Annotated in this window: 51 protein-coding genes (1 of these 51 only partly in view); 18 read left to right on the forward strand and 33 right to left on the reverse strand. The window is 63.3% G+C overall.

Annotation, left to right across the window (positions count from 1 at the left end):
• Positions 1-68: 68 nt before the first annotated feature.
• On the reverse strand, positions 69-701 hold the full coding sequence (gene grpE / locus LB577_RS15870) for a nucleotide exchange factor GrpE (RefSeq protein ID WP_023764036.1): 633 nt from the start codon (positions 699-701) through the stop codon (positions 69-71).
• A gap of 237 nt (positions 702-938) precedes the next feature.
• Between grpE and LB577_RS15875 the strand changes: the two genes are divergently transcribed.
• Both LB577_RS15875 and LB577_RS15880 read left to right on the forward strand, forming a co-directional pair.
• Positions 939-1,142 carry a NepR family anti-sigma factor gene (locus LB577_RS15875; protein ID WP_224687411.1) on the forward strand — a complete coding sequence of 68 codons (204 nt, stop codon included), beginning with the start codon at positions 939-941 and terminating at the stop codon, positions 1,140-1,142.
• A 207-nt stretch (positions 1,143-1,349) separates the two neighbouring features.
• Entirely contained in the window at positions 1,350-2,372 is a 1,023-nt protein-coding gene (locus LB577_RS15880; RefSeq protein WP_023779253.1) for a fatty acid desaturase, read from the forward strand.
• A 124-nt stretch (positions 2,373-2,496) separates the two neighbouring features.
• Here LB577_RS15880 and LB577_RS15885 read toward each other — a convergent pair whose 3' ends face one another.
• The 7 genes from LB577_RS15885 to cysG all read right to left on the reverse strand — a co-directional run bounded on the left by LB577_RS15885 (position 2,497) and on the right by cysG (position 9,986).
• Entirely contained in the window at positions 2,497-3,117 is a 621-nt protein-coding gene (locus tag LB577_RS15885) for a DJ-1/PfpI family protein (protein WP_013892983.1), read from the reverse strand.
• A 193-nt stretch (positions 3,118-3,310) separates the two neighbouring features.
• Positions 3,311-4,918, reverse strand: a complete 1,608-nt coding sequence (locus LB577_RS15890) for a GMC family oxidoreductase (RefSeq protein ID WP_224687412.1) — start codon at positions 4,916-4,918, stop codon at positions 3,311-3,313.
• Positions 4,919-5,013: 95 nt separating this feature from the next.
• On the reverse strand, positions 5,014-5,547 hold the full coding sequence (locus LB577_RS15895; protein ID WP_224687413.1) for a DUF934 domain-containing protein: 534 nt from the start codon (positions 5,545-5,547) through the stop codon (positions 5,014-5,016).
• A gap of 237 nt (positions 5,548-5,784) precedes the next feature.
• On the reverse strand, positions 5,785-6,549 hold the full coding sequence (locus LB577_RS15900; RefSeq protein WP_023779250.1) for a phosphoadenylyl-sulfate reductase: 765 nt from the start codon (positions 6,547-6,549) through the stop codon (positions 5,785-5,787).
• Positions 6,524-8,194, reverse strand: a complete 1,671-nt coding sequence (locus LB577_RS15905) for a nitrite/sulfite reductase (protein WP_013892980.1) — start codon at positions 8,192-8,194, stop codon at positions 6,524-6,526. Before LB577_RS15905 ends, LB577_RS15900 begins: the two co-directional genes overlap by 26 nt.
• Positions 8,195-8,235: 41 nt before the next feature.
• The gene (locus tag LB577_RS15910; protein ID WP_023764030.1) at positions 8,236-8,541 is read right to left on the reverse strand and encodes a DUF2849 domain-containing protein; all 306 of its coding nucleotides are present in this window, start codon (positions 8,539-8,541) and stop codon (positions 8,236-8,238) included.
• Positions 8,538-9,986, reverse strand: a complete 1,449-nt coding sequence (gene cysG / locus LB577_RS15915) for a siroheme synthase CysG (RefSeq protein WP_224687414.1) — start codon at positions 9,984-9,986, stop codon at positions 8,538-8,540. The genes LB577_RS15910 and cysG overlap by 4 nt, the downstream gene beginning before the upstream one ends.
• Here cysG and LB577_RS15920 point away from each other — a divergent pair.
• From LB577_RS15920 to LB577_RS15930, 3 genes are all read left to right on the forward strand, one after another.
• Positions 9,985-10,218, forward strand: coding sequence for a hypothetical protein (locus LB577_RS15920; RefSeq protein WP_224687415.1), 234 nt, complete (start codon positions 9,985-9,987; stop codon positions 10,216-10,218). The two genes, cysG and LB577_RS15920, sit on opposite strands and share 2 nt — an antisense overlap.
• A 186-nt stretch (positions 10,219-10,404) precedes the next feature.
• The gene (locus LB577_RS15925) at positions 10,405-10,848 is read left to right on the forward strand and encodes a host attachment protein (RefSeq protein ID WP_031250270.1); all 444 of its coding nucleotides are present in this window, start codon (positions 10,405-10,407) and stop codon (positions 10,846-10,848) included.
• Between the two features lie 178 nt (positions 10,849-11,026).
• Positions 11,027-11,947: a zinc-binding dehydrogenase gene (locus LB577_RS15930; RefSeq protein WP_224687466.1), complete on the forward strand. Its 921-nt coding sequence runs from the start codon at positions 11,027-11,029 to the stop codon at positions 11,945-11,947.
• Positions 11,948-11,968: 21 nt separating this feature from the next.
• Here the strand turns inward: LB577_RS15930 and LB577_RS15935 are convergent, their stop codons facing one another.
• A complete protein-coding gene (locus LB577_RS15935) occupies positions 11,969-12,721 on the reverse strand; it encodes an SDR family NAD(P)-dependent oxidoreductase (protein WP_224687416.1) in 753 nt (250 codons plus the stop codon).
• A gap of 141 nt (positions 12,722-12,862) precedes the next feature.
• On the opposite strand from LB577_RS15935, the gene LB577_RS15940 reads away from it, so the two are divergent.
• Positions 12,863-13,234 carry a nuclear transport factor 2 family protein gene (locus LB577_RS15940; protein WP_224687417.1) on the forward strand — a complete coding sequence of 124 codons (372 nt, stop codon included), beginning with the start codon at positions 12,863-12,865 and terminating at the stop codon, positions 13,232-13,234.
• A 1-nt stretch (position 13,235) separates the two neighbouring features.
• Here LB577_RS15940 and LB577_RS15945 read toward each other — a convergent pair whose 3' ends face one another.
• The 8 genes from LB577_RS15945 to LB577_RS15980 all read right to left on the reverse strand — a co-directional run bounded on the left by LB577_RS15945 (position 13,236) and on the right by LB577_RS15980 (position 20,807).
• Positions 13,236-15,494: a transglycosylase domain-containing protein gene (locus LB577_RS15945; RefSeq protein WP_224687418.1), complete on the reverse strand. Its 2,259-nt coding sequence runs from the start codon at positions 15,492-15,494 to the stop codon at positions 13,236-13,238.
• Between the two features lie 105 nt (positions 15,495-15,599).
• Positions 15,600-16,589 carry a lactonase family protein gene (locus LB577_RS15950; RefSeq protein ID WP_224687419.1) on the reverse strand — a complete coding sequence of 330 codons (990 nt, stop codon included), beginning with the start codon at positions 16,587-16,589 and terminating at the stop codon, positions 15,600-15,602.
• A 203-nt stretch (positions 16,590-16,792) separates the two neighbouring features.
• The gene (locus tag LB577_RS15955; protein WP_224687420.1) at positions 16,793-17,707 is read right to left on the reverse strand and encodes a hypothetical protein; all 915 of its coding nucleotides are present in this window, start codon (positions 17,705-17,707) and stop codon (positions 16,793-16,795) included.
• 35 nt (positions 17,708-17,742) lie between these two features.
• On the reverse strand, positions 17,743-17,889 hold the full coding sequence (locus LB577_RS15960) for a hypothetical protein (protein ID WP_013892968.1): 147 nt from the start codon (positions 17,887-17,889) through the stop codon (positions 17,743-17,745).
• 25 nt (positions 17,890-17,914) lie between these two features.
• On the reverse strand, positions 17,915-18,169 hold the full coding sequence (locus tag LB577_RS15965; RefSeq protein ID WP_224687421.1) for a GlsB/YeaQ/YmgE family stress response membrane protein: 255 nt from the start codon (positions 18,167-18,169) through the stop codon (positions 17,915-17,917).
• 257 nt (positions 18,170-18,426) lie between these two features.
• Positions 18,427-18,627 carry a hypothetical protein gene (locus tag LB577_RS15970; protein WP_023779242.1) on the reverse strand — a complete coding sequence of 67 codons (201 nt, stop codon included), beginning with the start codon at positions 18,625-18,627 and terminating at the stop codon, positions 18,427-18,429.
• A 95-nt stretch (positions 18,628-18,722) separates the two neighbouring features.
• Entirely contained in the window at positions 18,723-19,343 is a 621-nt protein-coding gene (locus tag LB577_RS15975; protein ID WP_224687422.1) for a ribonuclease D, read from the reverse strand.
• Positions 19,344-19,421: 78 nt separating this feature from the next.
• On the reverse strand, positions 19,422-20,807 hold the full coding sequence (locus LB577_RS15980) for a M20/M25/M40 family metallo-hydrolase (RefSeq protein ID WP_224687423.1): 1,386 nt from the start codon (positions 20,805-20,807) through the stop codon (positions 19,422-19,424).
• Positions 20,808-21,227: 420 nt separating this feature from the next.
• Here LB577_RS15980 and polA point away from each other — a divergent pair, with 420 nt between their 5' ends.
• Complete coding sequence (gene polA, locus LB577_RS15985; RefSeq protein WP_224687467.1) at positions 21,228-24,173, forward strand: DNA polymerase I; 2,946 nt, start codon at positions 21,228-21,230, stop codon at positions 24,171-24,173.
• A gap of 75 nt (positions 24,174-24,248) precedes the next feature.
• On the opposite strand, the gene LB577_RS15990 is transcribed toward polA, so the two are convergent.
• On the reverse strand, positions 24,249-24,653 hold the full coding sequence (locus LB577_RS15990) for a Fur family transcriptional regulator (protein ID WP_224687424.1): 405 nt from the start codon (positions 24,651-24,653) through the stop codon (positions 24,249-24,251).
• A gap of 255 nt (positions 24,654-24,908) precedes the next feature.
• Here LB577_RS15990 and LB577_RS15995 point away from each other — a divergent pair, with 255 nt between their 5' ends.
• The 5 genes from LB577_RS15995 (at position 24,909) to amrB (ending at position 33,034) form a co-directional block, all read left to right on the forward strand.
• A complete protein-coding gene (locus tag LB577_RS15995) occupies positions 24,909-27,110 on the forward strand; it encodes a caspase family protein (protein WP_224687425.1) in 2,202 nt (733 codons plus the stop codon).
• Positions 27,111-27,304: 194 nt separating this feature from the next.
• Complete coding sequence (locus tag LB577_RS16000) at positions 27,305-27,625, forward strand: hypothetical protein (RefSeq protein ID WP_013892960.1); 321 nt, start codon at positions 27,305-27,307, stop codon at positions 27,623-27,625.
• Positions 27,622-28,329, forward strand: coding sequence for a hypothetical protein (locus tag LB577_RS16005; RefSeq protein ID WP_224687426.1), 708 nt, complete (start codon positions 27,622-27,624; stop codon positions 28,327-28,329). Before LB577_RS16000 ends, LB577_RS16005 begins: the two co-directional genes overlap by 4 nt.
• On the forward strand, positions 28,326-31,358 hold the full coding sequence (locus LB577_RS16010; protein WP_224687427.1) for a caspase family protein: 3,033 nt from the start codon (positions 28,326-28,328) through the stop codon (positions 31,356-31,358). The genes LB577_RS16005 and LB577_RS16010 overlap by 4 nt, the downstream gene beginning before the upstream one ends.
• A complete protein-coding gene (amrB, locus tag LB577_RS16015; protein WP_224687428.1) occupies positions 31,355-33,034 on the forward strand; it encodes an AmmeMemoRadiSam system protein B in 1,680 nt (559 codons plus the stop codon). Before LB577_RS16010 ends, amrB begins: the two co-directional genes overlap by 4 nt.
• Positions 33,035-33,099: 65 nt before the next feature.
• Here the strand turns inward: amrB and LB577_RS16020 are convergent, their stop codons facing one another.
• Together LB577_RS16020 and LB577_RS16025 are read right to left on the reverse strand one after the other, a co-directional pair.
• Positions 33,100-34,932 (reverse strand): MORN repeat-containing protein, encoded by a 1,833-nt coding sequence (locus LB577_RS16020; RefSeq protein ID WP_224687429.1) that lies wholly within the window; start codon positions 34,930-34,932, stop codon positions 33,100-33,102.
• Positions 34,933-35,078: 146 nt separating this feature from the next.
• Complete coding sequence (locus LB577_RS16025; RefSeq protein ID WP_023764008.1) at positions 35,079-36,167, reverse strand: trypsin-like serine peptidase; 1,089 nt, start codon at positions 36,165-36,167, stop codon at positions 35,079-35,081.
• Between the two features lie 400 nt (positions 36,168-36,567).
• On the opposite strand from LB577_RS16025, the gene LB577_RS16030 reads away from it, so the two are divergent.
• Positions 36,568-37,665, forward strand: a complete 1,098-nt coding sequence (locus LB577_RS16030; RefSeq protein WP_224687430.1) for a S1 family serine peptidase — start codon at positions 36,568-36,570, stop codon at positions 37,663-37,665.
• Positions 37,666-37,733: 68 nt separating this feature from the next.
• Here the strand turns inward: LB577_RS16030 and mgrA are convergent, their stop codons facing one another.
• The 7 genes from mgrA to LB577_RS16065 form a co-directional block, all read right to left on the reverse strand.
• Positions 37,734-38,780, reverse strand: coding sequence for an L-glyceraldehyde 3-phosphate reductase (mgrA, locus tag LB577_RS16035; RefSeq protein WP_023764006.1), 1,047 nt, complete (start codon positions 38,778-38,780; stop codon positions 37,734-37,736).
• A 132-nt stretch (positions 38,781-38,912) separates the two neighbouring features.
• Entirely contained in the window at positions 38,913-40,055 is a 1,143-nt protein-coding gene (locus LB577_RS16040; RefSeq protein WP_224687431.1) for a Gfo/Idh/MocA family protein, read from the reverse strand.
• 11 nt (positions 40,056-40,066) lie between these two features.
• Positions 40,067-40,813 carry a sugar phosphate isomerase/epimerase family protein gene (locus LB577_RS16045; protein WP_224687432.1) on the reverse strand — a complete coding sequence of 249 codons (747 nt, stop codon included), beginning with the start codon at positions 40,811-40,813 and terminating at the stop codon, positions 40,067-40,069.
• Between the two features lie 49 nt (positions 40,814-40,862).
• A complete protein-coding gene (locus LB577_RS16050) occupies positions 40,863-41,960 on the reverse strand; it encodes an ABC transporter ATP-binding protein (RefSeq protein ID WP_023764003.1) in 1,098 nt (365 codons plus the stop codon).
• Between the two features lie 2 nt (positions 41,961-41,962).
• The gene (locus LB577_RS16055; protein ID WP_224687468.1) at positions 41,963-42,856 is read right to left on the reverse strand and encodes a carbohydrate ABC transporter permease; all 894 of its coding nucleotides are present in this window, start codon (positions 42,854-42,856) and stop codon (positions 41,963-41,965) included.
• Between the two features lie 34 nt (positions 42,857-42,890).
• A complete protein-coding gene (locus LB577_RS16060; protein ID WP_023764001.1) occupies positions 42,891-43,784 on the reverse strand; it encodes a carbohydrate ABC transporter permease in 894 nt (297 codons plus the stop codon).
• An 88-nt stretch (positions 43,785-43,872) separates the two neighbouring features.
• Positions 43,873-45,111: an ABC transporter substrate-binding protein gene (locus LB577_RS16065; protein ID WP_224687433.1), complete on the reverse strand. Its 1,239-nt coding sequence runs from the start codon at positions 45,109-45,111 to the stop codon at positions 43,873-43,875.
• 403 nt (positions 45,112-45,514) lie between these two features.
• Here LB577_RS16065 and LB577_RS16070 point away from each other — a divergent pair, with 403 nt between their 5' ends.
• Entirely contained in the window at positions 45,515-46,567 is a 1,053-nt protein-coding gene (locus LB577_RS16070) for a LacI family transcriptional regulator (protein WP_224687434.1), read from the forward strand.
• On the opposite strand, the gene gndA is transcribed toward LB577_RS16070, so the two are convergent.
• The 6 genes from gndA to LB577_RS16100 all read right to left on the reverse strand — a co-directional run bounded on the left by gndA (position 46,564) and on the right by LB577_RS16100 (position 52,378).
• Positions 46,564-47,991 (reverse strand): NADP-dependent phosphogluconate dehydrogenase, encoded by a 1,428-nt coding sequence (gene gndA / locus LB577_RS16075; protein ID WP_224687435.1) that lies wholly within the window; start codon positions 47,989-47,991, stop codon positions 46,564-46,566. The two genes, LB577_RS16070 and gndA, sit on opposite strands and share 4 nt — an antisense overlap.
• Positions 47,992-48,118: 127 nt before the next feature.
• Positions 48,119-49,756 carry a copper resistance CopC/CopD family protein gene (locus tag LB577_RS16080; RefSeq protein ID WP_224687436.1) on the reverse strand — a complete coding sequence of 546 codons (1,638 nt, stop codon included), beginning with the start codon at positions 49,754-49,756 and terminating at the stop codon, positions 48,119-48,121.
• 55 nt (positions 49,757-49,811) lie between these two features.
• Positions 49,812-50,330 (reverse strand): YcnI family protein, encoded by a 519-nt coding sequence (locus LB577_RS16085; RefSeq protein WP_224687437.1) that lies wholly within the window; start codon positions 50,328-50,330, stop codon positions 49,812-49,814.
• Positions 50,331-50,367: 37 nt separating this feature from the next.
• Positions 50,368-50,904 carry a copper chaperone PCu(A)C gene (locus LB577_RS16090; RefSeq protein WP_140571163.1) on the reverse strand — a complete coding sequence of 179 codons (537 nt, stop codon included), beginning with the start codon at positions 50,902-50,904 and terminating at the stop codon, positions 50,368-50,370.
• A 97-nt stretch (positions 50,905-51,001) separates the two neighbouring features.
• A complete protein-coding gene (locus LB577_RS16095; protein ID WP_140571165.1) occupies positions 51,002-51,358 on the reverse strand; it encodes a DUF2946 family protein in 357 nt (118 codons plus the stop codon).
• A gap of 120 nt (positions 51,359-51,478) precedes the next feature.
• The gene (locus tag LB577_RS16100) at positions 51,479-52,378 is read right to left on the reverse strand and encodes a GntR family transcriptional regulator (protein ID WP_023779223.1); all 900 of its coding nucleotides are present in this window, start codon (positions 52,376-52,378) and stop codon (positions 51,479-51,481) included.
• A 252-nt stretch (positions 52,379-52,630) separates the two neighbouring features.
• Here LB577_RS16100 and LB577_RS16105 point away from each other — a divergent pair, with 252 nt between their 5' ends.
• The 4 genes from LB577_RS16105 to LB577_RS16120 all read left to right on the forward strand — a co-directional run.
• Complete coding sequence (locus tag LB577_RS16105) at positions 52,631-54,136, forward strand: UxaA family hydrolase (protein ID WP_224687438.1); 1,506 nt, start codon at positions 52,631-52,633, stop codon at positions 54,134-54,136.
• Between the two features lie 62 nt (positions 54,137-54,198).
• A complete protein-coding gene (locus tag LB577_RS16110; RefSeq protein ID WP_224687439.1) occupies positions 54,199-55,197 on the forward strand; it encodes an aldo/keto reductase in 999 nt (332 codons plus the stop codon).
• Positions 55,198-55,540: 343 nt separating this feature from the next.
• Positions 55,541-56,533, forward strand: a complete 993-nt coding sequence (locus tag LB577_RS16115; protein WP_013892937.1) for an ABC transporter substrate-binding protein — start codon at positions 55,541-55,543, stop codon at positions 56,531-56,533.
• A 192-nt stretch (positions 56,534-56,725) separates the two neighbouring features.
• A protein-coding gene (locus LB577_RS16120) for a sugar ABC transporter ATP-binding protein (RefSeq protein WP_013892936.1) crosses the window boundary here: on the forward strand, positions 56,726-57,671 show its 5' portion. It continues 608 nt past the right edge of the window; the window shows 946 of its 1,554 coding nt (coding positions 1-946); it begins with the start codon at positions 56,726-56,728; its stop codon lies off the right edge, out of view.

Genomic DNA, 57,671 nt, shown 5'->3' on the forward strand with positions numbered 1-57,671 from the left:
CCGTCGGCGGGACTCCCTTTTTCCCTTTTTCCCTACTGCCCTACTGCCTTACTCCCCTACTGCCTTGATCACGCATCCTTCTCAGCCTGCTCGTTGACCGGCCCCGGCTCGACCGGCGCCTCGGCGGCGACTTTCGGGCCGCCCTTGGCGACGCCGACCATGGCCGGCCGCAGCACGCGCTCGCCGATCGAATAGCCCGGCTGCACGACCTGGACCACCGTGTTGGCCGGGACATCGGGATTGGGCACTTCGAACATCGCCTGATGGAAATTGGGATCGAATTTCTCGCCTTCCGGAGTCAATTTCTTGACCCCGTGCCGTTCCAGCGCCGACAGCATGGCGCGCTCGGTGAGGTCGACGCCTTCGATCAGCGCCTTGAAGCCGGCGTCGCCCGACGCCTTGGCCTCGGCCGGAATGGCGTCCAGCGCGCGGCGCAGATTGTCCGACACCGACAGCATGTCGCGGGCGAAATTCGCCACCGCATAGGTCCGCGCGTCGTGCACGTCGCGCGCGGTGCGGCGACGCAGGTTTTCCATCTCGGCCGCGACGCGCAGCGCGCGGTCCTTCAGCTCTTCATTTTCCTTCAGCAATCGCACAAGCGCTTCATAGTCGCCGTCGATGCTGCCTTCCGTGCGCTCGGCACTGGCCTCGGCCGCCTCGGCTTCGCTGGGCGCGCGTTCGTCTTTTGCCTGGTCGCTCATCGCCGTTTCCCGTCATTTCGAATGGTTTGGATTTTGTGCCCGATATCGAGGTTTGGCGCTCAAAAATCAAGAGGTAAGCGACTGTGAGGGCCTTCGGCCGGACCCAACGCGGCCGATGGCAATACTTCGATTTTAATTCAAACTTTACCGTACTTGCCGGCTTTGCTTGCCACAAGCGCGTGATGCGGGAACCATTCGCTTGCTGGAGGAGTTTCGGAGCCGACACAGGATTTTGAAATGATGACCCGCAGCAAGGCTGAAAACGAAGAACGGCTCGCCACGGAGGTCAGGCGCCAAGTCGGTGCCAAGACGATGACGCGTTTTCTGCGCACCTTGCCGGCCTTCCGCATCGAAGCCGACATTCCCGACCGCTTCAAGGATTTGCTTGACCGCCTCGATCGGGTCGCCGGGAGCCCTTCAGGCAGCAGCGGGCGCCAGTAGCGACGCATCTGCGAGGCTGGCCTCCAGCCACGACGCGCACGAATTTGACTCCTCAAATGTCCACGGCCTTGCCGTCTCGGCATCGAAAACAGGTTCAACTTGGTGTAGCGCCACGGCACGGAATTGATCCATCGCGCGACGATTACGCACAGTAATTTCGCGTGATCTTTGTCTTGCGGTGGCGGAACGTGCCGCCTATGGTTCCTGATGAACATGATTTCCCCTGAGGCCGCGGCCAACAGCAAGCGCGCCTGGCTCAAAATCCTGGCGCGCTACAAGAAGCCCGACCGGCGGCGCAGCACACTTGAACTCGCCATCACCCTCATTCCGTTCGCCACGCTCTGGGCGCTCTCTTCGGCTGCCTATGCCTATGGCCATTGGTGGGGACTGATCCTCATCCTTCCCGCGGCCGGGTTCCTGGTGCGGATCTTCATGATCCAGCACGATTGCGGCCATGGCTCCTTCTTCGCCAATCGCTACGCCGACGACTGGATCGGCCGGGCGCTGGGCATTCTGACCTTGACGCCCTATGACTGCTGGCGGCGCGCCCACGCCGTGCATCATGCCAGCGCCGGCAATCTCGACGAGCGCGGCATGGGAGACATCAGGACGCTGACCGTTACCGAATACCGGCAACTGTCATGGCGAGGCCGCCTGGCCTATCGTCTCTATCGCCATCCCCTCGTGATGTTCGGCCTGGGGCCGATCTGGCTGTTCATCTTCGAGCAAAGGCTGCCTGTCGGCATGATGCGCGGCGGCCTGACACCCTGGGTGTCGTCGATGACCACCAATCTCGGCATTGCGCTTGCCGCGGCCATCCTCATCTGGTTCGTCGGCCCCGGCGCCTTCCTGGTGGTCCATCTGCCGATCGTCATCCTCGCCGGTTCGGCCGGCATCTGGCTATTCTATGTCCAGCATCAGTTCGAGGAGACGGAATGGGCGAAGGATTCCGAATGGGAATTCCAGCATGCCGCCTTGCACGGGTCATCCTACTACGACTTGCCGCGGGTGCTGAACTGGTTCACCGGCAACATCGGCGTCCACCACGTCCACCACCTCTCCGCCAAAGTGCCCGGATACCGGCTGCAGGAAGTGCTGCGCGACTATCCGGAGCTGCGTGGCATCGGCCGCGTCACGCTGATCGAGAGCCTGCGCTGCGTCAAACTGGCATTGTGGGATGAAAGCCGCCGCAAGCTGGTGTCGTTCCGCGAGGCACGGGCAGCGGCCTAACCAATTCCAGGAAGAGTGTGACGGTTCCCCGGGGAAAAGCGCGTAGCGCTTTCCCGTCGGGAATTGCGTCAAGACAAGGAGTAGAACCGCCGCGCCTTGGGCGCGACGGCTGGCAGCGTCCGGATCAGGCCGCCTGGCGTTCGTCGCGCATCAGGATCTCGCCATGGCGGATTTCCGTGCCCAGCACCTTCAGGCATTCGCGGATGAAGTTGGACAGGCCCGGCCAGCCCTTGGCTGACACGAGATTGCCGTCGACATGGGCGCCGGTCGGCGCGACGTCGATGTAGATGCCGCCGGCCAGCGTCACTTCCGGCTCGCAATAGTGGAGTGCCGCGACTTCCCTGCCGCGCACAACGCCGTCGACGGCGATCAGGATCTGCACGCCGTGGCAGATGGTGAAAATCGGCTTGCCGGCCTCGTGGAAATGGCGCACCAGCGCCTGCACGCGCTTGTCGATGCGGATGTATTCCGGCCCGCGTCCGCCCGCCGCGTAGACGGCGTCGTATTTGGCCGGGTCCACCTCGGAAAACGTCTTGTTGAGGATATAGTCGTGGCCGAGCTTTTCCGTATAGGTCTGGTGGCCTTCGAAGTCGTGCAGCGAGGTCTTCAGGACGTCGCCCGCCTTCTTGTCCGGACAGACGACATGCACCGTGTGGCCGACGGCATGCATGGCCTGTTCAAAGACGAAAATCTCATACTCCTCGCTGAACTCGCCAACGAGCATCAATATCTTCTTGCCAGCCATTTCCGGTTCCTCCCTTGTGGCCATATTTATTTCGGATCACGAAATAATACCCATATCCTAAGGGCAGGACGGCGAAAGGGAAAGCACAAATCGCACAATTGGTACGACCAGTTGGCGTCGATACCTGCCCCCCCGGTCATTGAGCACTTCGCGGCAGAGGAAAACGGCGCCACTGGTTCGACCAGAGCTACAATCAGGCGGCCGTCTTGATCATGTCGGCGGCCTTTTCGGCGATCATGATGGTCGGCGCGTTGGTGTTGCCGCCGATCAGCGTCGGCATTACCGAAGCGTCGACGACACGCAAGGCTTGCATGCCGCGCACACGCAATTGCGGATCAACTACCGCCATATCGTCGACGCCCATCCTGCAGGTGCCCACGGGGTGATAGACGGTGTCGGCGCGAGCGCGGATATGGGCCATTAGTTCGGCATCACTCGAAGCCCCGGCGGTGTAGATCTCCTTGGCGCGGTATTTGGCCAGCGCTGGCGCTTCCAGGATGCCGCGCATCGTCCTGACGCCCTTGAGGAGCAGATGGGCGTCGCGTTCGTCGGACAGGAAGCGCGGATCGATGCGCGGTGGCGCCAACGGGTCCGGCGTCGACAGCCCGACCTCGCCGCGCGAATGCGGCCGCAGCACACAGACATGGCAGGAGAAGCCGTAGCCCATGTGCAGCTTGCGGCCATGATCATCGACGATGGCGATGCAAAAATGGAGTTGCAGGTCAGGGCGGTCGATCGCTGGGTCGGATTTGAGGAAGGCGCCGCCCTCCGCATAGGGCGTGGCGATCATGCCGCCGCCATCCTTGCGCCAGCGCAGCATATGCCGCAGCAAGCCAGGCAGACCGCGCAGCCCGATGCCCATCATGTCGGCATCCCTCGATGTCCAGCCCATGATGAAATCCAGATGATCCTGCAGGTTCTTGCCGACGCCAGGCAATTCATGGACCATCGGAATTCCGTGGGCGGCAAGCTCGACGGCTGGGCCTACTCCAGACAGCAACAACAGTTGCGGCGAGCCAAAGGCGCCGCCGCAGACGATGACCTCGCGCCTGGCTCGCGCAACGGCTTCGCTGTTGCCCTTGCGATAGCGCACGCCAGTGGCCCGCTTGCCGTCAAGGACAATGCCGGTGGCATGCGCTCCGGTGATGACCGTCAGGTTTGGCCGGCCGATCGCCGGATGCAGATAGGCCGCCGCCGCCGAACAGCGTTCGCCATTGCGGTCTCCGCCCCAGAATTGCGTGACCTGATAGAGTCCTGCTCCTTCCTGTTCCGGTCCATTGAAATCGTCATTGCGGCGGATCTGGTTTTCGCCGCAAGCCTCGACAAAGGCCCGGGAGAGCGCACGCGGCTCCTGCTGCTCGGCAACCCGCAGCGGCCCGTCATCGCCGTGCAAGGCATCGCTCCCCCGCTGGTTGCCTTCCGCGCGCCGAAAATACGGCAACACCTCGTCCCATGACCAGCCGTCGCAGCCGAAATTGGCCCACTCGTCATAGTCGCTGCGATGGCCCCTGACATAGAGCATGGCATTGATGGCGCTCGAGCCGCCAAGCGCTTTGCCGCGCGGCTGGTAGCCCTTGCGGCCGCCAAGACCTTGCTGCGGCACCGTCTCGAATGCCCAGTTGTGGATCTTCGGCCGGCCGGGCAACAGCGCGATGACGCCGGCCGGGGCGCGGATGAACAGGTTCCTGCCCTCGCCGCCGGCTTCGACCAGGCAGACCGTCTTCGATGGATCCTCGGAGAGACGCGCGGCAAGCGTGCAGCCCGCGGACCCGCCGCCGGCGATGACGTAGTCGAAAGTCATGATTCCCTCCTCCCACCCGGCGGATGTTTCCGTCCGGATAACCCAGAGAAGGCCCGATCAGAGCTGATGTAAAGACGTCGGCGATTACCGCAGCGTCAGCTGTTGCGAAGGCGCCGCCAGGAATATTTCGGACCCTTGGGTTCCTGCGCCTCGGCCGGCTGGTAGTAGAGCCCCAGGCCGCCGGTGCGGCCCTCCTCCAGGCGCTTCAACAGCACAGGGTTGGAGATCTCGAACTCGTCGAAGCCGAGGCGCAGCATATGCGGCAACTGGTCGACGAGGACCTGGCCGGTAGCGCGGACAGCGCCCTCGAAATCATAGCGCTCGCGCAGCAATTCTCCCTTGGAGAAGGAGCGGCCGTCGCTGAAGGCAGGAAACGCCAACGCCACCAGCGACAACTGGTCGAGCAGGTCGGCTATCTTCTCGAGCTGATCGCCGGGCTGCAGCACCACGCCGAGCCGTTCCTTGGCGGAGCGGCGCACCTCCGGATCGAGATCGAGGAATGCCTGCAGCGGCAGGATGAAGCGGCCATTGCCGGTGAGCGCGTCCGCGCTCTCGGCATGCGTCCATTCATCCTCGCGAAAACCATCCGGGGTCCAGAGCCGGGTGACCGGTGTCGTCGGTTCAGTCATCAAAAAAGTTCCTAAATATCCAAACGAGCCAAGGATGTGATGAGATTCAGGTCAGGCTGCGCCGAAAATGGCGGCTTCCGAGAACCGGAGCGGAGCGTACTAGAAGTACGCGAGCACCGGCCTTCGCCGACCGTAGCCTTAATTACCACGGCCATTCAAGAGTGCTTCGGCCGGCGAAGGCCGGAAGCGCGGGAAGCTGGCATTTGCAGGCCAGTCTCACCTGAATACCAGCATATCCTACAGGGATGCGTCGGTCAGCGATACTTCCAGCCCCGACAGGTGAATGCCGCACTCGGTCTTGGCATGGCCAGCCCAGCGGCCGCTGCGCGCGTCCTCGCCCGGCTGCACCGGCTGCGTGCACGGGAAGCAGCCGATCGACAGATAGCCATAGGCGACCAGCGGATTTTCGCGCAATGCGTGCGCGCGCATGTAGTCCGCCTGATCCGATGTCGTCCAGTGCGCCAGCGGATTGATGCGGATGCGCGGACCGACCGCCTCGAACACCGGCAGTGCGGCGCGCGTCGAGGCCTGGAAGCGCTTGCGCCCGGTGAACCAGGCACGGAACGGTGCAACGCCACGCGCCAGCGGCTCGACCTTGCGCACGTTGCAGCAGGCATCGGTATTGCTCTGGTGCAGATTGCCCGTCGGGTCGACCCGCTCGAGCGCCGCTTCCTCGGGTTTGATCACCCTTATGTTGGTCAGCCCGAAATCCGCGACGAGCGCGTCGCGATAGCCGAGCGTCTCCTCGAAATGCTTGCCGGTGTCGAGGAAGATGACAGGCAGTGTACGGTCGATCTCCGAGATCATGTGCAGCAGCACGGCCGAATCCGCCCCGAAGGACGACACGGCCGCGATCTCGTCATGAAACAGATCGCTTGCCGAGCGTTCGATGATCTCGAGCGCGTTCAGGTGCCCATAGAGCGCATCGAGCCCCGCCGCCTTGGCGGCGGCGCCGTCATCGACGTCGGCTATTTGGTCAAGCGGCCTTGGCTTCGCCAGCATAGAGCGCCTCCTTGAACGGCGCGGGACCGACTCGGCGGTAGGCGTCGATGAATTTTTCCTGCGGGTTGAGCCGAAGGCCGAGATAGGTGTCGACGATCTGCTCGATGGCGTCGGTGATCTCTTCCGACGAGAAGCCGCGGCCGATGATCTCGCCGACCGACGTGTTTTCGTCGGCCGAGCCGCCCAGCGTCACCTGGTAGAGCTCGGAGCCCTTCTTCTCGACGCCGAGGATGCCGATATGGCCGACATGGTGGTGGCCGCAGGCGTTGATGCAGCCGGAAATCTTCAGCTTCAGCTCGCCGATCTCGCGCTGCCGTTCAAGCGAGGCGAAGCGGCGCGAGATTTCCTGCGCGATCGGGATCGAGCGCGCCGTGGCCAGCGCGCAGTAGTCGAGGCCCGGGCACGCGATGATGTCCGATATCAAATTGGAATTGGCCGTCGCCAACCCGATGTCGACCAGCGCGTCATACACAGCCTTGAGGTCGGCGCGCGCAACATGCGGCAGGATCAGGTTCTGTTCATGGCTGACGCGAAGCTCGTCGAAAGCGTATTTCTCGGCGATGTCGGCGACCGCTTCCATCTGGCTGTCCGAAGCGTCGCCCGGCACTTCGCCGATGCCCTTGAGCGAGATCGTCACCGCCGCATAGTCGGGATGGCGGTGCGTCACCACGTTCTGGTCGAGCCATTCCGAGAAGCCCCTGGAGTCGAGACGCGCCAACTTGACTGTCTCGTCGCCGTCCGGCCGATCCGTCAGCGCCGGCGGCGCGAAATAGGCCTCGATGGCGCGAATGTCGGCATCCGGCAGCTTCAGCTCCGCATCCTTCAACTCTTGCCACTCGGCCTCGACCTGGCGGGTGATTTCCTCGACGCCGGTCTCGTGCACCAGGATCTTGATGCGTGCCTTGTACTTGTTGTCGCGGCGGCCATAGAGGTTGTAAACGCGCAGGATCGCCGTGCAGTAGGACAGAAGATCGGCTTCCGGCAGGAAGTCGCGGATCTTGCGGGCCACCATCGGCGTGCGGCCCTGGCCGCCGCCGATATAGACGGCAAAGCCCAGTTCGCCGGCGGCATTCTTCTTCAGGTGCAGGCCGATGTCATGCGTCTGGATGGCGGCGCGGTCGCGCTCGGCACCGGTCACCGCGATCTTGAACTTGCGCGGCAGGAACGAGAATTCCGGATGCACCGACGACCACTGGCGCAGGATTTCCGCATAGGGGCGCGGATCGGCGACCTCGTCGGCGGCGGCTCCGGCAAAATGGTCGGCGGTGACGTTGCGGATGCAATTGCCGCTGGTTTGGATGGCGTGCATCTCGACGCTTGCGAGATCCGCCAGGATCGCCGGAATGTCCGACAGCGCCGGCCAGTTGAACTGGATGTTCTGGCGCGTGGTGAAATGGCCGTAGCCCTTGTCGTATTTGCGGGCGATGTGGCCGAGCATGCGCAGTTGCTTGCCGTTCAGCGTGCCATAGGGCACCGCGATGCGCAGCATGTAGGCATGCAGCTGCAGATAGACGCCGTTCATCAGCCGCAGCGGCCGGAACTGGTCCTCGGTGATCTCGCCGGACAGCCGGCGCTGGACCTGATCGCTGAACTCGGCGACGCGGGCCTGGACAAAATCGTGATCGAACTCGTCGTAACGGTACATGCTTCGTCTTTCAGGGCGCGTCCGCCCGCGTCTGGTGTCTGTTAGGCCGCCCAAGTCGACTGCTTGGCGGCCTGCTTGCCGAGATCGTTGCGGATGGTCGGACCCGCGGCACGGATCTTCTCGCGCAACCGCACCGGCTCGACCACGCCGCCGACGACTTCAGCATCGATCAGATTGACGTCGACCACTTCATTGTCGGCATAGGCCTTGGCGCCAATCGCCTCCAAGCGGTCTTCGGCCGCCTTGTCATGGGCAAGGTCCGCGTGGTCCACCGTCTCGGCCCAGCCGCCATCGGCGTACCAGACGGCGATGCCATCGCTTAGGCGGTTGGCGGTCAGTATCTTCATGACTGAACTTTCTCTGAGGTGGCCTTGGCCACGCCTTCATGCATGTGTGCCGCGAGCGGCTCGGACTGCTCGAAATTGGCACCGGCGACGGCGTCGCCGATAATGGTCATGACCGGGCCAGAGAGATCGGCGCGCGCTTCCAGCGACGGCAGGTCGGCGAGCGTGCCGTGGAAGCGGCGGCGGGTGGCGAGGCTGGCATTCTCGACCACGGCGACCGCCGTGTCCGGCGACAGGCCGGCCTCGATCAGCCGGCCCGCAACCTCGGCGGCGACCGAGCGGCCCATATAGACGGCGACGGTGGCGCCGGAAATGGCGAGCTTGGCCCAGTCGGGCAGGGAATTGCCCTTGAGGTCGTGGCCGGTGGTGAAGACCATAGACGATGAAACGCCGCGCAAAGTGAGCGGCAGTTCGAAATCGGCGGCGGCGGCGAAGGCCGCGGTGACGCCAGGAACCACCTCATAGGCGATGCCGGCATCGCGCAATGCCGCCATCTCCTCGCCGGCCCTGCCGAACACCAGCGGATCGCCCGACTTCAGCCGCACCACGCGCTTGCCCTGGCGGCCAAGCTCGACCAGCAGCGCGTTGATTTCGGCCTGGCTCTTGGTGTGGCAGCCTTTGCGCTTTCCCACCGGCAGGCGCTCGGCGTCGCGGCGGCCCATGGCAACGACCGCCTCCGGCACCAGCGCGTCATGGACGATGACGTCGGCCTCCATCAGCAGGCGATGCGCCCGCAGCGTCAGAAGATCCTCGGCACCGGGACCGGCGCCGACCAGGGCGATGTGGCCCGAAACCGGTGCGTTCGACAGCAACAGGTCGGTCGCGGCTTCATGCGCCCGCGAAAGCTCGCCCGCCTCGACGGCACGCGCTGGCGCACCGCCGAAGAAGTCGCTCCAGAAGCGGCGGCGAATATTGCCCTTGGGCAGTCTCTCGGCGGCGGCACGGAACGAAGCGGCAAGCGCCGCAAGCCCGCCGAGCGACGGCGACAGCATGCGGTCGATGCGGCTGCGCAACATCTGGGCCAGCACCGGGCCGGCACCCTCGGTGCCGATGGCGATGGCGACCGGTGCACGGTTGACCAGAGCCGGGGTGAAGAAATCGCAAAGTTCCGGCCGGTCAACGGCGTTGACTGGAATGCCCAGCGTGCGCGCGTCCTCGGCGACCCGGCGGTCCAGCGCCTCTTCGCCGCTGGCGGCAAACACCAAGACCGCGCCTTCGAGCTGCGCCGCGTCGTAAGCCGCCGCGACATGGTTCGCACCCGTCTGGGCGATGAAGGCCAACAGCTCCGGTTCGGCGTTTTGGGCGATGATGCGCAAAACCGCACTCGACTGTCCGATCAGCCGCGCTTTGGCCAGCGCTTCCTCGCCGCCGCCGACGATGGCCACGGCTTCGCCCTCGACCCGCACGAAGACGGGGAAGGCATTGAGCTTGGGGGCGGTGTGCGGCATGAAAACGGGCAGAGTCCTGAACTGGCTGCAGTTTTACGCCCGGGCGCGGAAAACCAGAAGCAAAGCACTCGCGCATCCTGTGATGGCAGGCAATCGCTTTTTCGCAACTGCGAAAGGCAAGAGAAAAATATTCCACATCCGGCCAAAGCGCGGATTCAAGCAACCGGGGCAAAGCTTGATTTCAGGTCTTTTTAGCCATCGGCGCAGCATCTCGCAAAACAGTTTTTTCTAATTTCTACCAATTCAGTAGATTAAAGCCACCTTCGGGCGCCTCTGCCTTTCGGCGTCCGTAGCGCGGCCCTCAGGGCCGATTCCAGAGGTTGGAACATTAACGGTTCGCCACGCGTTCCCCTCCTGCCGAAGTCGAACTGTTCGGGGCGCTCGGAAAGCCATGACGTCAAAGAAAGGAACCCGCCACATGATCAAGCTGAAGCATGGTATCTGGGTCGTGGTGGCTGACGGTGAAAAGGCGCTTTTCCTTCGGAACGCCGGCGACAACAAATTTCCGGACCTTCAGGTCGTGCAGGAGATGGAGCAGGAAAACCCGCCAACGCGCGAGCAAGGCACCGACAGTCCGGGTCGCTACAGTGACGGTCCCTCGGTGCACCGCAGCGCGGTCGAGGATACGGACTGGCATCGCATCGGCAAGGAACGCTTCGCCGACGAGATCGCCGACCGGCTCTACAAGCTCGCGCATGGCGGCGAGTTCAAGGAGATCGTGCTCGTCGCCCCGCCAATGGTGCTCGGATCCATGCGCAAGAAATTGCACAAGGAGGTCGAGGACAAGGTTATCGCCGAAGTCCCCAAGACATTGACCAATCACGCCATACCAGAGATCGAGGCCTTGCTGCGGGCCGCCTGATCGGTAGTCTGCCAATCGACATTGGGGCGGCCCGATTTTCAGGTCGAATGGCTGGCTGCCCAGCCCTGTGCTCAACCATCCGCGGTCAATAGGGTGCGCTGGTGAATGAGCATCCCTGGAGCGTCTTCGGTTGCTCCAGGAACTGTTCGTTTCGCCACGCGGCAATGAGGTATGGACCATGCTCGCTCTAGTCATTTCTTCCGATAGCGTGACCGGGCTGACGCTCGCCGAAGTCGAGGAACCCCAGCCTCTCCCGAATGAAGCGCTGATCTCGGTCCGAACAACCTCGTTGAACCGCGGTGAACTGCGCCTGCTCACCATACGTCCGAACGGTTGGATACCTGGCCAGGACATCGCCGGGATTGTCGAACGGGCTGCCGCCGATGGCTCCGGACCAGCCCTGGGCACCCGGGTTGCGGCATTGGTCGACCAGGCCGGCTGGGCCGAACGTGTCGCCGTTTCAACCGACCGTCTCGCCGTCATCCCGGATGAGGTCAGCTTCGTTTCCGCCGCCACGCTTCCGGTCGCGGGCACCACGGCGCTTCGGACTTTGCGCCATGGCGGCGAACTGGCCGGCCAGCGGGTCCTGATCACCGGTGCGAGCGGCGCTGTCGGCCGTTTCCAGATCCAGATCGCCCGCGAGCAAGGCGCTTCCGTGACAGCAATCGCCGCCGCCCGGCATGCCGAGGATCTCCGCGGCCTCGGAGCCGAGCAGATTGTCGGGTCGATAGAGCAGGCCGAGGGGCTATTTTCACTGATTACAGAGTCGGTCGGCGGCGAAAGCCTGGCACACGCGATCGAACGCGTCGCACCCGGCGGCACCATCGTCATGTTCGGTTCGAGCAGTGGCGAACTCACGCCGGTCGGGTTCCGCCAGTTCGTTCCGGGCCACGAGGGGGCGAAGCTCCAGACTTTCGCCTACTACACGTCCGGTCCTGACATTGGTACGGACATCGCCTCGCTGCTCACCCTGGCCGCGGCCGGCCAGCTGGAGACCCGCGTCGCCATGACAGTGCCGTGGACGGACATCGCCCAAGCCCTGGACGCACTGCGACAGCGCAGCTTCAGCGGCAAGGCCGTTCTCACCATGACCGGATGAGGCAATTCTTAGCCTGAAGCCTCACACGTGCTGGCCGCCATTGATGTGAATTTCCGAGCCGGTCACGTAGGACGCCTGCTGCGAGCACAGGAAGAAGATGATGTCGGCGACCTCGGCCGTAGTGCCGAGGCGCCTAAGCGGGATCGTCTCGACGATCTTGTCCGTGCCCGGCGACAGGATCGCCGTGTCGATCTCGCCCGGCGCGATGGCGTTGACGCGGATGCCGTGCGGCCCGAAATCATGTGCCATTTCACGCGTCAGCGAGCCGAGTGCCGCCTTCGATGTCGCATAGGCGGTGCCAGCGAAAGGATGTACGCGCGTGCCGGCGATCGAGGTGACGTTGACGATCGATCCCTTGGCCGCCGTCAGTTCCTTGAACAGGCCGCGCGCCAGCATGATCGGCGCGAAGAAATTGACCTGGAACACGTCGCGCCAGACATGCATCGGCGTGTCGATCGAGTTCATGCGGCTGTTGCCATCGCTGAGCTTCGGCGAAATGCCGGCATTGTTGACCAGCGCGTGCAACTGGCCGCCATGCGCTTCCAGCCGGTGCCGAATTTCGGAAACGGCGATGCCGACATCTTCCTGGTCGGCAAGATCGACCTTGATGTGGTCCTCGGGACCTGCTGGCCAAGGGCAATCCTCGGCAAAGGCCTGGCGCGAACAGGTGATGACGCGCCAGCCCTCGCGCGAAAAGCGCTTGACCGTGGCATGGCCGATGCCCCGGCTGGCGCCGGTCAGCACGATGGTTTTTCGGGTGTCGAGTTCAGCCATGTCGGGTCTCCTGGCTGGAGATGTAGCCGAACGCCAGCGAGGTGGCGAGAGGCCGAAATGTCACCATTCGCCGGAAAGCCGGAACCGGGAAGCTGCCGCCTCGTTGGTTCGACGATGCAGGCCAATCGACGAGATAGAGCCATGAAACAGACAGCACCTCTCGACATCGCCACCGCCTTCACTACGGCGTGGACCAGCCATGACCTCGAAAAGGCGGCATCCTATGTCGCCGAGGACGTCGTTTTCGATGGGCCGATGCAGCAGTCGACCGGCAAAGAACCCTATCTGATGGGCCTGACGAAGCTCTCGCAGGACGTGACCGGCGTGCGCATGATTGCCGCCTTTGGCGACGATCGCCAGGCTTTGCTCATGTACGACCTGATGACGAAGTCGTCCGGAGCGCTGTCCTGCGCCAAACATCTTACCGTCAGCGACGGCAAGATCCATAGCGACAAGTCGACCTTTGACAGCAAGAAGCTTGGCAGCGCCAACCCAAAGGCGAACGGCAGCTAACTCACCCCCCGCCGAGGATGTCGAGGATCGAGGTCTGCCGCTTCTTCAACGGACCACCGACGCTGCCTGGCGGCACGGGATGTCCGACAGAGGCCGTGGTGCCATCATCCGCCGGCATGCCGAAGCCATCGGCATCGACAGTCTGGGCAGGCCGCGCCGCGCGAACCGGCGCGGCCGCTTGTGCGGCCGGCGCCTGCTGGCCGACCGACGCGGAAGGAACCGGCGCCGGCTGGTTGTTGCCGGCCGACGGTATCTCGTCGGGTACGATCGTGTCGGGCGGCGTCGATTTCCAGGTGCCGGGCAGCGGCCTCACCGGCACACCCTCATGCGCGGCGACCATGAACTCGTGCCAGGCCTGCGCCGGAAGCGCACCGCCGGTGACCTTCTTCATCGGGCTGCCGTCATCATTGCCGAACCACACACCTGTGGTGAGGTTGGCGGTGTAGCCGACGAACCAGGCGTCGCGCGAATTCTGGCTGGTACCGGTCTTGCCGGCCGACGGCCAGGCAAAGGCTGCCTTCTTCGCGGTGCCGATCTCGACGGTGCCGGTCATCATCGAATTCATCATGCCGACGATCTCGGGCTTGACGACACGCGGCGCGCTGCCGCCACCGCTGTCGTACAGCACTTTGCCGTCGGCGGTTGTGATGCGGCGGATGAAGTGGATGTCCGGCTTGTACCCACCATTGGCGAAAGGCACATAGGCCGAGGTCAGTTCCAGCGGCGTCACTTCCGACGTGCCGAGCGCGATCGAGGTGTTGGACTGCAGATCGGATTGCACGCCCATGCGGTGCGCCGCCTCGACCACCGCGTTCGGCCCGACCTCCATGGTCAATTGCGCCGCGACGGAGTTCAGCGACTTCGCCAAGGCGGTCGCCAGCGTCACCTTGCCAAAATACTTGCCGCCGTAATTGTCGGGCGTCCAGTTGCCGATCTTGATTGGCGCATCGTTGCGTACGCTGTCGGGCGTGCGGCCGGCTTCGAGCGCCGCCATATAGACGAACGGCTTGAACGCCGAGCCCGGCTGGCGGCGTGCCTCGGAGGCGCGGTCGAACTGGCTGGTCGAGTAATCGTAGCCGCCGACCATGGCGCGCACCGCGCCGGAATCGTCGATCGACACCAGCGCGCCCTGGGTGACGTTGAGCTTCTTGCCGCTGCCGTCGATCAGCCTGCGGATCGACTGTTCGGCCAGCTTCTGCAGGTTCAGGTCGACAGTGCTGTCGATGACGATGTCGCCGCGCACGTCGCCGATCAGGTCGGGCAGTTCTTCCATGATGGTGTCGGCAACGTAGTTTTCCGACCCGGTCCAATAGGACGGCGAGCGCGTCGCCGGCGCGCTCAGCGCGGTCTTGAGCTCCTTCTCGCTGATCTTGCCTTCCTCGCGCATGGCGGCGAGCACGAGCTGCGATCGCTCCTCGGCAGCCTTCGGATCGCGCGCCGGCGACAGCCGCGACGGGGCTTTCAGCAAGCCGGCAAGCAATGCCGCTTCCGACAGGGTGACGTCGCGCGCGCTCTTGCCGAAATAGCGCCGGGAAGCCGCTTCGACGCCATAGGCGCCGGAGCCGAAATAGACCCGGTTGAGGTACATTTCGAGAATCTGGTCCTTGCTGTGCTTGTGCTCCAGCCACAGCGCCAGCAGCACCTCCTGCACCTTGCGCTCCAGCGTTCGGTCGGGCGTCAGGAACAGGTTTTTGGCCAATTGCTGGGTTAGCGTCGAACCGCCTTGCGAGAAATGCCCGCCCATAACGTTGGTCACCATGGCGCGCGACAGGCCGATCGGGTCGATGCCGAAATGCGAATAGAAACGGCGATCCTCGATGGCGATCACCGCCTCGGGAATATAGGGCGACATTTCGTGCAGGCCGACCGCCTCGCCGCCGCTCATGCCGCGATTGGCGAGCAACTGGCTGTCGGCCGAGACGATCTTGATGTTGGGGGCGCGGTCCGGGATCGACCAGGTGGTGGCCGCCGGCATCTTGGCGCCGTAATAGACGACGACGCCCGCCACCGCGATGCCGCCCCAGATGGCGAGCACGAAGCACCAATAAAACAGCCGGCCAAACACGCCGAACAGGCCGCGCCGGCTTCTGCCACGCCCACCCCGCGACGACTTCGCCTTCGACGATTTGCGCTTTGCGGAGGCTTTGCGGTTGCTCGGCACGACGCGATCCTCTTCGCTCACCGAAAGACCCGGCTGGGATCGCGCCTGTCGCGGTCCCTCGAAACTCGGTTCGATGCGGCTGTCCCTGCGGTTCGCCATGCGCTGCGCTGTCTGTCCCCGGTGCCTATGGCGCTCCGGTTGAAGAGTAGATGCGGCGATTTAAGGGCGGGTTAAAGCAGGGTTTATGCACCCTTTTGAAATTCCTTACGATTTTCTAAATTCGTTACCGCCCGTCACCGCTATGAGAGAGAAAAAGGCCAGTGCCTGCTCCTCGCAGGTCACCGCCACGACGCTGTTCGACCGGTCGATGTCGAGGCCTTTCGGGCCGCCTTCCTCGATGCTGGCTCTGCCGCGCTGAAAAATTTCCTCATCGAGCACGGCGACCGAACGCGACGGGCGGCGATGCCCGGTCCAATCGCCATTGCTGGCATAGACATGCACCGCCGGGCTGCCCGCGTCGGCGACGAGGATGTGCCGGTCGTCATCGGTAAAGCGCAGGCCATGCGGAAAGCCGGCGTCCTGCAGGATGCCGGTGGGCTCGCTGTCGAGCCCAAGCGATGGCGAGATCCGGTAAAGCTTGACGTCCCTTGTACCGTGGCTGCTGACGGCAATCCACCGGCCGTCATGGTTGAGCGCGATGCCGTCGGGAATGTCCAGCCCATTCCTGAGCAAGGGCCGGTTCCTGATCGTCCGGTAGCCCAGCCAGCGGACTGCCACATGCCGGGTGACCAGATGCGTGTAATTGTTGCAGACCAGCAGGCTGATGCGGCCGCCGGACTGACGCCGGACGACGACCGAGCCCGGTGTGTTAAGTTTGCAAAAGGGCTTGCCGTTGATCCGGCGAACGGCCGTGATTTCCCGATGCTGCCCCGCCATGCTTTCCACCGGCAGTTCGAACACCCCAAGCTTCCCGTCGCGGTTGGCCACCACCAGGGTCCGGTCATCGATGAAGTCCAGCCCATGCACCTCGCCGATGCTCTCCGATCTCAGCTCCATGAAATCATGGATCGTGACATCGGGACCACCCGGCCCCATCCCGACATCGACACGCAGGACCAGGCACCGCTTGCGCGCGAAGGCCGCGATCGCCAGCAGCCGATTGTCCGGCGAAAAGCGCAGGTCCTCGGTTCTTCCGATCGCTGAAAGGGCCGCCCGCACCGCTTCACTGGCCTTGAAGCCGATCTGGGGTGTCATGATGTGCTTTTCGTCCAGATCGAACGCGGGAAAGACTCGGTTTGCACCCGCCGGCGAATCTCCAACCCGTTTTGATGTCATGCTAGAGATCCGCTGCCTTTGCCAGATAGCCCTTGAATTTCAGGCCGCCAGCCATGCTCTTTGTGCCTATCGGTCAAGGCCGGCCGCCATCTGCACATCGAGCGGCATGAAGACCCCCATTTTCAGATCGGCTCGAACGTCACATCCGGCTGGTCGGGGCCGCCGGCTTGCCGCAGCAAGGAAACCAGGTGTTCGCGCCTGTCGACCGGCTGTTTTCGCCAGTTCGATGCATTCGTTATGTGCAGCCAGCCGTCGACAGACATGAAAAAGTCCTCATGCCGATCATCCCCCTCGCCGAAGCGGACCAAGGTGTCCTCCGTGAACCGGATCGACGCCGGATCCATCGACCGGTAAAGCACCGGCCAGTTGCCGCCGCCCGAATCCATGTGAAACTTGTAGCTCGGGGCGAAATCCAGCGGTCGCCGCAGCAGGCTCCCGTCGAAGAAGCAGAAGGCGGGCCACAGGAACCAGCCGCCTAGCGTCGGCGTATCGCGCCGCACGCTGCCGTAGGCGCTCTTGCCCTCGAGCCGGTCACGGATGGAAAAGGCTTGCGTGGGAAAGATATCATGGTCGATGAAGCCGAAGAGCTTCGGGCCGAAACCGGTCACGAAGTTCCGCACGATCCAGTTCAGCGCCTGGCCATGCGATCTGGAGACGACAAGCCTGTTCTTCGGCAAGGCGACATAGGGGACCTGCTGGCGGCGGCAGAGGTCGCGGATCGCCTCCCTTGCCTCGTCCTTCTTGCTGTTGTCGAAGACGATGTAGCTCTCATGTTCGGCCAGGTATCGGCGCACGAGATGGATCTGCCACTCGATCACATCGGGCCGGTTGAAGGCCACGGTGGCGACGACCGCGTTGCGGAATGCCTGTTGTCGCCCCTGCAATTCGCTGACCGGCGCGGCAGTCCGCAGGAAGCGAAATGTCCGCCAGCGATAGCGCAGCAGCGCTTCGCGCCTCGGCGGCCTGTTCAGCCGCTCCCATTCCGCAACGCTAATCCTGGGCGGATCGTCGCCCTCCGGCGCGTTGGAAGCCCCCATGTCGCGCTCCTGCATCCGCCAAATCAACGGCGGGTTCAGTTCTGCTGGATCGAAATGCCCTTGTCGTCGATCTTGAGTTCGACGCCTTTCGGCTTGGTCTGCTCTCGGTAGACATAGACGCCAAGCGCGATGACCACGACGGCGAGCGCGCCAATGATGAGATAGAGCGTATTCTGTTTCATGCCGCGCTCTTTCCGATGTCGAGCCTCAGGCTCGTTTCAGCACCTTCACCAGCACCAGCAGGATAATGGCGCCGATCGTGGCGTGGATGATGGAAGCGATGACGCCGCCGCCGATGGAAAAGCCGATCCGCGGGAAAAGCCAGCCGGCGATGAACGCGCCGACGATGCCGACGATGATGTTGCCGATCAGGCCGAAGCCGAAACCCGAGACGATGAGGCCGGCAAGCCAGCCGGCGATGGCACCAACGATGATGAAGACGAGAAGGCTTTCGACACCCATAGCGATTTCCTCCGAGCAAGAGGGCGAACGCGGAGCGGAAAGCTCCGAATCGGCCTCGATATCAACGGCTTCAGGTTATGCGAAAGCAGCCGGCCTCGCCAGCGGCGCGCTACTGGAGCATGATCCCGAAAAGTGGGAACCGGCTTTTCGAAAAAGATGGTGCTGCAACAAAGGGATAGAGCAATTCCAGGAAAAGTGTGAGGCGCTTTTCCCGGGAAAAGCGCGTAGCGCTTTGGCTTGGGGATTGCGTCAAAAACCTAATCGTCATCGTCGCTGGCGGCGGGCCGCCAACTGGTCGGCTCGACCTTCTTTTGCGTGTGGCTGTCGGTGTAGACCCACCAGCCGTCGTCGCGATATTGCGCGATGGATTCGTTCAGCACGCCGTCGCTGTCCTTCCAGGTAACGCTGACCTTGGAGCCGTCGGTCGGCGCGGTCGCAATGGGCTTTCGGTCGACCATGTCATCCCCTTCGAACCGACTAACTGAGCCGACAGAACGCGACGGCTTGCACGTGGTTCCAAACTGCTCCGGCGACGCAAGTTGCGCGAGGCCGGTCAGCTGTGAGCGAAGATATCCTCTTCGCCCCAGCCCATCAGGTCAAGCTTGGCCCGCGTCGGCAGGAAGCGGAAACAGGCATCGGCCTCCTTGGTCCGCCCGTCGCGCGCCAGCCGCCCGGCAAGGACATCGCGCAGCCGGTGCAGATAGAGCACATCGGAAGCGGCATATTCGAGCTGTTCGGGCGACAGTGTTTCAGCCGCCCAGTCCGACGATTGCTGCGCCTTGGAGAGGCCGACGCCGAGAAGCTCGAAGCAGATGTCCTTCAGCCCGTGACGGTCGGTATAGGTACGGGTCAGCCGCGAGGCGATCTTGGTGCAGAACACCGGCTCGGGCATCACCCCGAACGCATTGTAGAGCACGGCAAGGTCGAAGCGCCCGTAATGGAACAGCTTGGTTATGCCGCGGTTCCTGAGCAGGCTGACGAGGTTCGGCGCCTTCTTCTGCCCTGGTGCGATCTGGATAACGTCGGCGCTGCCGTCGCCGGGTGAGATCTGCACCACGCACAGCCGGTCGCGATGCGGGTTGAGGCCCAGCGTTTCCGTGTCGATGGCCACCGCCCCGACATTGTAATGCGTGAGGTCAGGCAGATCATGCTTGTGGAAACGGATATCGGCCATTGTCTTCTCCGGTCGCGGCGTTACCCGTCCTCGCCGCGATCCGGTGAAAAATCAACAAGAAATCTCGTTCTCCGCCGCTCAGCGCGTCAGTGCATCGAGAATGCGCGCCCAGGAGCGCTGGCCCTTGTGGAAGGATGAGAGCTCATATTTCTCGTTGGGCGAATGGATGCGGTCGTCGTCGAGGCCGAAGCCGACCAGCAGCGATTCCATGCCGAGATAGGTCTGGAAGTCGCCCACCACCGGAATGGAGCCGCCGCTGCCGGTCGTCACCGCAGGCTTCGGCCACTCATCGGACAGCGCATTCTTGGCCTTGGCCAGGAATGGCGAGTCATAGGAAAGCTGGATTGCCGGCGAGCCGCCATGCGGGTGGAACTCGACCGAACAGTCGGCCGGAATGCGCTCGCTGACGAATTTCTGGAAGGCTGCGCGGATCTTCTTGGGATCCTGCTTGTGGACGAGGCGGAACGACACCTTCGCCGAGGCTTCCGCCGCGATCACCGTCTTGAACCCCTTGCCGGTATAGCCGCCGATGATGCCGTTGAACTCGGCGGTCGGCCGCGCCCAGGTGAGTTCCAGCACCGAACGGCCTTTTTCCCCCGAAGGGATCGACAGGCCGACAGGCCCGAGGAAGGTCTCGGCCGTCTCGCCAAGCGTCTCCCATGATTTCAGCACCTGCGACGGCGTTTCCTCGACGCCGTCATAGAAGCCGGGGATGGTGATATGGCCATCCTTGTCGTGGATGTCGGCCAGCACCTTGGCCAGGATGCGGATCGGGTTGGCGGCGGCCCCGCCATAGAGGCCGGAATGCAGGTCGCGGTCGGCGGCCTTGACCGTGATCTCCTCGCCGACCAGTCCGCGCAGTCCCACGCAGATCGACGGCGTGTCGCGGTTCCACATGCCGGTATCGCAGACCAGCGCGAAGTCGGCCTTGAGCTCCCCGGCATTGGCTTCGAGGAACGGCTTCAGCGACGGTGAGCCGGACTCTTCCTCGCCCTCGAACAGGATGGTGATGTTGCATGGCAGGTTGCCATGCACCTGCTTCCAGGCGCGGCACGCCTCGACGAAGGTCATCAGCTGGCCCTTGTCGTCGGCCGAGCCACGCCCGGTGATCACCTTGTGGCCAGGCCCGACCTCCTTGATCGCAGGCGCGAACGGGTCGTTTTCCCACAGTTCGATCGGGTCGACCGGCTGTACGTCGTAGTGGCCATAGAACAGCACATGCGGCGAACCCGCCGGCCCGTCATGATGCGCGACGACCATCGGATGTCCGGGCGTGTCACGCACGCTGGCGTCGAAGCCGATCAGCTTCAGCTCCGCCACCAGCCATTCCGCCGCTTTGCGGCAGTCTGCGGCATAGGCCGGATCGGTGGAGATCGACTTGATCCTGAGCAGGCCGAACAGCCGTTCGAGGCTCTGGTCGAGATTGTTGTCGAGGCGGTCGAGGACGGGGGAAATTGCGGACATTTGCTAAGCCTTTCGATTCAGTGCCGGAACCGTAAAGGCAGAGCGGCAAAACGAAAAGCCCGGGACGATTGGACCACGGCCGCGCAGCTATGCCGCAAGGCAAAAAAATGCCGCCGTGGTGGAGGGGAACCACGGCGGCCTTTACTCGAAACGATGCGGCAGCCCGGAGAGGGGAGATAGGCTGCCGCAAGTGTCCGGGATAGGCGGGGGACGGGCCTTGCTCCGGACTTCGGCGAAAACTGCCGATGACTTCTATTTGGGTCTGTGAACGTGGCGATTCAAGGGCACGAGTATTACACTTTTGTAACGTGGCCGTGATCAGGCCGCCTCGACCTGGTTCTGTCAGGGTGTTGCCGGAACCGATATCTGGCGATGTCTTTGGCATGGACCAAGCCGTCGCGCCGCGCTATCCCTGCCGCCATGAAAAAAGGCGATCATCTCTTCCTTGTCGACGGCTCCGGCTACATCTTCCGGGCCTATCACGCGCTGCCGCCGCTGACACGCAAGTCCGACGGCCTGCCGGTCGGCGCCGTTTCCGGTTTCTGCAACATGCTGTGGAAGCTGATGCAGGATGCCCGCAACACCGATGTAGGCATCGTGCCGACGCATTTCGCGGTCATCTTCGACTATTCCTCGAAAACCTTCCGAAACGACCTTTATCCCGAATACAAGGCCAACCGTTCGGCGCCGCCCGAGGATCTGATCCCGCAATTCGGCTTGATCCGCCAGGCGACCCGGGCGTTCAACCTGCCCTGCATCGAGATGGAAGGCTTCGAGGCCGACGATCTCATCGCCACCTATTGCCGGCTGGCCTGCGAGGCCGGCGGCGACACCACCATCATCTCCTCCGACAAGGACCTTATGCAACTGGTCGGTGCCACGGTCGGCATGTATGACCCGATGAAGGATCGCCAGATCGGTGTTCCCGAAGTGATCGAGAAATGGGGCGTGCCGCCGGAAAAGATGGTCGATCTGCAGGCGTTGACCGGCGACTCCGTCGATAACGTTCCCGGCGTGCCCGGCATCGGCCCGAAGACGGCGGCGCAACTGCTGGAGCAGTTCGGCGACCTCGACGGGCTGCTGGCCCGGGCCGGCGAGATCAAGCAGGACAAGAGGCGCGAATCGATCATCGCCAACACCGACAAGGCGCGCATCTCGCGCCAACTGGTGACTCTGAAGAACGACGTACCGGTGGCCGAGGGGCTGGACGACTTTGTGCTGCACGCACCGGACGGCCCGAAGCTGATCGGCTTCCTCAAGACCATGGAATTCACCTCGCTGACGCGCCGTGTGGCGGAAGCGACCAGCACCGAGGCCGGGGACGTCCAGGCGGTCGCGGTCACCGTCGAACGCGCCGACAGCGCGCATGGGCCGGATGTCGGCGCCGGAGCACCCGTCACGGCCCGAAACGGGGCCGAGCCAAGCGAGGCCAACGGAACCACCGAAACACCAAAGCAGGGCGACACCCCTTCCCTGCTCGCGGCGCTGCGGCTGGAGCGGGCTGCCACCCGCAAGATCGACATATCGGCCTACCAATGCATTCGCGATATCGCGACCTTGAAAGCATGGGTGGCCGAAGCGCGCGAGACTGGCATCGCCGCCTTCGACGTCAGGGCGACAGCGGCCGATCCGATGCAGGCCGAACTGATCGGCATGGCAATGGCGACAGCGCCTGGCCGCGCCGCCTACATTCCCTTTTCCCACAAGAGCGGCAACGGTGACCTGCTCGGCGGCGGTACGCTTGAAAACCAGATCCCTCTTCGCGAGGCGCTGGCGGTGCTGAAACCACTGCTGGAGGACAAATCGGTCCTCAAGATCGCGCAGAACCTGAAATACGATCTCGTCATCATGAGCCGCTATGGCATCGATGTCGCGCCATTCGACGACACCATGCTGATCTCCTATGTGCTCGATGCCGGCACGCCGCACGGCCACGGCATGGACGCGCTTGCCGACAAATGGCTTGGCCATACCCCTCTCCAGCTCAAGGACGTGATCGGCTCCGGCAAGAACTCGGTCGGTTTCGATCAGGTCGACATCGACAAGGCAACCGCCCACGCCGCCGAGGACGCCGACGTGACGCTCCGGCTCTGGCTGGTGCTGAAGCCCCGGCTTGCCGCCAAGGGCCTGGTATCGGTCTACGAGCGGCTGGAACGGCCGCTGGTGCCGGTGTTGGCGCGCATGGAGCAGCGCGGCATTTCGGTCGACCGGCAGATCCTGTCCAGGCTGTCGGGCGAACTGGCGCAAGGTGCCGCCCGGCTGGAGGAGGAAATCTACCAGCTCATCGGCGAGCGCATCAACATCGGCTCGCCCAAGCAACTCGGCGACATCCTGTTTGGCCGCATGGGCCTTCCCGGTGGCTCCAAGACCAAGACCGGCCAGTGGTCGACCTCGGCGCAACTTCTGGAAGACCTCGCCGCCGAGGGTCACGAACTGCCGCGCAAGATCGTCGACTGGCGCCAGCTAACCAAGCTGAAATCGACCTATACCGATGCGCTGCCCGGCTTCATCCATCCCGACACCAAACGCGTCCACACCTCCTACGCGCTTGCCGCGACGACAACCGGCCGCCTGTCATCCTCCGACCCGAACCTGCAGAACATTCCCGTGCGCACCGCCGAGGGGCGCAAGATCAGGACCGCCTTCATTGCCGACAAGGGCAACCGGCTGGTCTCGGCCGACTACAGCCAGATCGAACTCCGCGTGCTCGCCCACGTCGCCGAGATCCCGCAACTGCGGCAGGCCTTCGCCGACGGCGCCGACATCCACGCCATCACCGCCTCGGAAATGTTCAACGTGCCCGTGGAGGGCATGCCTTCGGAAGTCCGCCGCCGCGCCAAGGCGATCAATTTCGGCATCATCTACGGCATCTCCGCCTTCGGCCTCGCCAACCAGCTGTCGATCCCGCGCGAGGAGGCGAGCAACTACATCAAGAAATACTTCGAGCGTTTCCCCGGCATCCGCGACTATATCGAGGAGACCAAGGCCTATGCCCGCGAGCATGGCTTCGTCGAGACGATCTTCGGCCGCCGTATCCACTATCCGGATATAAGATCGTCCAACCCCTCAATCCGCGCGTTCAACGAGCGCGCCTCGATCAATGCCCGCCTGCAAGGCACCGCCGCCGACATCATCCGCCGCGCCATGGTGCGCATGGACGAGGCGCTGGAGAAGGCGAAGCTGTCCGCCCGCATGCTTCTTCAAGTGCACGACGAACTGATCTTCGAAACCGTCGACGCGGAAGTCGAGGCGACCATTCCCGTCGTGCGCCATGTCATGGAAAACGCCGCGATGCCGGCTGTATCGATGTCGGTCCCGCTGCACGTCGACGCCCGAGCGGCCAACAACTGGGACGAGGCGCATTAGAGCCAACGCAAGGTGTGTTGAGATTCAGGTCAAGCCGCCATTTGCAGGCCGGCCTCACCTGAATATCAATACACCTCAGGCCGCTTCCGCCCGGCACTTCGCACACGTCCCACGAAACTCGATCACCGCCTTCTTGGCGGCGAAGCCGGTCGAGTTGACCCATTCGTTCAGCCGGTGGTCGACGTCGTGGTCGGACATCTCGGTCACCTGCCCGCATGTGTCGCAGATGGCGAAGGCGGTCATCGAATGGCTGTGGTCGTGCGGTTCGGCGCAGGCAACGAAGGAGTTGATGCTTTCCAGCCGGTGCACGAAGCCGGATTTCACCAGCGTGTCGAGTGCACGGTAGACCTGTAGCGGGGCGCGGAAGCCCCGCTCCCGCAGCTGATCGAGCAAGGTATAGGCGCTGAGCGGCCCACTGGCGGTCTCGAGCTTCTCAAGCACGCACAGCTGGTTTTTCGTCAGCACATCCCTTGCCGCCATGGTTCCGTTCCAACTTGTCCTGCGCCGTTTGCAGGCTGCTTGTTCGAACACACAGCCTGATCCCATTCAGATAGCGACGAACCGCGGTCTTTGCTACTCTTCTGTTGCTGTCCTGGCCGATCGATGACCTGCCGGCACATTTGGGGATGGCGGAGGGATGGCGGGATCTATGGCGAAGCGACATTCAAAATACTGACAAGATTCTCGGCGAGGGTGGCCTCGCTTGGGAAATTCGATCGGGCTTGGGGAAGCAATATGATCAAATTGACACGCCGGACGCTGCTTGTCGGCACGTCGGCGCTGATGGCGGTCGGTACGGTGCCGTTCCGGGCGCTAGCCGCATCGCGCACCTATCATGCGCTGCTGGTGGCATGCACTGAATATCCTGCCCTGCCCCAGAGGAACTGGCTGATCGGGCCGAAGAACGATGCCGGCCTTGTTCACGAATATCTTCTCAAGAACGTGCCCGATCCGGTGCGGTTCGCGCCCGAAAACGTCACGCTGCTCGCCAAGGACGTGCCCGGCGCCAAGGGCTTGCCGACCCATGCGGCGATCAAGGCCGCGCTCGCCGATCTTGCCGAGAAAGTGCAGCGCGACGATTTCGTCTATCTGCATCTGTCCGGTCACGGCGCCCAGCAGCCTGCGAGAGTCAAGGGCGACGAGACCGATGGGCTCGATGAGATCTTCCTGCCTGTCGACATCGACAAGTGGATCAATCGCGATGCCGGCGTGCCCAACGCGCTGGTCGACAATGAGATTGGCGACGCGCTGGACGCCATCCGCGACAAGGGCGCCTTCGTCTGGGCGGTGTTCGACTGCTGCCATTCCGGCACTGCGACACGCGCCGTCGAAGTCAATGACGAACTGGAGCGCAAGGTCGAGTTCGCCGATCTGGTCGGCGGCGACGAAGCAGCCCGGGCGGCAGCCGTCAAGACCTATGAGGACACGGTCGCAAGCGCCTCGCGCGGCCTCGACGAAAATGGCGCGCGCAAGCCCGCCTTCAACCTGACGCCGACCGGCGGCGAACCGATCGCCAAGGGCAAGCTGGTCGCCTTCTACGCCGCACAGACGGTGGAGACGACGCCGGAGATGCCGCTGCCCAAGGGCACCGCGGATGCACCGCGCTTCGGCCTGTTCACCTTCACCATCCTGTCGAAACTGGCCGAGAACCCCAACATCACCTATCGCCAGCTTGGCCAGGCCGTGCTGCAGCAATATTCGGCCGACAGCCGCACCCGGCCGACGCCGCTGTTCGAGGGCGAACTCGACGCGCGCGTCTTCGGCACCGACAAGACGGACGCAGTCATGCAATGGCCTGTAGCCGTCAAGGACGGTGAGGCGACGATCGGCGCCGGCCTGCTGCACCGCCTGACCCCCGGCAGCAAGCTCGCCATCCTGCCCTCGGCGCTGTCGTCGCTGTCGGATGCCGTCGGCTATCTCGAAGTGCAGTCGGCAAAGAACCTGGAAAGCCGCGTCAAGCCAGTCGAGTTCGACAAGAAGCCGGCGCTGAAGCTGGCCGACATTCCAGCCAACGCCTATGCGCGGGTGGCGGAGATCGCCGTCGACTACAGGCTCACTGTCGCGCGGCCTGCCGCGATCAAGGGACTTGAGAAGGAAACCGCTCTCGTCAATTCGGTTCTCGACGAGTTGGCCACGGCCAAGGAAACCGGCTTCAACATCGAGCTGGTCGATCCGGGCAAGAGCGCCGAGCTGCGTTTCGCAGTGATGCGCGAGAACGCCGTTGCCGGTGCCGCCAAGGACGCGACCGACAAGCCGGCGCTGTGGTTCCTGCCGGCGTCGGGCGACGTGACCCTGAAGGACGGCAGCAAGCCGCCGCTGATCATGATCTACCCGGACGATCGCCAGAAACTGGTCGACGCGACCACCAGGAATTTGCGCACCATCTTCCGGGCCACCGGACTTTCGCGACTGGCGGCGGCCTCCGACTACAAGCCCGAGGATGTCGACGTCCAGTTCCAGGTCAAGCGCGGCGACAGGGAGGGGCTCGAGCCGTTGCAGGCTTCGGTGGTTCCCCGCGTCTCACCGGGCGACGAGGTGCATGTGCTGGCCAGGAATAGCTCGGACCAGCTGGTCGACATCAACGTGCTTTACGTCGGCAGCGACTATTCGATCACCCACATCGTTGCCGAGCGCCTCGCGCCGCAGGCCACGCTGGAGGAAGGATTGCTGGCCTTCACCGACACCAGTTTCGGCATGGAGCGGATGATCGCGGTGCTGACCGAGGCGCCACCGGAGAGCGAGAAGGAGGATCTGAGCTTCCTGGCGCAGGACGGCGTCGCGTCGATGACGCGCGGCCTTGGCGCCGCCAGCTTCTCCGACATGCTCGCCGATATCGGCATGGCGCCGCCGACCCGCTCGGTGATGCGGCTTGCCGACAAGAGCGGCCCGAAAGGGGCGGTGATGATCTTTCCGATGGAGACGGTGCCGCGCGCCTGAAACTCCGGCGCCAGGGCCGCGCGGCCCTGTTGCGCCAGCCCTTGCGAGCCTGCCCTTGCGCGCTTGGCGCGATATGAGAACATTCCCGGCCGCAGCCAAAGGGTGAGCGGCTGATGAAACAGATAGGATCGGTCTTGAGGAACAGTGTTTTTTCCTGGCGTGGAGCGGTTGCCGGACTTGCCGGTGGCCTGTTCATGATCGCCAATGCCTCGGCGCAGGACACTTGCGGCCTCTGTGCCAAGCAGGTGGTCATCAATTCGGAACTGGCAACCTGCTTCCTCGATCAATACGACCAGTTCGCCAAAACCAGCAGTGACGCGGTCGTGGTCGATCTCTCGAGTTGCGCCTCGCGCGGCGTGGTCGAAGCGTTGCCCTCGCCGAGCAAGGCGCCGGCGGAGCCGGACGTGCAGTTCATGGTTTCGCGCCCGCAGCTGGCATGTCTGAAAAAGCAGCTTGAAGCGCCGGGCGTGGTGCTCGATCCCTCCGCCACCATCGAATTGGACAACTGCAAATGAAAAAGCCGGGGGGCACGACAAAGCAGATACAGGTGGCCGCGACCACCAAGGCGACGGCTGCGACGCAGACGCTTCCTGAAACCACCGAAGGTTTCCCCTGGCCGAGCAGCCATGAGATCAAGAAGGAAAGCAATCCGTTCACCGACCGCGACTGGCGTATGCTGGTTTACGCCTGGTCGGGAATGCTGGTGCGCTTTGCCATCATCTTCACTTTGGCATTCTCGGTCTACCAGTTCCTGGCCAACCAGGAGCAGAAGCGCGTCGAACAGACCATGTCGCTGGTCGAACTCTGGGAAACCAAGGACTACCAGCAGGCGCAGCGGGCGCTGAAGGATCGTCTCGCTGCCCTCAACGCCAAATACGACAATCTGCTCAGTGCAAATCCCTCGCCGACCGAGGAGCAGGTGTTCCGGCAGCGCATCGGCATCGAGGCGATGAGCGCCTCGGGGGGTGACATGCCGCTTGCCGATTTCAACGAAAATTTCGACCGCATCGTCTATTTCCTCAACCGCCTGTCCTTCTGCGTCGACGGCGACCTGTGTTCGCGCAAAGTGACCGATGCCTATTTCCACGATTATGCCGTCTCGTTCTGGAGTTACTTTGCCGGCTATGTCGACAAGCAGCGCAAGGCGGGTTCACCGACTTTCGCCATGGCCATCGAAGCCTATGTGCGCAATGGGCAGCTCGCTGCTGAAGCCAAATGACGGTGGGAAAAGCGGGCTTCCACCTTATGCGCGCCTGTCGCTGGCTGGCCGTGGCTGGAGCCCTGGTTTCCGCCTCGATCGCCCGCGCCGAGGACGTCCCCGATTTCCACCTCGACCTCGACACCGGCGGGCACAGCGCCCAAGTCACCGACCTTGCCTTCACGCCCGACGGCGAAGACATCGTCTCGGCGTCCGACGACAAGACCATCCGCATCTGGGACTGGCAGAGCGGCGTGACGCTGCGCACCATCCGCGGCTATCTCGGCAATGGCAGCGATGGCAAGATCTTCGCGGTCGCGGTTTCGCCGGATGGCAAGACGATCGCCGCCGGCGGCTATTTCGGCGCCAGCCTCGGCGACAAGCCGCCCTATGGCGACGTCAGGCTGTTCGACTTTGCCACCGGCAAGATGAAGGCCGTGCTCAAGGCCGCCGACTACGCGACCTATGATCTCGCCTTCTCCCCCGACGGCAAGACCCTGGCTGCCGGTGGTGGCGACGGCATGGTCTATCTCTGGCGGCCCGACGATACATCGGTGACCGGCTGGACGCTGGACAAGAAGCTCGACGCCGATTCCTGGCACATCGACAAGCTGGCCTTCGCCGCCGAGGGAACGCGCCTGGCGGCGGCCACCACCGACAATGGCATCCGGCTCTGGGATGTCGCCAAGGGCGAGGAGATCGCCTTGCCGGCCGAGGCGGAACAATTGAGGGACATCAGCGTCCAGGCGCTGGCCGCCTCGCTGGACGGCAGCCTGTTTGCCACCGGCAGCAAGGACGGACAGGTCCAGCTCTGGCGCGCGGCCGACGGCACGCTGGCGCGCACCATGCCGAAGCAGGATTTCCTGATCGGTTCGCTGACCTTCGCCAAGGGTTCGCGGCTGGTCGTCTCCTGCGGCTATCGCTGCGCCGACAAGCATCGTTCCACCGTCTGGAACACCGACAACGGCCAGAAGCTGCTCGACTACTCCGGTCACGACGGCACCGTCTACGCCAGCGCCGCCAACGCAGACGGCTCGCTGGTGGCGACCGCAGGCGGCACGCGCAACGCCATCCAGGTCTGGGATACGGCCACTGGCGAACACAAGGCATTGCTGCAGGGCTTGGGCGAGCCGGTGACATCAGTCGGCATCGATGCAGCGCACGGCGTCATCGCCTGGGGCAACGCCAACCCCTGCCCCGATCGCGTGGCCTGCCCGGAAAAGCAGGGCACGTTGAGCAACGCGCTGATATTGCCGACCACCGAGCGTTTCTTCGACGACCCGCAGCCGCTGACGGAACCGGGCTCGTTTGCCCGCGCCGTGCTGGCCGACGAACACTGGTCGCTACGTGCCGCCACGGGTGGCAAGGACGCGCTGGAAAATGCGGTGCTGGAGATACTTCATGACGGCAAGATGGTGCGCTCGATCGAGAACGATGCAACCGACGGCTTTGTCCATTCCGCCTTCACCCTGATCGATGACGGGCTTGGCCTGATCACCGGCGGCAATGACGGCGCGCTGCTGGAATACAAGGCCGCGACCGCCAGGGTCTCCGGCGAATTCATCGGCCACACCGGCGAAATCAACGCCATGGCCGCCTCGCAGAAAGCCGGCCTGCTGGTCACCGGGAGCGCCGACCAGACGCTCAGGCTCTGGAACCTGAAGACCCACGAACTGATCGTGTCGATGTTCTTTGCCGGCCCGCAATGGATCGCCTGGATGCCGCAAGGCTATTACTATTCCTCCGACGAGGGCGACAAGCTGATCGGCTGGCAGGTCAACCAGGGCCGCGACCACGAAGGCCGTTTCATCCGCGCCGGCCAGTTGAAGAAATATCTCTGGAGCCCCGAAATGGTGCGCCGCGCCATCATCCTGCGCAGCGCCAGACAGGCGGTCGAGGAGATGCGGCCGGGCGTCGATAACGAGCTGCAAAAGCTTTTGCAGCGCAAGCCGCCGGAATTCGGCATCCGTCTCGCCGAAGACCAGAGCAAGGTCCGCGACGGCTATGTCGCTGTCGAGATCACTGGCGCCAGGGAGGCCGGAACCGATGTCTCCGGCTTCTCGATCCTGTCGAACAGCCGCAACGTCGGGGACCTCACCGCGCGCTCGGTGGACGGCAACAGCACCATCATCGAGATACCGGTCGAGGACGGAAAAAACACTATCCGCATCACCGGCACCAACGAATATGGCTATTTGACCGAGCGCAGCGTCACGGCGCTGGCGAGGAAGACCGAGAAGGTCGAGGCCAAGGGCAAGCTCTATGTCGCGGTGATCGGTGTCGACAAATATCCGTTCCTGACCGACGCCTGCTCCGGCCACGCCTGCGACCTGCGCTACCCCGTCGATGACGCCACCGAATTCCTCAAGGTCATTGCGCAGAAATCGGCGCCGCTGTTCTCGTCCATGGAGACGCTGGTTTTGATCAACCGCGAAGCGCTCGACGAAGCCCCCGACAAAGCCAAGCAGACCTACAACGTCGCCAGCGCCGACACCGTCATGGAGCCCGATTCGGATACGATCGACGACCAGCTCGCCGATTTCCTCGACAGGCCTGGCGAGCACGACACCACCATCATCTTCGTTGCCGGCCACGGCATCAACATCGACGAGGACTATTATTTCATCCCGACCGACGGCCGCAAACAGGATGCCGAGCGCTGGAAGCGCTCCTCGCTGGTCGATTGGTCCGACATCCAGAAATCGGTCGAACGGGCCAAGGGCATGCGCTTCATGCTGCTCGACACCTGTCACGCTGCCAACGCCTTCAACCCGCGCCTGGAGAAGGACGCGCAGGATGCGCGCATCGTCGTGTTCTCGGCCACCGCCGCCAACAACACCGCCGCCGAACTGCCCGAACTCGGCCACGGCGTCTTCACCTATTCGATCCTCGAGGGCCTGCGCGGCAAGGCGAGGACGTCGGACGGTGGCGTCACGCTGTTCGGCCTCGCCGATTTCATTTCGCGCGAGGTGGTGCGGCTGACCGCGTCGAAGCAGAAGCCGTTCTATTATGTCGGCGGCGTGGAAAACATCGTGTTGGCTGAGCCATGAGGCCGATCTTCCTAATCGTGCTCATAGCCCTGCTCCCCCTCCCCACCTTCGCCGCCCCAGTCGTCTGCCCGCCCGGCACCGAAAACTTCCCACTTTTCTATGACGACGCCACATTGTTCAAAAATGCCGTCGCCAACGTCGCCGATATCCAGCCATCCAACCAGCGGCTGACCGGCATCACGGTGCCGCATCATCTGCTCGCCGCTGATCTGGTGGCGCTCGGTTTCAGGGCAGCCTCCGGCTTCCGCTACAAGCGCATCGTCATCCTGTCGCCGGACCACTTCCACAAGACGCACAAGCTCTACGCCACCTCCGTGCGCGGCTTCGACACCGTGCTTGGCTCGGTTGCAGCCGACGCTGAAGCGGTGCGCCGGCTGGAGGCAAACAGCGACATGGTCGAGGAATCCTGCCTGTTCGACAAGGAACATGGCGTGCGGGCAACGCTGCCTTTCCTGCACCACTATTTCCCCGAGGCAAGCATCGTTCCGATAGCGATGTCGGTGAAGGCGAAGCGTGGCGACTGGGACAGGCTGGCGGAGGCGCTCAAAGCCATCGTCGACCAGGACACGCTGATCGTCGAATCCACCGACTTTTCGCATTATCTGCCGCAGCACGACTCCACGCGTTTCGACCAACAGTCCCTGAACATGCTGGCCGCCGGCTCGCTCGACGGCATAGCGGCGCTGCGCCAACCCGATCACGCCGATTCCGTCGGTGCGCTCTACATCCAGACCAGGCTGCAGCGCGAATTGTTCGGCGCCCAGCCGCTGGTTATCGCCAACGAGAATTCGCAGGAGCACACGTCGGATTATGTAGAGCGGACCACCAGCTACGTGGTGGCGCTGTTCGGTGCGTTCGGCCCCGGCTTCAACAACCCGGCACGGCCAAAGGACAGGATCTACTATCTTGCCGGTGACGTGAATTTCGGCCGCGCCATGAAGAAGATTTTGGTCCGCGACGGCATCGCCGACCGCATCGTCGACAGCGTCCTTTCGCTGACTGGATCGCGGCCGCTGATCGTCAATCTCGAAGGCGTCATCCTGCCCAACGTGCCGGAAGCGATCGACGACATGACGCTGGCGATGCCGGGGGGCCTCGCCCTCGACATGCTGAAGCGGCTAAATGTCGCCGGTGTCAGCCTCGCCAACAACCATGCCTACGATCTCGGCCCGTCAGGCTATGCCGAGACGCTGCGCGCCCTGGACGAAGCCGGCATCCCTCATGTCGGCCAGGGCGAAACGCTGGCGCTCGCCGATCTCGATCTTGTCGGCCTGACCGATATCGGCACCAACGGCTCGAAGAACACCGACCTGCTCACCCCTGCCCTGCTCGACCGGCTGCTGCATGAGAATGCAAAGCGGCCGGTGGTCGCCTTCGTCCACTGGGGCCGTGAGCACAAGACCGAGCCGTCGCCGCGCGAAGACATGCTGGCCGACGAGATGCGCCTGCGCGGCGTGTCGGCCATCGTCGGCGGCCATCCGCATGTGTCGAGCGAGGCGATCGTGCCGCTGGCCGGCGGCGATGTCGCGGAGGTTTATTCGCTCGGCAACTTCCTGTTCGACCAGAGCGCGCAACGCTCGTCGGGATCGATGCTTGAACTGCGCGTCTTCGCCCAGGGCACGATCTTCACCAGGCTCATTCCGCTGCCGAATTATTTCGAGATGGGCAGGAAATAGCACCTGTCCGATTAAGCTATGTTGAGATTCAGGTCAGGCCGGCCTCACCTGGATATCGACATACCTTAGCCGCAACCGACCATATCGCGCGGCAGATAGCACGCCGCCGGCTCGGTCATGGTCTCGAACAGCGACCGCTTCGGCTTGAAATAGAAGAAGGTCACCGGCTTGCTCTCGCGCACGCTGCCATCGGCGAAATGCGCCGCGATGCTGAAGCTGTGGATCGACGACATCGACGACCACATCTTCAGCCGCGCCGTGTAAGCGCTGATGCTCTTGTTGCCACGCACCGGCATGGCGATCGTGTAGTCATGCTTGCCGATCGGAAACTCGATGTTCTGGTAGCGCATCGCCTCCGGCGTGCCGCCGCCGCCATCGCCACATTCGGCCATCGATTCCGGAGTCTCAAAAACCGCCATGGTCACGGAGGTGCGGAACGGCTCGCTCTGCTGGTGGACGTGACCTTCGTCATCCGCCCAGGAATAATCGAACTTGCCGATAGCATTCAGCGTCATCGCCTGTTGCATGTTGCCGAGATAGTCGGCGACCTCGCCGAACTTGATCTTGTTGGTCAGTTGGCTGCGGCAGACATTGAGACTGTCGACCGAAGGACAGGGAAAGCGTCCGGTCTCGAGGCTCGCCGTATCGACGCCAGCCTCGGCGAGCACACTCTTGACCGACACGTCGACACCTTCGCCGAAACCGCCGATGTCCTTGGTGAACATGCGGCTTGGCTGGCCGGTTGGGTCGCCATCTTCGTTCACCGCTGTGAACTGGATCGACATCTTCATGTCCTTGGCATCGCCCCAGCCATTGTTGATAATCGAGAAATCCGGCCGGAAGCCGACACAGCCGAAATGCTCCGATATCGACAGCATCGGCTTGCGGTAGGCATCGCTCGACGCGACTTTCATTTCCAGGCTGTCGAGCTTGACTTTGGATTTGCCTGTCGTCTTGAGGTCGACCTCGGCGAAGGCCGGCGCATCGTCCCAGTCCTTGCTGCCAAAGACATTGCTGGTCGTGATCTGCCCGCTGCCGTTCCAGCTGTCATTGTCCTCATCTGCCTGCGGATAGATCGCAATGTCCTCGTCGCGTACCAAGTGCTGGTACTGCATGTCGGACTGCTGGGTCATGCGCTGATCGACCACGACACCGATCTCGACCTTGTCGGCGTCACCGCCACCGGCCTGCGCCTTGATGAGGCCGCCCACCCTGGCGTCGGCCAGAACGTCGGGGCGCGACCCGCCGACCTCCTTGCCCATCACCCATTGCGACGCGTAGACCGTGCCACCGGCGAGCCGGGTCCGGCCCCTGCCGTTTTTCAGTCCGTCGACAAACGAGCCAGCAAAAATCTCCCCGGTCGTTGACGACAGTTGACCCTCGCCATTCGCAATGCCGTCGACGAACCGGCCCTCGTAGCGGTTGCCGTCGGCGTCGATATGCATGCCCTTGCCGTTGAGTTCCCCGGCGAGCCAATGCCCTTCGAAAACCTCGCCCGACCGCAGTTCGAGCCGGCCTTGCCCGTCAAGCCGGCCGTTCCTGACATCACCGAGATAGCTGGAATAGATGGACTTGGGATCGTAGCTCGCCGAGCCTCGCACCCGCCAAACCAGCCTGCCCTTGCCATTGACGGTGCCGTCCTCGGCGATCGTCCGATCCGGCGATTGGCCTGCAGCCGGTTCCCAGACGAAATCGAGATTCTTCTCCGGATGGAAATCCCAAACGCGCACTGCCCTGCGCAACACCGAACGGGTATCGGCCTGATAGAGGATCTGTACCCGCTCCGCCCAGGCGCCGCCGGCAGGCGCGGCGGCCGGATCGGCGAAAGCCGGTGAAAGCATCAGCGCGCCCAGCATCGATGCGGCCGCGACCCCGAACACTGCCCTTGCCCGCGCCATCCCTTGAGCCCCCTGGACGCCCCAACCCCTTGTCCGATCGAAGCGTAGTCGGCGACCCGGCCCCGTGCAAGCGAAGCCGCATCAACCCAGGAAAAAGGCGGCGAGATCGACCCGCCGCCTTTTCCCGTGTCGTGAATGTGCAGCGATTATTTATACAGGCTGTTGATCCACTGGATGTTGGCGGCGTTCAGACGCACGGCGGTGTTCGCGTCGGGACTTTCCGCCACGTTGACGCCGGTGATGATGCGCTGCTTGGAGTTGTTGTCATAGGCATAGACCGAGCTGCCGCTCGACCCCGGGAACGTATCGCAGTCATACTGGAAATATTCCGGACCGATGTTTTCGGCATGCACTTCGCAGCTTGCCTTCCACATCGTGCCCATCGGCTTGTCGCCGGGATATCCGACGAGGTTGGCGGTGAAGTCGCCGAGATCGTCATAATTGGCATAGCCCAGCCAGCCCAAATTGGTGCCGACATCCTGCTTCAGCGTGACGATGCCGAGATCCCACGGGATGACCGAACCATAGTAGCCCTGGTAATTGTCGATGAAGCCCTGCAGCACATAGGCGCTTTCATAAGCGAAGGCGCCGAACGGCGCGTCGTCTGCCGTGCTGCCGTTGAGGCCCGGCACGAACAGATAGTCCGCCAACCAGTCCTTGTCCTCATGGCTGTAGAGGCAATGCGCCGCGGTGAGAACGGTGCGCGGACCGATCAGCGTTGCCGAGCAGCTGCCGAAGCCGGTCTTCGACTTGGCTTCGAGATAGCCGATCGCCGAGAACGGATAGGTCTTGGTGTTCTTGACCTGCACCCGATCGTCGGGGCCGAAAACCTGCCGCCCCGCTTCGCCTTCGCCAAGGTCCGGATCATCGGTCTCGCGCTGGGCCCCGTCCGCGCCATCCGCCGGCGCGTTCAGTTGCTTGATGATAAGCTCCCGCAGCGCCTCGCTTGGCTCGATCTTGATCTCCTTGCCATCGGCGGAACGCCCGACGATGCCATAGGATTTGACAGCCGTTGCCTCGTCGGCGAGCGGCGCGGCGCGGCTGTCTTCATCGGTCAGCTTGGGCGGTGCGATCGGCTTTGCCCGCCCAGGCGTGAAATCGCCCGAAGTCACGTCCCGCATGCTTTCGCCGTTGCCGGCACTGGCTGAGCCGGGGTCGGCAGCGAAAGCGGGGACCGTCCATATTGCAGTGGACAGCAATACGGACGCAATCATAGCGTTTGTCAGTTTTGTCATGGTGAGACTCTCCCAAAAGGCAGCAAGGACTGGACCAAAATACAGAAATATTGTCGAGATCGTGGTGGCGTCGAAAAATCAGCAAGCCTATCGGCGCGCAGGCCGGATCGTTATTTGCCATGGTCAATCTAAAGCCCCCGCCAAAATGACCCTACCCGATATACTGCCTAAAATAATCCTAGATTGGCAATGATAAATCGCTTCCACGTAGCCCGTGGGGGGCTATAGGATTTTGTGCGGGTTCTGCTCGCGGGCACGGTTAGCAAAAGTGGGATTCGGTTTTGTGACCGATCGCGCGCCGATTGAATGCGGCAAGTGATCGGATGTCCGAACCGGCACCGCCTCCTTGCACAATGCCCGGCGCCGGTCCGCGCGGGAAATTGTCTTAGGAGGGGTTCAGGTGCACATCACAAATCGGTTCGGGTCGATCGTTGCCGCTTCGCTGCTTGGCGTCGCCGCTGCCGTCACATTCATCAACACCGGCCAGGCGGGCGAAGGCAACGCAAGACCCGAAGCGGCTGTCTCGCCGATGAAACGCGTGACCGATGCCAGGGCAAAGGCCGCGGCGGAGAACCCCGACGGCGCCGACCGGGTCTACGGCGGCAACCAGGCCGAGAAGGGCGCCTATCCGTTCCAGGTCGCGTTGCTCACCACCGAGAGGCTGGACGAGAACCCGGCCTCCCAGGCCAACGCACAGTTCTGCGGCGGCAGCCTGATCGCGCCGCAATGGGTGCTGACGGCGGCACACTGTCTCAACGACAACGGCCAGCCAATCTCACCTGGCTCCGTTACCGTGCTGACCGGCGCCACCGAGCTCAGCGAAGGCAAGCGCCACAAGGTGGCTGAAGTCATCGTCAACGAGGGCTACAGCGAGCAGACGCTCGACAACGACCTCGGCCTGCTCCGGCTTGCCGAGCCGGCCGATGCGCCGGCCATCAAGGTCACCCATGACGCGACCCCCGAGGCCGGCAAGACCACGGTCACCGGCTGGGGCAAGATGCAGGACGGGACATTTCCGACCACGCTGATGGTCGCCGACCTCGACTTGCAACCCAACAGCGCCTGCAACACCGGCATCAAGGCCATCTATGCGCATGACCTGAAGGCTGCACTTGGCGATCTGTCCCATCGCATGCGCTATTCGGAAAAGGGTATCGACGCCGCCGCGAACGCGATCGCCGCCGACATGACGGATCCGCTGACCGGCAACATGATCTGCGCCGGCACGACCAGCGGCGTGCGTGACGCCTGCAATGGCGACAGCGGCGGCCCGCTGTTCATGGTCGGCGCCGACGGCCCGGTCCAGGTTGGCGTCGTCAGCTGGGGTGAAGGACCGGCGGACGGAAGTGCAGCCTGCGGCCATAAGGATGCCTACGGCATCTACACGCGGCTGGCCAACTACACCGGCTGGATCGAAGCCAAGATGAAGACCTCGGCGCCGGCGCCGGAAAAACCCAAGGCGGGACTAGGCACGGCCCAGAAGCCGAAAGCACCCTGACGCAGCGATAGCGCGCATAAAATGGCGGCGAGGCTCCCGCCATTTGGTTGCCGGCTTCATGCGCGCGCTTACTTCCTCGGCGGTCCTTTGCGCTCGGCGGAGGCCGCCCACAGGTTGATGTCGGACTCACGCGCGTAAGTATCGATCTCGGCCAATTCGGCATCGCTGAAGTCGAGCACCTTGAGCGCCCCGACACAGTCCTCGACCTGCTCCGGCCGGCTGGCGCCGATCAGCGCCGATGTCACCTTGCCCCTGCGCAGCACCCAGGCGAGCGCCATCTGCGCCAATGTCTGGCCGCGTTTGCCGGCGATCGCGTTGAGCGCCTTGATGTTGGCGATGGTGCGGTCGTTGATGAAGGCTGTCTTCAGCGACTTGCCCTGGGAGGCGCGGCTGCCCTCGGGGATGCCGCCAAGATACTTGTCGGTCAGCATGCCTTGCGCCAGCGGCGAGAACACGATGGAGCCGACGCCGAGCCCATCGAGCGTGTCGAGCAGGCCGTCATCCTCGACCCAGCGGTTGAGCATCGAATAACTCGGCTGGTGGATGACGCATGGCGTGCCGAGCTGCCGCAATATGTCGGCGGCTTCGCGGGTGCGCTGCGAATTGTAAGACGAGATGCCGGCATAGAGCGCCTTGCCCGAACGCACCGCATGGTCGAGTGCACCCATGGTTTCTTCCAGCGGCGTGTCGGGATCGAAGCGATGTGAATAGAAGATATCGACATAGTCGAGCCCCATCCGCTTCAGGCTCTGGTCAAGGCTGGCCAGCATGTATTTGCGCCCGCCCCATTCACCGTAGGGACCGGCCCACATTTCATAACCGGCCTTGGTCGAGATGATCAGCTCGTCGCGATAACCGGCGAAATCGGTGCGCAGGATTTCGCCGAAGGCGGTCTCGGCCGAGCCGGGCGGCGGGCCATAATTGTTGGCGAGGTCGAAATGGGTGATGCCGAGATCGAAGGCCTTGCGGGCGATCGCCTGCTTGGTCCTGTGCGGCGTGTCATTGCCGAAATTGTGCCACAGCCCGAGTGAGATCGCCGGCAGTTTGAGGCCGGACCGTCCGCAACGGTTGTAGATCATTTTCTCATAGCGGTTTTCGGCAGGGATGTAGGGCATGACGGGAATTCCTCGAATTTGAACAGAGCGAGCACGGTCATCGTCGCCTGATAACAGTGCCCGCGCCCCTCCTTACCCTCTCCCCGGCCGAACGGGGAGAGGGGTAAATCAAAATTATCGATAATCCTGCGCCTACTTTGTCTTCGCCAGCAATTCCTTGGCTGCCTTGACGCCAAGAGCGGCCGGCCGCTCACAAGTGGTCTGCATGGCGACGAATTTGCCGGTCTCGCCGGAGCGCAATATGCCGGTCATGACGTCGACGGCATGCAGCGCCAGTTCCATCGAGCAGCGGTGCGGCCGCCCTTCGGCGATTGCCAGCGCCATGTCGGCGAGGCCGGCGGTGCGGTAATTGGCCATCAGGCCCTGGCCGTGCATTTCGTTCGGAATGCCAAGTGGATGTTTCCACTTCGGCAGCTTCTTGACCGGCTTGCCCTCGGCGGTAAAGCGCACCTCGCCGCCGAAAAAGTTCGGATCCGGTACGAACACAGTCCCCGCTTCGCCATAGAGTTCCATCGGCGCGTGGCCGTGAGCCCAGACGTCCCAGCTGGTGTTCAGCGTCACCACGGCGCCATTCTCGAACTCCAGCAGGCCATGGATGGTGGTCGGCGTATTGACCGGGATTTTTTCGCCCGCGCGCGGCTTTGAGCTGATCGTCCGTTCCTTGGCCGGGGTTATTGCGAAGGCCGCCACCTGCTTCACCGGTCCGATCAACTGGATCAGATTGGTGATATAGTACGGCCCGATATCGAGCACCGGCCCAGCACCCGGCTGGAAGAAGAAGTCCGGATTGGGGTGCCAATGCTCCATGCCATGGCCCATGACGTGGCAGGTGCCGCTCGTGATCTTGCCAAGCTTTCCCCCGTCGATCAGTTCACGCACCAGCTGGTGCGCGCCGCCGAGGAAAGTGTCGGGTGCCGAGCCGATGCGCAGCCCCTTCTTTTCCGCCCGCGCCTTGAGGTCCAGGCCCTCTTTAAGCGACAGCACGAACGGCTTTTCCGAATAGACGTGCTTGCCGGCATCGAGCACCTGTTTCGACACCTCATAGTGCACGGCCGGTATCGTCAGGTTGACGACAATGTCGATGTCGTCGGCCTTGAGCAGGTTCTCGACGGTCTCGGCGCGCAGCTTGAACTCCTTCGCCCGCGCCTTGGCCACATCCATGTTTATGTCGGCGCATGCGCGCATCTCGATGCCGCGAAACAGCGGCGCCAGCGAAAAATACGCCTTCGAGATGTTCCCGCAGCCAATGACGCCAATACCCAATTTCTTTGCCATTATGATTGTTCCTAATAGGTCTTGACGGTTGCGATCGAGCGACGGGCGAAGCGCTCGACGTCGTTGGGATTGTCCTGTTCCATGACGAAGTATTTTGCCTCGCTCTTGGTCCGCAGCACCCTGATGAGACCAGCCCAGTCGATCGTGCCGTGGCCGACATCCGACCAGCCATCCTCGTCCAGCCCCTCGCCCGGCTTGGCGATGTCCTTCACATGCACGGCGACGATGCGCTTGCCGTGCTTTTCGATCCAGGGCAACGGATCGGCGCCGCCGCGCACCACCCAGGCGAGGTCCATCTCCCAGCCGACATCAGGGGCGGAAGACAGGATGTGATCCTGCGGCACCGAGCCGTCGGCCAGTGCCTTGAACTCGAAATCATGGTTGTGCCAGGCAAAGCCGTAGCCGGCCTTCGACGCCACCTCGCCGACCTTGGCTAGGCGCTCGCCGAAGCCGCGCCAGCCGGCGCTGTCGGACGGCCTGTCCTCGGCCAGCAGATAGGGGCAGATCAAGAGCTTGATGCCGAGCGCATCGGCGATCTTGCGCACGCCGCCGAAGTCGTTCTCCAGAGCATCGATGGAAAAATGCCCGGTCGGCATGGCAAGTCCGTTCTTGTCGAGTTCGGCACGGAAGGCTTTGGGATCGTCATAGACACCGCCAAAGCCTTCGACCTGTGTGTAGCCGAGCTTGCCGAGTGTCTCGAGCACGCCTTCCCAGGGCTGGAAATTGCGGGCGCTGTAAAGTTGGAATGACCAGTTCATCGTCTTTGTCCGTTTTGCTTGTTTTGCTTTGGGGATGGTTATTCGGGCGTTAGATGCGGCTGCCGGTTTCGGCGTTGAATAGCGAGGCTCGCATCGGGTCGAAGCCCACCGTCACCGCCTCGTCGTTCTTGGGCGTGCGTTCCGAGGTGACCCGGACGCTGAATTTCTGCTCGGCAAGCTTCAGCCACACCAGCGTGTCGGAGCCCATCGGTTCGACCACCTCGACATTGGCCGCTGTCGAGAACGGCCAGCCCGTGCCGCTGTTGAGGCTGACATGCTCAGGCCTGATGCCGAACACGGCTGGGCCGGCTTCCGGTTGCCCGTCGAACTGATAGGTGCCGAGTGGAATATTGAGATCTTCGGCCACAAAGAACCAGCCATCACCGCGCTTCTCCAGCCGCCCTTCGACGAAGTTCATTGCCGGCGAACCGAGGAAACCCGCCACGAAGCGATTGACCGGGCGGTTGTAGATGGTCTGCGGCGCATCGAGCTGCTGGATAACACCGCCCTTCATCACCGCGATCCGGTCGGCCAGGGTCATTGCCTCGATCTGGTCGTGGGTGACGTAGATCATGGTGTTCTGCAGCCTGCGATGCAAAAGCTTGATCTCGACGCGCAGTTCCGAGCGCAGTTTGGCATCGAGATTGGACAGCGGCTCGTCGAACAGGAAGACGTCGACATCGCGCACCAGCGCCCGCCCGATCGCCACCCGCTGGCGTTGGCCGCCGGAAAGCGCCGAGGGCTTGCGCTGCAGCAGCGGTTCGATCTGCAGGATCTCGGCGGCGCGCGCGATGCGTTTGGCGATCTCGCCCCTGGGCAGGCCCGCGACACGCAGGCCGAAGGACAGGTTCTTCTCCACCGTCATTTGCGGATAGAGCGCGTAGGACTGGAACACCATGCCGATGCCACGGTCCTTGGGCTCTTCCCAGGTGACGTTCTTGCCCTTGATGAAGATGCGGCCCTTCGAGATGTCGAGCAGCCCGGCAATGCAGTTGAGCAAGGTCGACTTGCCGCATCCGGAGGGGCCCAGCAGCACGATGAACTCGCCATCGGCGATATCGAGATTGAGCGTCTGCAGAACCGACACCGCGCCGTAGTTCAGCGACAGGTTCTGGATCGATACGCTGGGATTTTCAATTTCTGCCATCATCATCCTTTCACCGCGCCGGCGGCAATGCCACGCACGAAAAGCCTGCCGGAAATGAAGTAGATGACGAGCGGGACCAGCCCGGTCAGGATCGTAGCCGCCATATTGACGTTGTATTCCTTCACGCCTTGCACCGAGTTGACGATATTGTTGAGCTGCACCGTCATCGGATAGGTGTCGGGGCGGGTGTAGACGACGCCGAACAGGAAGTCGTTCCAGATGCCGGTCACCTGCAGGATGACGGCGACGACGAAGATCGGCAGCGACATCGGCACCATGATGCGCAGGTAGATGCCCCAGAATCCGGCACCATCGACACGCGCCGCCCGGAACAGTTCCTCAGGCATGGAGGTGAAATAGTTTCGGAACAGAAGCGTCAGGATCGGCATGCCGAAAATGGAATGGACGATGACCAGGCCGCTGAGGCTGCCATAGAGCCCGATCTCGCGCAGGATGATGACGATCGGATAGATCATCACCTGATAGGGAATGAACGCACCGACGATGAGGATGATGAAGAACGTGTCGGCGCCCTTGAAGCGCCAGTTGGCCAGCGCATAGCCGTTTACGGAGGCTATCGCGATCGACAGGATCACCGAGGGCACGGTGATGCGAACCGAGTTCCAGAAGCCGCGCGAAAGCCCGTCGCAATTGAGCCCGGTGCAAGCCGTCGACCACGCCTTGACCCATGGCTCGAAGGTGATCTCGAGCGGCGGCGAGAAGATGTTGCCGAGGCGGATTTCCGGCATGCCCTTGAGCGAGGTGACGATCATCACATAGAGCGGCAAGAGGTAGTAGAGCGCCACCAGGATGAGCGTGCCATAGAGGAAGATGTTGCGGCGCGAGAACATGTGACGCGGCTTCGGTCCATTGGGTTCCGAGGCATCGGCTCGAATGGCGCCGGACGGTGCGGACGGGGAAACGGCATGATCAGACACGCTTCCTGCCTCCGAATTCGAGATAGGCCCACGGCACGATGACGATCATCACCGAGAGCAGCATCATGGTCGAGGCGGCAAAACCCTGGCCGAGATTCTGGGCGAAGAACATGTAGTCGTAGACATACTTTGCCGGCACTTCCGACGCGATGCCAGGCCCGCCGCTGGTCTGGGCGACGACCAGGTCGTAGACCTTGACGATGCCCGATGCGATGATGACGAGGGTGGTGATGAAGACCGGCCGCATCATCGGGATGATGATGAACAGATAGGTCTTCCACATCGGTATCCCGTCGACCCGCGCCGCCTTCCAGATGTCCTCGTCGATGCCGCGCAGGCCGGCCAGCATCAGGCACATGATCAGCCCGGTGCCTTGCCACAGCGCGGCGATCGATATGCCGTAGATGACGATGCTGGAATTGTAGAGCGGATCGAAATTGAAGCTTGTCCAGCCAAGGCCTCGTATCACGCCCTGGATACCGAAATCCGGATTGAGCAGCCATTGCCATACAAGACCGGTGACGATGAAGGAGAGCGCGAAGGGATAGAGGAAGATCGTGCGGAACGTGTCCTCGAAACGGATCTTCTGGTCGAGCAGAGCGGCCAGAATGAAGCCGATCACCAGCGAGAACACCAGCGAGATCACGCCATAGATCAGAAGATTCTCGATCGAAATCAGCCAGCGCGGAGTCGCCCACAACCGGTGATACTGGTCGAGGCCGACGAAATTCAGCCGCGGCAACAGCTTCGAATTGGTGAAGGAATAGAGCACCGTCCACGCCGTGCCGCCAACGAACACCACCAGCGCGGTGAGGATCATCGGGATCGAGGCGATCTTCGCATTCAAGTTGCGAAACAGTCGAATGGGGCGTTCGCTCTTGCTCATCGGTACAGCCATGCTGGATCGGGTAAGGGCGGCGGGCTCCCGGCCTGGTCTTGCACCAGGCCGGGAGGAAGGGAATTTGCCTGCGATATCAGTCCGCCGTCGCGATGATATCGGCGAAGCGCTTCTGTGCCTCTTCGAGCGTCATCTCGGGCTTGGCGAAGAACTCGGAGAACAGGTCCTCCTTCTGCTTCTGGCTGTCCTGCGAAAGCAGCTGATCCGTCCACGGCATGACGGCGCCCTTGGCGAGGATGGCGAGGCCCTTCTTCATGCAGTCGTTGGCTGCGTTGAGGTCGACGTCGCCACGTACCGGCAGGGAGCCCTTCTTGAGGTTGAAAGCGACCTGGGTCTTGGGATCGAGCAATGTCTCGGCCAGCACTTCCTGCGCCTTGGACTTGTCGGCATCCTTGAGCAGCGGGAAATAGAAGGCATCGCCACCGGGGGCGATGACCTCGTTCAGGCCGAGGCCGGGAAGGCAGGTATAGTCCTTGCCGGCGGTCTTGCCGGCCACCTGGAATTCACCTTGCGCCCAGTCGCCCATGATCTGGCCGCCGGCCTTGCCGGTGATGACCATGTTGGTGGCCTGGTTCCAGTCCTGCACATTGGTATTCTTGGCCATCTTGCGCGCATCATCGGCCGCCTTGAACACCTTGGCGACCTCGGGACCGGCGGCGAACTTGGCGTCCTTGTCCTTGTAGACCTTGAGGAAGGTGTCGGTGCCGCCGACCGCGGCAAGCAACACGTCGAAAGCGCCGGACGACTGCCAGGCCTGCCCGCCGACCGCGAGCGGCACGATGCCTGCCTTCTCCAGCGCCGGGGCGGCGGCGACGTATTCATTCCAGTTCTTCGGCACCGGCACGCCGGCCTTCTCGAACGCGGCGTTCGACAGCCACAGCCACTGCCAGGAGTGGATGTTGACCGGCACGCAATAGATCTTGCCGTCGATGGTGCAGCTGTCGAGCAGGCTCTTCGGCCGCACGACCTCGGTCCATTTGCCCTTGGTGGCGACATCGGTGAGGTCGCGCATCAGGCCGGCCTGCACCAACTCTTCCGCTTGCCGGCCGTGATTGAACTGGGTGGCGCCCATCGGATCGCCGCCGGTGATGCGGCTGATCATGATCGGCCGCGCCGTGCCGCCGGAGCCGGCAATGGCGCCATCGACCCAATGGTTGCCGGTGGCGTCGAAAGCCTTGGCGAGTTCCGCGACCGCCGCCGCCTCGCCGCCGGAGGTCCACCAATGAGTGACTTCCAGGTCCGTCGCGGCGGCTTGGCCGGCGAACTGCAGAGCGGCCGTTGCCGCCAGCGCGGCGGTCAAAAGTTTGTATCGCATTTCGGTTCCTCCCAGAATCTGAAACGTTACAGATTTTCGATACGGCAATTGCGCGGATGGCGCAACCCCTTGAGCAAACGGGCTCCGACATTTTTTCGAGCCATGAACAAATTCTATCGAAAACCCGTGTCGATGTGCACCGCAGCATAGATCGCTGCGACGCAAAAACACCAAACAGTGCATTAAAGCCGGCAAAAATCCGTGATCAAGGCATTTTCCTCTTGAATCCCAAGGGGTTTCGCAAAAGGCGCCATCACCTCTCGGACACGCTCGGCGTGGCGACATTGGCAATCTGTAACGTTTCAGTATATTGAGCCAATTCTGGCTGGAGCGCATATCGTATCGCAATGACGGCGATTGCCGACCCAGCCTGCGGCTGCTATGCGCCTGACGGGCGGGACGAATGGACAGACGGCGTACGGACAAGAATGACGAGGCGTCGGCGCAAGGGCGGCCGACGTTGAAGACGCTTGCCTTCATGACCGGGCTCGGCGTCACCACCGTCTCGCGCGCCTTGAAGGATGCTCCGGAGATCGGCGCCGAGACCAGGCGCCGCGTCCAGTTAATCGCCAAGCAGATCGGCTACCGGCCGAACCGCGCCGGTGTGCGACTGCGCACCGGCAAGACCAATGTCATCAGCCTCGTGCTCAACACCGAGCAGGAGATCATGAGTTTTGTCTCCGACATCATATACGGCGTCTCTGAGGTCATTGCCGACACGCCCTATCACCTGATCGTCACGCCTTATTCGCGCTCTCAGGATCCGCTCGACCCCATACGCTATCTGGTCGAGACCGGTTCCGCCGACGGCGTCATCATTTCACGCACGCAGCCGAACGACGCCAGGGCGCGCTACATGCTGGAACACGGCATTCCCTTTGCCACGCATGGACGCACCGAGATGGGGCTGGTTCATCCCTATCATGATTTCGACAACTACGCCTTCGCGGTGGAAGCCGTGCGGCGCCTGGCCGGCATTGGCCGCCGCAGGCTCGCTTTGCTTGCGCCTCCGGTCGGGCTGACCTATCACAGCCACACCGTCAACGGCTTTGCCGACGCACTGAGCGAGGTCGGTGCCAGCGAGATCCCGTTCAGCACCGTGTCGATCGATCAGTCGATCGAGCAGATCAGGACGAGGACCGCGCAGTTGATGCGCCGCGACGTCAGGCCGGACGGCTTCGTCAGCAGCGCCGCCGCCGCGACGCTCGCGCTCGTCGCCGGCATCGAGGATGCCGGCCTCAAGCTCGGTCGTGACGTCGACATCGTCTCCAAGCAGTCGTCGGACCTTTTGCATTTGTTCCGGCCGGAACTGCTGATCGTCAACGAGAACTTCCGGCTGGCGGGCTCCGAGCTCGCCCGCTCCGTGCTCGGCTGGATCGGCGGCGCCGCGCCCGGCACGCTGCAGTCGCTCAGCGTGCCGGGTGAAGTCCTGGCCTACAGACGTTCGGGCGACTAACCCGCCGCGCCGCTGCCCCACGGGCCGTGGAACGCGCCCTGTTCGCCGATGCGTTCGAAGCCGTGCGCGCCGAAGAAATCACGCTGCGCCTGGATCAGGTTGGAGGTGCCGCGGCCCTGGCGGTAGCTGTCGAAATAGGCAAGCGCCGAAGCCAGCGCTGGCACCGGCGAGCCGGCCTCGGAAGCCTTGGCCACGGCGCGCCGCAGCGACGGATGCGCCTCCTGCATCATGGTGATGAAGGCCGGCGCCATCAAAAGGTTGGTCGAAGCGCCGCCGCTGCCGAAAGCCTCGGCCATCGTATCCAGCATCTGCGAGCGGATGATGCAGCCGGCCCGCCATATCTCGGCGATGGTCGGCATCGGCAGGTTCCAGTTGAACTCCTTCGAGGCGCCGCTCATCACCGCGAAGCCTTGCGCGTAGGCGGATATCTTACCGGCGAACAGCGCCAGTTCGAGGTCTTTCAGCAGCGCATCCTTGTCGCCGGGAATCTTCGTCACGCCGATGTTGCCATAGGCCTTTTGCGCCGCCTGCCGCTCGTCCTTGATCGACGACAGAACGCGCGCCGCCACCGCGGCCTCGATCGCGGTCGCCGGAATGCCGAGCTGCTGCGCCTCGATGACCGACCATTTGCCGGTGCCCTTCTGGCCGGCGCGGTCGAGGATGATGTCGACCACCGGCTTGCCGGTCTTCGGATCGTCGGCGGCCAGCACCTTGGCGGTGATCTCGATCAGGTAGGAATTGAGCCGGCCCTTGTTCCAGGTTTCAAACACCGTGCCGATGTCCTTCGGCCCCATGCCCAGGCCGTCGCGCAGGATGCCGTAGATCTCGGCGATCATCTGCATGTCGGCATATTCGATGCCATTGTGGATGGTCTTGACGAAATGCCCGGCGCCGTCGGTGCCGAGCCAGGCGGCACACGGCTCGTTCTTGAACTTGGCGGAGATCGCCGTCAGCACCTTCTCGACACGCTTCCAGCTATCTTCGGTGCCACCGACCATGATAGACGGCCCGTGGCGCGCGCCCTCCTCGCCGCCCGACACACCCATGCCGATGAAGGTCAGGCCCGAGCCCGAAAGCTCGGAGAAGCGCCGCATCGTGTCACGGAAATTGGCGTTGCCCGCATCGATGACGATGTCGTTGGCCGACAGCACGCCACGCAGGGCTTCGATTTGTTCGTCGACCGGCTTGCCGGCCAGCACCATGATGATGATCGGGCGCGGCGGCCGGATCGCGGCGGCGAGCTCTTCCAGGCTGTAGCAGGGAACAACCATATCCCTGAGCGCGCCGGCATTCTCGACGAAAGCGTCGGTGCGCGCCTTTGTGCGATTGAAGACGGCGATGCGGTGCCCGTGCTCGGCGATGTTGAGCGCCAGGTTGGAGCCCATCGTACCAAGGCCGATCAGGCCGATTTCCGCTTTTTCCATCGTTTCTTCCCTGCCTTCGGATTTTGTTGAGACCGCGTTTTGCGAACGATGATTGACGGGCCTTGCGGGTCGCGTCAACCGCCTCGCCGAATTGTGTTGCGCCGAACTCCGGTCGGGGTGCTCGGCCCTACGGCCTGATATCCACCGGCGCCTCGATCTTCACCATGTCGAAATCCGAGACCAGGATGTCGAGGCGCACCGTCCAGCGGCCGGCAACCGGAATGACCAGGTTGTCGACACGCCAGCTGCCGTCGCCGGGCTTGGTCGCCGCTCGCTTCAGCGGCTCGATGCCGGAATCGGGTTTCGACAGGACCAGCGTCACTTCCTTGGCATCGAGCGGCCCGAAATCGCCGCTCATGATGATCATCGAGGCGGCAACCGGTCCGGCATGGCCGGGGGTGATGCTGAGATCGGCCATCGCCTGCAGCGCGTGGATGTGAACCGAGACCGGCTGCGCCGCCGCGATCGCGAGCGCCCTTGGCGGCGGCGTGAAGCGCCAGCCCGCAGCAACGCCGAAGATCGCCAGCACGATCAGAATTTCGACGCCGATCGAACGGGTGAGCCGGCGCTGCACCTCCGTCGATCCCGCCTCGGCCGAGGCGGTGAGCCTCCAACGGTTGACGGCGGCCAGCGTGAACAGAAAGACCAGCAGCGCGAGCTTGACCAGCAGCAGCCGACCATAGGCGGTGTCGACCAGCGCCACGGGCGTCTGCACCTGGATGACCGCCAGTGCGACGCCGGCCACGTCAAGCACCGCCACCACCGGCATGATCAGGCGCGAAAACCGCCGCAGGAAGGGTGCCGCATGTGCGGACGAACCCTTCAGCGCCAGGCCGAGCGGTACCAGGGCGCCGGCCCAGAAAGCAATGCCGATGCCGTGCAGGAACACCAGCGGCCGCGTCAGCCATTGCGGTTCGGCCGCACTGGCATGGCCGCTGGCGGCAAGCGCAACGCCGACACCGGCGAGGCCCGCAAGGGCGAATGGCCTGGCGACCACGCGCGGTCCGGCCAGCGAAAGCAGGCCAAGCCCAAGTGCGATCAGGGCGATCAGCACCGTCCAGCCGAAGCTGGTGCCAAGCCCGGTTCTCCAGATGACGGGCTGCGCCAGATGGGAGAGCGGCGCCCCGAGCGCATCGAGACCCTGAAAGCCCAGCGAAAGCGGCGCCGCCACCAGCCCACACAGGACCGCGGCCGTGACGAAGCGCTGACCGGCTCGTGCTTCACCGGCCAGCCAGGCAAGCGCGAAGGCTCCGCCAACACCGAGGAAAAGGCCCGTGTAGAGGAAGACCTTGCCGATCCAGATCGCCGACCGCAGCGGCCAGTCGACCGCTTCCGACACGACCGGCGGCTCGCTTGGCGCGCCAATCGAAAACAGCAGCGAGCCGCCGACCGGATGGCCGTCGGCGGAAATGACGCGCCAGCTCAGCACATGCGTGCCGGATTTGAGTGCCTGCGGATTGCCGATCTCGACAGTCTGGTCGCTGAGGCGGAAATCGGTCAACGGAACCGGCGTGCCGTCGGGCTTCACCAAGGTCAGCACCAGTGGCGAGACCGGCTCGCTGAAGGTCAGCGAGAACCGCGCCGGAACCTGCGCCAGCACGGCGCCATCGGCCGGATCGGTCTTGATCAGCGCTGCGTGGGCAAAAGCCTGATTTGTCGAGGCCATGACGATAAGCGCCATGACCACGGCGAGCAGCCCGCCGGCGGTCCAGCCGACGCGCTTGCCGGTCAGTGCGGTCCTTTGAAGTGGAAATATCGCGCTCATGCCACCGCCATCGAACCGGCGGCGCACTTTGCGGACGGAGTGCGCCGCCAGGGGATCATTTCTTCGGCAACAGCTTGATGCCGGGCGCCGGATTCTCCAGCGCGTCTTCATCCTGCCCCGCTGCCGGGATCTCGATCCAGCGGGCGGCGGCGCCGTTGCATTCCTGCACCACCGGAAAGTAGAGTTTCTGGCCGACGGGCAGATCCGCCGTCAGCGTCGCGCGGAAGACGAACTCGTCGTAGAATTCATCCGGCAGGCTGCCGCCGCTCCAGTCGACTTCCTTGACCCCATCGGTCACCGCCTGTCCGTAGAGCTGGTAGGACTTTTCGTATTTGCCCATCTTGGTCTGCAGCGTCCAGCCGGGCTTCGGCATCGGCTTCACCGCGATCACCCCTTCCGGAATCTGCACGCGCACGGCGGTCGTCGCCTTGCCCTCGCAACCATGCGGCACGCGCAGGACTGCCTTGTAGGTCGAGCCGACGGCCGCTTCCTGGGTTTCGAGCGTAATGTGCGCGAAGGCGGCATTCGTCCCCAGCGCCAGAAGTGCGCCGGCCGCCAAGAGATACTTGTTCATGATGGTCCCTCTGATCTCAAATTGTAGAACTGGCAGATCAATTGGCGTGGTCGTCCATGCCGCCGCCCATGCCCTCGACCGCGAACTCGACGCTGACGGCGCCGGCCTTCTCGAAAGTCAGCGTGGCGGAGAATTTTTCACCCTGCTTGGGTTGCCGCTTCAGGCCGATGAACATCAGGTGATAGCCGCCGGGCGCCAGCGCCACCTTGCCGCCGGCCGGAATCTCCAGGCCGCCGGCAACCGGCCGCATGGTCATGACACCATCCTTGACGCCCATTTCATGCAGCTCGGCTTTCTCAGAGACGTCGGAGGAAATCGACAGCAGCCGGTCTGGTGCGCTGCCCTTGTTGGTGATGGTGAAATAGCCGCCGGCCACCTTGGCACCGGCCGGCGTGGCGCGCGACCAGGGATGTCCGATCTCGAGGTCGCCGACCTTGAACTCGTGCGCCAGGACGGCTTGGGCGCCCAGGAGCACAAGCCCGAAGGCCAGTGCGGCAATGCCGAGTTTTTCCCGCAAGCGCGAGACGATGCGGCCGAAAATGATGTCCGCCGCGATGTGGAGGGAATGAGACATGGTTGCTCCATGAATTGACGATCGCGCCGTTGCCGGCCGCGAACAGTTTGATCTTTGGATGGGTGCGCCCGCGAAAGGTTCCACCGGGCAAACAAGCTCAGGCCGCCGGCGGCGGCGCGCGCGGGTTCGACGGCGAGCGCTCGCGCGCAAAGTCGAGATGGATGCTTGCCGGAAAGACGAAGGCGACCGCTTCGAAGGCCAGGCCTGCCAACCCCAGGCCGGTGTCGGGCGGCGGCGCATGAACGGACGAAAACATGCTGCAGCCAAGCGTGCAGCAGGCCGGCAAATGAGATGGGTGCTGGTCCTCGCCAGGGAGCTGGGTGGCGCCATCGTGGGTACAGATGACATTGCCGAAGGCATCGAGCTGCGCGGCGTTCGGCCCGATGCCGAAGGCGAATGCGCCGAGCGTCGACTGGAGCAGCAGCAGATAGGCCGCGACAAGCGCGACCGGCATGCTCCACCGTCTCCCCTTCTTGTTCAAACGACTTGCCTGTTCAAACCATCTGGAGAGATACCTATCACGCCCACAGAAGGTCGAAAATCGCCAAATCCAGACTGCGGCAACACGGCACGATCAGGATTTTTGCGGCCGGCTTTCGGGGATCGACGTCAGCAATGTCTGGCGCGCCGACTTCAGGTGCTTGCGGCAGGCGGCGTCGACCTTGCCGAGGTCGCGCGACTTGAGCGCCTCGATATACGCAAGATGCTCGCCGACCGCGACTTCATTGCGCTCGCGTTCCTGCGCCTTGTTCCATTGGTAGTGGTAGTGGAAGATCATGGCGATGACGTCGTAGAAATCGACGATGAAGCGGTTGTGCGAGGCACGATGGATGAGCCGGTGGAAGCGCTCGTCCAACTCGGAGAACTCGTTGAAGCGCGTCGCGATCTCGCTTGCCAGGAGACGATGCTCCCCGTCCAGTCGATCGAGATCGGCCCAGACCGGGCTGTCCTGCGGCAGCGCCGCGAAGGCGGCGGCCGAGCGCATTTCGAACATCTCGCGGATTTCGGTCAGTTCAAGTGCAAAGGCCCGTGTAAAGCCCTTCAGCACCCAATGGCTGTTGCGGCGCTTCTCGATCAGGCCGAAGCGGGAGAAGCGGATCAGGAACTCGCGCACGCTGGTGGTGCCGACGCCGATCTCGCGCGCCAGTTCGAGTTCGTTGATCTGCATGCCGGCCTCGGCGCCGCTGGCGAGCAGCCGCCGCATGAAGGACCGCTCGATGATCTCGGCCAGCGTGTCGGTCTCTTCCTCGGGGAAGAAATCATCGGGACGCGGATCGCGCAGCACCGTCTTGGCACGCTTGTTCCAGGCGATCAGCCCGGTTTCTTCCATGCGCGTCAGGATGCTGCGCACGGTCGTGCGGCTGACGCCGAGCAGCGCGCCCAGCTCAGGCTCCGACGGCAGGCTGCGCGTCTCGTCGAGCAGCCGGAGACACCTGTTGTAGGCATCCTTGTAGACGTTATTGCTCTTCGACATCCCCTGACCCAATCATGCCGGCGCTTGCGGCTGCCGGCTTGAAGCGCAATATGACGTTCACATGACCCTGAGAAGCGGAATCGCTTTCGCCAAGGACTCGCTCAACGGTTGCAGCACCACTCATCCAAGGCATGCAGAGCCGCCGCGAAAAAACAATTGACGCAAAACTGTTTTTTCCCGATAAAAGACATTAACTCTTAACAGGCGCGTGTCAATCCGCCCGCGCATCCCAGGATCACCCAGGAAACGCTCGTGAACGCCTCAAACACCATTCTTCTGTCCCCCGCCGACAATGTCGCGGTTGCCAATGGCCGCATCGAGATGGGCGCCGTGCTGCCAGGCGGCGCGCTTGCCAGCTCCGTCATCGAACCCGGCCACAAGGTCGCGATCAAGCCCATTCCCGCCGGTTCCGCGGTGGTCAAATATGCCCAGGCGATCGGCCGCGCCACGCAGGATATCGCGCCGGGCGAGCATGTCCATTCGCACAATCTGGTTTTCGAAGCCGGCCGCTTGCCGGTGGTGCCGCCGAGCGAGGCCGAACACGCGACCGAAGCCGATCGCGCCCGCACCTTCATGGGCTATCGGCGCGCCGACGGCCGTGCCGGCACGCGCAACTTCATCGGCATCATCGCCAGCGTCAATTGCTCGGCCACCGTCTGCCATTCCATCGCCGACACCGCCAACCGCACCTTGCTGCCGAAATATCCCGGCATCGACGGCTTCGTGCCCATCGTCCACGGCCAGGGCTGCGGCATGAGCGGCACCGGCGATGGCATGATGGTGCTGCACCGCACGCTTGCCGGCTATGCCCGCCATCCCAATTTCGGCGGCGTGCTGATGGTCGGCCTCGGCTGCGAGGTCAACCAGCTCACCCTCTACGGCCAGAAGGGTGCGGCCGCGGGAAAGCGCCATTTCAACATCCAGGACGCCGGCGGGTCGCGCAAATCGGTCGAAAAGGCGATGGGCGTGCTGGCCGAAATCGCCGAGGAAGTCGGCCAGTTGAAGCGCGAGCCGATCCCGGTCAGCGAGATCGTCGTCGGCCTGCAATGCGGCGGCTCCGACGGCATGTCGGGCATCACCGCCAATCCGGCACTGGGTGCTGCCGTCGACATATTGGCCGGCGTCGGCGGTATCGGCATCCTGTCCGAGACCACGGAAATCTATGGCGCAGAGCATCTGCTCGCCTATCGCGCCGCGACGCCGGAGATCGCCAAGAAACTCGACGGCTATGTGAAGTGGTGGGAAGACCACGTCGCCAAGCATGGCGCCTCGATCGACAACAACCCCTCGCCCGGCAACAAGCGCGGCGGCCTCACCACCATCCTGGAAAAGTCGCTGGGCGCGGTCGCCAAGGGCGGCCAGACGTCGCTCAACGGTGTCTTCGGCTATGCCGAGAAAGTCACCGGCAACGGACTGGTGTTCATGGACACGCCCGGTTACGACCCGGTCTCGGCCACCGGGCAGGTTGCGGGTGGCGCCAATGTCATCGTCTTTACCACTGGCCGCGGTTCCTGCTTCGGCTGCCGGCCGACACCATCGATCAAGGTCGCCACCAACTCGACCATGTATCACCAGATGGAAGAGGACATGGACGTCAATTGCGGCGTCATCGCTTCGGGAGAAAAGACCATCGCCGGCATGGGCCGCGAAATCTTCGAACTGATCGTCGAGACGGCTTCGGGCCGCAAGACCAAGAGCGAGGATTTTGGCTATGGCGACAACGAATTCGTGCCCTGGCATCTCGGCGCGACGCTCTAACGTCGACTGAATATCTGCTAGACTTGCCGGCCGGATGAGGGCCGGCAACGGGGAGGTTGTGCATGGAAAAACGCCGCATCGGCCAGACAGCGCTGGAGGTCACCGAGGTCAGCTTCGGCGGCGCCGCGATCGGCGGCCTTTACCGCGCCTGTTCGCGCGAGGCGGCGATGGAGACGATGCAAGGCGCCTGGGAGGCGGGCTTGCGCTATTTCGACACCGCGCCCTTCTATGGTTTCGGCCTGTCGGAACGGCGCTTCGGCGATTTCCTGCGCTATAAGCCGCGCGATTCCTACGTGCTGTCCACCAAGGTCGGCCGCCTGTTCCGCCCGGTGCCCGAGGACCAGGTTCCGGACCATTCCTATGTCGATCCGCTGCCCTTCGCGCTCGACTACGACTATTCCTATGACGGCATCATGCGGTCGGTCGACTTCAGCTATGCCCGGCTTGGCCTGAACAAGATCGACATCCTCTTTGTGCATGACATCGGCACCTACACGCACGGCGTCGAGAAGACCAAACTGCACTTTCGCCAGTTGATGGACGGTGGCCTCAAGGCGCTCGAGGAGCTGAAGCGGTCGGGTACGATTTCTGCCTACGGGCTCGGCGTCAACGAGGTCCAGATCTGCCTCGACGTGATGCGCCGGGCGCCGCTCGACTGCATCCTGCTCGCCAGCCGCTATTCGCTGCTCGATCGCAGCGCGGAAGCCGAACTGCTGCCCTTGTGCCGGGCGCAGCAGACATCCCTTGTCATCGGCGGCGTGTTCAACTCCGGCATATTGGCGACCGGGCCCGTACAAGGCGCGCATTTCGACTACCGGCCCGCCAACCGCGATATGCTCGACCGTGTCGACGCCATGGAGAAGATTGCCGGCGAAGGCGGCTACCCGCTGGCCGCCGCCGCATTCCAGTTTCCTCTGCACGAGCCAGCGGTCGCTACCGTGCTGACCGGCACCGCCAAGCTGGCGAACCTGACACGAAACCTCGAACTGCTCGACATCGACGTGCCGGGGACGGAATACGCCAAATATCGTCCCTACACGGTGGTCCAGGATCTGACGTGAAGCCGGTATCCGCACCGTTATGCCGTCAATGGCAGGCCCGGCTTCACAAATTCGCGACCTCGTAGGAAGAATGAATATTCCATATTGACTGATACATGGAATTAATATTCCATGTGTTTCCAGAATGGAACGGGAGCTTCTGGCTGCATTTGGGAGGAGCGGCGTATGCGCGTATGAATGTGTCTTCGCCCGAGATCGGGGGGGCGAAACACCGCTTGCATCCGCCGGATCGATGCACTATCAAAACAGCGTAAATGTTTTTTATTGATAAAGTTCTGTTTGGGCCACGCCTATCCGAACGGAGCTTCCGTAACGTTCACCGGGCGACTTTAGGGAGGATCCTATGAAATTCGTGACCAGCATTCTCAACCGCCGCGCCGTCATGGCGCTGGCCGCGGCGTCCATGCTCGCCGGCGTCATGCATTCGGCGCCGGTTTCGGCGGCGGACGTGACCATTCCGATCATCGTCAAGGACACCACGTCGTTCTACTGGCAGATCGTGCTTGCCGGCGCCCGCAAGGCCGGCAAGGATCTCGGCGTCAACGTGCCGGAACTCGGCGCCCAGGCTGAAACCGACGTCAACGGCCAGATCTCGATCCTCGAGAACGCCGTGGCCGGCAGCCCGGCCGCCGTCGTCATCGCGCCGACCGAAGCCAAGGCGCTCGGCAAGCCGATCGACGAGGCGGCGAGCAAGGTCAAGATCATCGGCATCGACTCCAGCGCCGACTCCAAGGCCTTCACCTCGTTCTTGACCACCGACAACGTCCAGGGCGGCCGCGTCGCAGCGGACGGTCTTGCGGCGGCCATCGGCGCGGCCAATGGCGGCAAGGTCGAAGGCAAGGTTGCCTTGATCACCGCACTGCCCGGCGCCGGCTCGCTCGAGCAGCGCGCCCAGGGCTTCAAGGAACAGCTCAAGGCCAAGTACCCCGGCCTTGAACTGGTCGCCGACAAATATGCCGACGGCCAGGCCACGACCGGCCTCAACATCGCGACCGACCTGATCACCGCCAATCCGGACCTGAAGGGCATCTTCGCGTCCAACCTGATCATGGCGCAGGGCGTCGGCCAGGCGATCGCCGAGAACAACCTTGCCGGCAAGGTCGGGCTGATCGGCTTCGACAGCGACGAGAAGCTGATCAAGTTCTTGAATGACGGCGTCATTTCCGGCCTCGTTGTCCAGGATCCGTACCGGATGGGCTATGACGGCATCAAGACCGCGCTTGCCGCCTCGAAGGGCGAAAAGGTCGAGGCCAATGTCGACACCGGCGCCAACCTCGTCACCAAGGCCAACATGAAGGATCCCAAGATCGACGCGCTGCTCAATCCGAAGCTCTAGCATCGGTACAGCCGCACAGTTTCCGGGGCCTGGTGCCCCGGAAACGACAGTCATATCGCTTGGAAATCCGTCAGCCTGGGCTAGGCTGCCTCAGCGGGCGTTCAAGAGCCTCGCGGCGTGCCAAATCGTGAGGCCGGTCTGGGAAGCCAGTCTCGGAGGCCCATTTGGGAGGCCCATTTTGGGAGGATTGTCATGACATCGACGGCGCAAGACCTGCACCCTGCTCCCGTTCTGGAGCCCGGCAGGACGATCCTGGAACTACAGGGGCTGGAGAAGAAATATCCTGGCACCCATGCGCTGAAGCCGGTGACCCTCGCCTTCAAGGCGGGTGAGATCCACGCCATCGTCGGCGAGAACGGTGCCGGCAAATCCACCCTGATCAAGCTTCTGACCGGCGTCATGCCGCGCACCTCGGGTGAGGTCATCTGGGAAGGCAAACCGGCCGCACTCGCGACCCCGCATGAGGCGATGGCGCTCGGCATCAATGCCGTCCACCAGGAAGTCGTGCTCTGCCGCCATCTGACCGTCGCCGCCAACATGTTCCTCGGCGAGGAGAATTCGCGCTTCGGCATCCTGCAGCAGCGCGCCATGGTCAAGGAAGCACAGAAGATCATCGACGATCTCGGCTTCGACCTGCCGGCGCATGTCGTGCTCGGAGACCTCACCATCGGCCAGCAGCAACTGATCGCCGCCGCCCGCGCCACCGTGCGCGGCACCAAATTCCTCATCTTCGACGAGCCGACCGCCTACCTGACCCGCAAGGAGGCCGACCAGCTCTTCACCCTGATCCGCAGGCTGAAATCCGAAGGCGTGACGATCATCTACATCAGCCACCGCATGGAGGAAGTGTTCGAACTCGCCGATCGCGTCTCCGTGCTGCGCGATGGCACGCTGGTCGGCACCAGGAACATCGCCGAGACCAACGACGCCGAACTGGTCAAGCTGATGATCAACCGCTCGATCGAGCAGATCTACCATAAGGAGCATTTCACCCCGGGTGCCGCGATCGTCGAAGCACGCAACCTGTCCGGCAAGGGGTTTGAAAATATCTCGATGACGGTCCGCGCCGGCGAGATCGTCGGACTCTACGGCCTGATCGGCGCCGGCCGCAGCGAATTCGTCACCACCCTATACGGCC

The sequence above is a fragment of the Mesorhizobium sp. B283B1A genome (genome assembly GCF_020165735.1).
GTDB lineage: Bacteria > Pseudomonadota > Alphaproteobacteria > Rhizobiales > Rhizobiaceae > Mesorhizobium > Mesorhizobium opportunistum.

Coding starts and splice junctions, on each gene's coding strand:
- LB577_RS15880 (WP_023779253.1), top strand. CDS start 1,350: ATGAACATGATTTCCCCTGAGGCCGCGGCCAACAGCAAGCGCGCCTGG.
- LB577_RS15965 (WP_224687421.1), bottom strand. CDS start 18,169: ATGGGTGTCGAAAGCCTTCTCGTCTTCATCATCGTTGGTGCCATCGCC.
- LB577_RS16020 (WP_224687429.1), bottom strand. CDS start 34,932: ATGGCGCGGGCAAGGGCAGTGTTCGGGGTCGCGGCCGCATCGATGCTG.
- LB577_RS16000 (WP_013892960.1), top strand. CDS start 27,305: ATGATCGCCAATGCCTCGGCGCAGGACACTTGCGGCCTCTGTGCCAAG.
- LB577_RS15980 (WP_224687423.1), bottom strand. CDS start 20,807: ATGTCCGCAATTTCCCCCGTCCTCGACCGCCTCGACAACAATCTCGAC.
- LB577_RS16070 (WP_224687434.1), top strand. CDS start 45,515: ATGGACAGACGGCGTACGGACAAGAATGACGAGGCGTCGGCGCAAGGG.
- LB577_RS15885 (WP_013892983.1), bottom strand. CDS start 3,117: ATGGCTGGCAAGAAGATATTGATGCTCGTTGGCGAGTTCAGCGAGGAG.
- LB577_RS15930 (WP_224687466.1), top strand. CDS start 11,027: ATGCTCGCTCTAGTCATTTCTTCCGATAGCGTGACCGGGCTGACGCTC.
- LB577_RS16110 (WP_224687439.1), top strand. CDS start 54,199: ATGGAAAAACGCCGCATCGGCCAGACAGCGCTGGAGGTCACCGAGGTC.
- polA (WP_224687467.1), top strand. CDS start 21,228: ATGAAAAAAGGCGATCATCTCTTCCTTGTCGACGGCTCCGGCTACATC.
- LB577_RS16010 (WP_224687427.1), top strand. CDS start 28,326: ATGACGGTGGGAAAAGCGGGCTTCCACCTTATGCGCGCCTGTCGCTGG.
- cysG (WP_224687414.1), bottom strand. CDS start 9,986: ATGCCGCACACCGCCCCCAAGCTCAATGCCTTCCCCGTCTTCGTGCGG.
- LB577_RS15895 (WP_224687413.1), bottom strand. CDS start 5,547: ATGACTGAACCGACGACACCGGTCACCCGGCTCTGGACCCCGGATGGT.
- LB577_RS15975 (WP_224687422.1), bottom strand. CDS start 19,343: ATGGCCGATATCCGTTTCCACAAGCATGATCTGCCTGACCTCACGCAT.
- gndA (WP_224687435.1), bottom strand. CDS start 47,991: ATGGAAAAAGCGGAAATCGGCCTGATCGGCCTTGGTACGATGGGCTCC.
- LB577_RS15925 (WP_031250270.1), top strand. CDS start 10,405: ATGATCAAGCTGAAGCATGGTATCTGGGTCGTGGTGGCTGACGGTGAA.
- LB577_RS16045 (WP_224687432.1), bottom strand. CDS start 40,813: ATGAACTGGTCATTCCAACTTTACAGCGCCCGCAATTTCCAGCCCTGG.
- LB577_RS16025 (WP_023764008.1), bottom strand. CDS start 36,167: ATGACAAAACTGACAAACGCTATGATTGCGTCCGTATTGCTGTCCACT.
- LB577_RS16060 (WP_023764001.1), bottom strand. CDS start 43,784: ATGAGCAAGAGCGAACGCCCCATTCGACTGTTTCGCAACTTGAATGCG.
- LB577_RS16050 (WP_023764003.1), bottom strand. CDS start 41,960: ATGGCAGAAATTGAAAATCCCAGCGTATCGATCCAGAACCTGTCGCTG.
- LB577_RS15960 (WP_013892968.1), bottom strand. CDS start 17,889: ATGAAACAGAATACGCTCTATCTCATCATTGGCGCGCTCGCCGTCGTG.
- LB577_RS15945 (WP_224687418.1), bottom strand. CDS start 15,494: ATGGCGAACCGCAGGGACAGCCGCATCGAACCGAGTTTCGAGGGACCG.
- mgrA (WP_023764006.1), bottom strand. CDS start 38,780: ATGCCCTACATCCCTGCCGAAAACCGCTATGAGAAAATGATCTACAAC.
- LB577_RS15935 (WP_224687416.1), bottom strand. CDS start 12,721: ATGGCTGAACTCGACACCCGAAAAACCATCGTGCTGACCGGCGCCAGC.
- amrB (WP_224687428.1), top strand. CDS start 31,355: ATGAGGCCGATCTTCCTAATCGTGCTCATAGCCCTGCTCCCCCTCCCC.
- LB577_RS16090 (WP_140571163.1), bottom strand. CDS start 50,904: ATGTCTCATTCCCTCCACATCGCGGCGGACATCATTTTCGGCCGCATC.
- LB577_RS15940 (WP_224687417.1), top strand. CDS start 12,863: ATGAAACAGACAGCACCTCTCGACATCGCCACCGCCTTCACTACGGCG.
- LB577_RS15990 (WP_224687424.1), bottom strand. CDS start 24,653: ATGGCGGCAAGGGATGTGCTGACGAAAAACCAGCTGTGCGTGCTTGAG.
- LB577_RS15875 (WP_224687411.1), top strand. CDS start 939: ATGATGACCCGCAGCAAGGCTGAAAACGAAGAACGGCTCGCCACGGAG.
- LB577_RS16085 (WP_224687437.1), bottom strand. CDS start 50,330: ATGAACAAGTATCTCTTGGCGGCCGGCGCACTTCTGGCGCTGGGGACG.
- LB577_RS15955 (WP_224687420.1), bottom strand. CDS start 17,707: ATGGGGGCTTCCAACGCGCCGGAGGGCGACGATCCGCCCAGGATTAGC.
- LB577_RS15920 (WP_224687415.1), top strand. CDS start 9,985: ATGAAAACGGGCAGAGTCCTGAACTGGCTGCAGTTTTACGCCCGGGCG.
- grpE (WP_023764036.1), bottom strand. CDS start 701: ATGAGCGACCAGGCAAAAGACGAACGCGCGCCCAGCGAAGCCGAGGCG.
- LB577_RS15890 (WP_224687412.1), bottom strand. CDS start 4,918: ATGACTTTCGACTACGTCATCGCCGGCGGCGGGTCCGCGGGCTGCACG.
- LB577_RS16080 (WP_224687436.1), bottom strand. CDS start 49,756: ATGAGCGCGATATTTCCACTTCAAAGGACCGCACTGACCGGCAAGCGC.
- LB577_RS16115 (WP_013892937.1), top strand. CDS start 55,541: ATGAAATTCGTGACCAGCATTCTCAACCGCCGCGCCGTCATGGCGCTG.
- LB577_RS15910 (WP_023764030.1), bottom strand. CDS start 8,541: ATGAAGATACTGACCGCCAACCGCCTAAGCGATGGCATCGCCGTCTGG.
- LB577_RS15995 (WP_224687425.1), top strand. CDS start 24,909: ATGATCAAATTGACACGCCGGACGCTGCTTGTCGGCACGTCGGCGCTG.
- LB577_RS15950 (WP_224687419.1), bottom strand. CDS start 16,589: ATGACACCCCAGATCGGCTTCAAGGCCAGTGAAGCGGTGCGGGCGGCC.
- LB577_RS15970 (WP_023779242.1), bottom strand. CDS start 18,627: ATGGTCGACCGAAAGCCCATTGCGACCGCGCCGACCGACGGCTCCAAG.
- LB577_RS16065 (WP_224687433.1), bottom strand. CDS start 45,111: ATGCGATACAAACTTTTGACCGCCGCGCTGGCGGCAACGGCCGCTCTG.
- LB577_RS15900 (WP_023779250.1), bottom strand. CDS start 6,549: ATGCTGGCGAAGCCAAGGCCGCTTGACCAAATAGCCGACGTCGATGAC.
- LB577_RS15905 (WP_013892980.1), bottom strand. CDS start 8,194: ATGTACCGTTACGACGAGTTCGATCACGATTTTGTCCAGGCCCGCGTC.
- LB577_RS16095 (WP_140571165.1), bottom strand. CDS start 51,358: ATGCCGGTCGCGCTTGTCGCGGCCTATCTGCTGCTGCTCCAGTCGACG.
- LB577_RS16005 (WP_224687426.1), top strand. CDS start 27,622: ATGAAAAAGCCGGGGGGCACGACAAAGCAGATACAGGTGGCCGCGACC.
- LB577_RS16040 (WP_224687431.1), bottom strand. CDS start 40,055: ATGGCAAAGAAATTGGGTATTGGCGTCATTGGCTGCGGGAACATCTCG.
- LB577_RS16100 (WP_023779223.1), bottom strand. CDS start 52,378: ATGTCGAAGAGCAATAACGTCTACAAGGATGCCTACAACAGGTGTCTC.